This is a genomic window from Hymenobacter sp. UV11 (assembly GCF_004684095.1).
Classification (GTDB): Bacteria; Bacteroidota; Bacteroidia; order Cytophagales; family Hymenobacteraceae; genus Hymenobacter.
On record NZ_SRII01000018.1, the window covers coordinates 1 to 54,174 of the forward strand.

The window sequence follows — 54,174 nt, forward strand, 5'->3', positions numbered from 1 at the left end:
GTGATAAGGAGCCGCTGCACGCCCACGAGCAGGCCGGCAGCTAACCCATCAGTACCTTTAGAAAGGCCAGCGCTGTCTAGCAGCGCTGGCCTTTTTTGTGCTTTTCTTCTTTATTCTCCACATGAGCTTACCGGAAGAAATTGCTCAGACGGAGGCAGCGTACTACCAGCAGTTGGCTGATTCGGACCTGACGGCCGCCGAGTTCGACGCTTTTCTTTCCCATCTGCCTCCCAAAGCACAACTAGCCGTGGCCGCCAGTGGCTTTGAGGCCAATCGCGACCTGCTGCCGTTTCGGCGCTACGTGCTGGCGCAGCGCGGCCAGCCGCTGGCCGCGTACCTACTGGCAGAGCTTTCCCCCGCGGCCTTTGCCTACTGGCAGGCTAATCGGTAAGCCTTACCCTACTTTGGTAGTTACGTGCACGAGGTGATAGCCCCCCGCCGCCAGCGTGGCCCGGATGAGTTCCTGGTGGGGGCCGTTGGCCTGGGTAGTGGCTACTTCCGCCTCACCCACTACTACCCGGTCTACTATCAGACCCAGGCCGGCCAGTTGCGCACGCACCCAGGTAATGCAATCCGGGGCGCACATATTATCGATGGTCAGCACGTAGCGTACCAGGTGCGTAAGGTCGGCAGAGGTAGATTCAGGGGAGGACATGGCAAAGTGATGGAAACAGGCGCCCGAAACGCCGGCCCGTAGGCAACGAAAGTTAGCCGCCCTATGTTACCGCCCCATGTGTGACCATCATAAGCCCGCCCAGAAGCTTCAGCGCTTCGCGTTTTATCTGTTAGCCGGTGTGGCCGTTGTGCTGAGCCAGTATAACTGGTAGGCTAGCCTACGCGACCAGTTGCTCAATCAGGCGCAGCAGTATGTGAATCACCTTGACGTGTACCTCCTGGATGCGGTCGGCGTAGCCCGTGTGCGGCACCCGAATCTCGACGTCGCTGAGCCCGGCCAGCGCGCCCCCGTCCTTGCCGGTGAGGCTTACGACCAGCATCCCGGCCGCCTTGGCCGCTTCGGCGGCGCGCAGCACGTTGGGAGATTGGCCGCTGGTACTGATGGCCAGCAGCACGTCGCCGGGGCGACCCAGCGCCTGCACGTACCGGCTGAACACGAATTCGAAGCCGTAGTCGTTGGCCACGCAGGTCAGGTGCGCAGCGTCGGTGAGGGCAAGGGCCGCCAGGGCCGGGCGGTCCTGTCGGTAGCGGCCCGATAGCTCTTCGGCAAAGTGCTGGGCATCGCACAGGCTGCCGCCGTTGCCGCAGCTCAGCACCTTGCCGCCCTGCTGCAAACAGGTCGCCAGCAGGCGGGCGGCCCGCTCCAGCACGGGCGCGGTCGAAGGGTCGGCGGTGAACCGGTCCAGCACGGTGCGCGCTTCCAGCAGGTCGGCTTGAATAAGGTCAGCGAGTGGAGTCGTCATCAGAAGGAAGCAAGCAGGAAGGCCACCCACCCCTGGGAAAGGTAGGCCCTTTATAAGCCACAAATTAAAGGCAGTGTAGCGCCACCGCCGCTCCGCGCCTCAGCGTCAGGGGGGGTAGCGCTAAACCGTTCGTTTTCTGAGACGCACTGCCCGTGACAGATTCGAGTCAGTCAAAACTAGACCGACCAGCTTACCCTACCGTTGTTTTCCGTTCTTACTATTGTGCGACCCCCTTCGCACAAAAAAACCCTCACCAAAACGGTAAGGGCTTCCTGGTACGGGTAGGGCTTTAATGCTACTTTTAACATTCATAGTTGGAACTGGCACTGACATTTACAGTGCCGGAGCAAAACCAACGGATAGATTACCGACTCATTATGAAGAACGAGCAGGATTTTTTCGCGGATGTGAAACGGCGGTTGGCTAGTGGCCAGCAGCTAGTACAGGGGTATTTTGCTAATTCATTTTCGTTCCCCTATGATGAGCAGCGCGGAATTGTGCTCGACGAAGATGGCAACCAGTATGAGTTAGGAAATGACTACAAACAGGCGTTGAGTGAGTGCATTCGGCAATCGACTACTGCGTGGGGCTTATGCTTCCGGGAGCGTATCATCTGCTTTGGACAACAAGTAGGAACAGCGGATTTCACTACTGACTATGTTGTTGCCTATGAAGCTGCTGGGGAATCAGCTTTGCGTTAACCTAACTGCTAGCCAATCTTGGGGCCACGGCGGCGCTCCGGCTGCTGCGTCTGTGCTTGCTCTTGCTTCGGTGGTGTATTGAGTACCTGCATGGCCTGGCGTAACTGGCCTACGCCGGGATTGTCTTTGAGGGCCGGCACTTGGTCTACCTTGGCGAATACCTTGGCTAGATTTTCCTGGTCCAGTGGTTTGATTTCTGGCTGTTTGAGCAAGCTTTTGCTCACCTGCTGCAAATATGCCGCTTGTAAACCTCCGCCGTTTTCCCGTAGCGTTTGCGCTACCGGCGCGGCAGCGTCGATGAATACACGTCGGGCCTGGTCGTGGCTAGCTGAATCGCTCGGCTGTATCTGCTGTTGTTCAGCTCGTTTCTGTTGCTGGGCGATTTCCTGCGCGGTGGCCAGTTGCCGGCGCTCTGTTTGGTCCTGTACCGGCTCAATGACCGTAGCCTTGGGGTTCGTGGCCAGTGAATCGAGGGCGGCGCTAATTGCTGGGAGCTGGGCCGAATCTATCGTGTAGCGTAGGGTCAGTTCGGTAGCAATTTCGCGGGGCTGGGCACCCTCCAACCGTAGCGAGTGGTCGATGCTCAGGCCGGCTTTCTCTAGGTTTTGCTGCAAGGTGCTCAGCTGCGACATTTCATCCCGGCTCTCCCGGTATTCTATCGTAACCAGGCGTTCGCCTTTTTCGCCGGCTACGGCTGGGGCCTGCTGCTGGGTAGCTACGCTGCCCAACTCCTGCTGCACCACTCGCTGCATTTGCTCCTGCTTCAAATCCTCGTTCCAGTCCTTGCCTTGACTTTTGACGAGTTCAATCTTCTGGTCATACTGCAAGCTTTGACCGATGGCTTGGTTAAAAGCCCCTAGCGCCTCCCGATTCATCGGAACGTGAAACTGGTAAGTGTTGGGGCCTAGCCGGGCAGAACTAATCAGCTCGTCGCGCAAAGTCTGCGGAATGGCGGGGGAGCTGGCCTCGCCACTTTCGCGGCTGTACTGCTCGGTGGTGTGGGCGTTGAAAGCTTTAAGCTGCTGGGTCACGCCCTGCATACTGGCAAGGTTGGTTGTGTTAACTTCCACGGTCAGCAGGTGCTCGTGTTCCCGTACAACCTTCATCGGGTTTTGCTCACTAGCGAAGCCAGCGAGTAGCCGGGTATCAAAATGGTGGCCCTGGGTGTCGTTGTCGAAAGCCGATTTGATGGCGGGTATGCGTTCCTCCCCCATCAGGCGCTTCATCTCAAATATCTTATTGGCGGTCAAGGTGCCCGACGTGGACGCATACAAGGCGCGTTCTCCTGGGTGCATCTGCGCGTAGGACAACGTGTCAATGGCCGATTCGCTGACTACGAGGTGGGTTGGCGGCTTGCCTTCAGGCAACTTGCTCAGCCACAACGAGCGGGCAAACTGGCTTTCTGCGGCTTGGCCTTTGAAGCCTTCGCCCTTTAGCTCCAAGCCAACTACGCGCCCTTCATGGTATGCTGGAAAGGCGGTATTTACGTAGGTCTTGGCCGGCATCCCATCGCGCTGCACGGTGTGTAGCTGGTTCAGGATGCGGCCGGCAAACTGCGGATTTTCTAACGTGGTTTTGGTAATACCTCGGCTCTCTAGGTAAGCCGTATTCTCTAACGGCCGGCAATCCTTAGTGTAGATGCTGTGGAACTTCTCGCCGGGCGCGGTTTCACTGATTGGGGGGAGTGTCAGCTTGGGACGCTCAGCCTCGGGCAAGTTTAGGTAGGCGCGAAAGTGGTCATTGACGCTCTGCCACAAGTTGCGGCCGGGTAACTGCTCGATGCCGGCGATACGGCCTGTGCTCACCCGGTTTTTCATCCAGTCAACGACGCTGCCCTTGTCGCGGTCGTCTTGGCTGTTGAAATACATCCAATCCCCTCCCCTACCCTTGAAAACAACCAGCTTATCATCACCCTCGAAAACGTGCCACTTTCCTTTGCCCATATCCTCGCCTTTTTGCAGCGAGTAGCCATAGTGAGTGAGTATTTCGGGGAGTTCAACTCGCTCCTTGATTTGCTGGAATGTGAGGTCGTGTTCCATATCTTTTTAGAAATATGAAGCCCGAAAACAAGGTTCTCGGGCTTCTTTTTGGGATAGCTAAGGCTGCTTTAGTAGCCTTAGATGCGTGGTCCGCGCACGCGGGGCTTAGGTGCCGCTTCTTCGCTAACTTTTACCGCTGGGGCCACAATCGGGGCCTGCTTCTTATCCGAATCCAAATCCCGCGTTTGGGTAGCGGCTGGTGCTTGCTTTTTGCCTAACTCATAAGGTTCTGGCTTCACTTCCACCCCTGCTTTTGCAGCGTGGATTTGCACGGTCCCATCAAAAGGTTTCCCTCCATCGGGCCGGTTCATTTGCGCTAGATGTACTGCTTTGCCTTCGCGCAGGTCGTGGCTCTGTTCTGGTGAAAGTTTTACGCCGGCTATCTCGTCCTTAAAAGTTACCTTATTTTCCGGCAAAACTACAAGCTTATTCATCTCTTTGTCAACCCCTACGTAACCGTTGTAGGTATTGCCTTCCTTGTCTTTCAGGCCACGAACTAGGCCCGCTGTGCCTTCCGATTCAAGTTGTTTGCGTTGCTCCGGGGTAAAGGGCTGACCGCCTATCTCGTTAGGAATAACGAGCTGCTTCTTGGGCAACTCCATTTTCAGCGTGGCCGAACCGTCGGCCTCGCGGTGGAGTACCATTTTAGCCTCGAACTTCACCGGCTCCTGCCCATCCTTGCCGCCTGCCTGCATGGCCACTAGGTCGGTTTTCTGACCGTTCAGCAACTTTTGCAACTGGCCGTTGGCACTCAGGTCGGCCACGGTTAGCCCCATCGTGGCAAGTACTTTTTGGGGAATGTCGGCCTCCGTGAACTTGGGGGCCTGCGCGGGCGCGGCGGGCTGCGGAGCGGGGGCAACTGCTGCGGCCGGCGCTGGGGCTCCGGCTGCCACGGTGGCGGCGGTAACTCCTGCGGCTGTTGCGGCCGTGGGGGTTACGCCCTCGGGGCGGGTGCCCTGCTTCAACTGGTCGCCTGCGTCAGCGTTACCGGCCAGCTTCACTAAACGGGCCTGCAAGTCCTGGCGAGTTTTGTCATAATCGACTTCCAACGTCTGGCGGGTCTTGGGAGCGCCGTTCAGGTGTTCGTAGAAGTTTTTTAGAAAAGCCGAAACCGGGTTGCCGCTAGTATCAATGTCCAACAAGCTCTTTCCATCCTGGATAACCTGCTCGGTGGTCTTGCCCTGCTGCTTGGCGACCTGCTGGACGCGCTCAACACCTGCGGCCTGTTGGGCCTGCTCCGGGCCGGTGAGAGCCTGCTTGGGGGCCTGGCTCAGTTGGGCGCTCAGCGCATCCCACTGCTTCACGCCAAACGCTTCTTTCACCGAATAGCCTAAGTCGGTGGCCTGGTCCTGGCTCTCTACGCCCATGCTCTGCCGGCGAGCAACTACCTGTTCGGGCTTCTCGACTACCTCAACGCCGTTGCCTACGCGTTTCAACCCTTGGATAGTGCCCTCTAGCTTGGTCAGCTCAGGGCTGGCCGGGTCGTAGCTCATGCCGAAGCTGCCGCTCAGCTTCCCATCGGCTCCCTTTTCAAACTTCATCGGGCCAACGGCTACGCCCGAATCTTTCAACTGGTCGATGTAGGCCCGCATTTCAAGCAGGGGGGCTACTTCGTTGCCCTGCTGCTTCCACCTGATTTGCAACTCCCCGGCGCTGGATTCCTGCGCGGGCGCGGGTGCCTGCTCCTGGGCGGGCTTCTCAGCTGCGGCCGGCGCTGCGGCCACTGTTGGTGCTGGCCGCTGGTCGGTGCCCAACTTGGCCGCGGCTTCATCGCGCAATCCATCAGCATAAGCAGCCTTGCCTGCGTCGGGGCCTCGCTCCGCACGGTTGGCTACGCCCTCTAGCTCTGCCTCGACCGCTACACGAGTGGGGCCGGTGGTGGTGGCTACCTCACTGGCCAGCTCAGCCGCCCGCGTGGTTAGCTGCGCCTGCTGCCGCTGCTCGGGCTGGTCGCTAAAGCCGGTGTTGCCGCGCTCTGTCATCTTCCACGTATCGCCGCTACGCTCAAAAATGGCCGGCTGCTTTACGTCTAGATATTCTTGGCCTGGCTGGGGCTGGCCCTGGAAGTCAAAGAGTGGTTTTAGTATCGTGTGCTGGCTGTATAGTATCTGCCCGTCTGCACCGGGAGCTGGGTAGGCTTCGGCCCGGTTAGGATTGGTAGGGTCAATGCGAAGTTCGTAAAGGCTGTAATGCGCCTGCCGGTTGGCCAGCAAGTCACGGCCCATCGTACCATCAGGCATCGGCAAGCCATTCAGAAAAACCGAATCGGCCGTGTTGCGCTGGGTGGGCTGCTGCACCTGGGCCGGCGCTTCGGGGGCTACCTCCGGTTTGTTACCGAATACCTGCACCGGCTCGGGAGCATTGGGGCTAAAACCAATTTTGCCCTGGCTCACTACTTTCCAATTGTCGCCAATCTTTTCTAGCATCGTGGGCTGTTCCACGGTCAGATACTTATCGTTAGCACCGGGCAAGCGGCTGGCATCAAATACGCGCAGGGCCGAATCAGCCAGGGAGTTTAACAAGCGCCCATCTGCACCGGGGGCGGGCACTAGCGCCGCCTGGTCGGGATTGTTGGGGTTCACCTGCACTTGGAACAGGCTGGTATTGCCCTGCTCAGTAGTTAAGCCCTGGCTAGCAATGTTGCCGTTCGGTGTGGGCAAGGAACTCATGTAAAAGAGGTCCGGCGTAGGGGCGGGCACTTCGGCTTGTTCTGCCATTGGTAATGATGTGGTTAGATGGATGGAAAAGGCTTAAAAAAAGAAAGGTAGGAACCAATCGGGCTCCTACCTATCATTACAAAACTCTTATTGAAACGGCGCGGTCATATTGATTTCACGAGGTACGAAAATGCCCGGTTATCAGTTCGCTAATCTCGGCCATCTTGGCATCCAATTTTTCATCGACCGCGTTAAGGTGCCGGTCAAGGGTTTTCAGAATGGCATCCCGGATAGGCTCGGGTGACTTTCGGGTTACTTCGTCTAACTGAAGCTTGCTTACCTGGCTGTTATTCTTGGTCAAAACCCAATTTAGATTGTAGCCCTGGCTTTCGTAGATGCCCATTACTTTCAGCCAGTTCTCAATCTTGCCGCCCTCGCCCTGCTCGATGCGCGAAATAATGTTTTGCGTTAGCCCACTTCGTTTAGCTACCGCCCCTTGCGTCCATTCCGCTTCACCATACCGCTTGACTAATTCTTCACGAATGATAGCTAAGCGTTTCCCTACTCGTCTGCTGTTAGGGGTGGGTGTCGCGGGGTTAGACTGCTGGTCGGTCATTTTACTTTTCGGCTTTTTCTTTGATGAGGTGCTTTAGGTCTGGGTCGTTGCCAATACGTACCAACTCACGAGCGCAAAGCTCCTTTACGTCGTTTTTGATGCTGCGGAAGTTCGCTTGTATCATCTCCTCGGCTTCGTCCTGGCCGGTGGCTGGATTAACAAAGTCGGTAATATCGGGAATGGGTTGGTAATTTTTAGCCTCTGCGGTTACCGTTTTCACGTCCACCTGAATCTTGGCGTGAAATACCTTTTGGTCTATTTCCTCCCCGAAATTATCCGCTACCGCACCGACGAAATTACCTTGGGTAAGATTAGCAATCGTGCTAGCCGGAATCATGCTATCCATTTGCGTAGATAAGCTGGTGCTCGTCTCGCGCTGGTTAATGCTCAGGCTCTGGCGCTGCTGCAAGATTTTGCCGAAGCGTTCGCTCAGCCACTTACCGCTGTTGCCCGATACCTGGCCACTAAACACGTTGCCCACGGTATTCTTGATTACTTCAGCTTCCTTCTGGCCGTAATCGCGTTCAAGCTGCGAGAAGTCTTGGAATCCCAAACAGGTAGAAACCTTGTTGCTTCGCGCCGTGGCAATGAGGTTATCCAACCCTTTGAAGTAAATGGTGGGCAGCTCGTCAATGATGATGGATGATTTACGCTTGCCCTTCTTGTTTACCAACTTCACGAGGCGGGCATTATAGAGGCCCAACGCGGCTCCGTAGATGGCCTGGCGGTCGGGGTTGTTGCCTACGCACAATACCTTGGGTTCCTCGTTGTTGTTAATGTCGAGCGTAAAATCATTGCCACTCATTACCCAATAGAGCTGTGGGCTGGCCAGCCGGCCTAGCGGAATCCGGGCGCTGGCAATCTGGCCCTCTAGCTGCTCTATCGCGTCCTTCTGGAAGGCCGAAACGAACGGCTTTACCAAGTTCTCAATCTCGGGGTAAGAGGCTAGTACGGGAAAGATTTCTTCGTAGTCGCGGCTCAGAAATTCTATGACGTGGGGGAAAGTGCAGTACTTGCCTTTATCATACAGCTTCAAAAACCAGATGATAGCGGCCACAAAGTTTATCGGGCTCTCCACAAAGAAGTCGCCTTGCTTTTGAATCCAGCTCTTGTTGAGGTTGAGCATGATGGTAGAGGCGCTTTCGTAGGCATCTACAATGTCCGTCATTAGCTCAGGTAGCAGGGGGTTGCAGCGGTGGCTTTTGCGCGGGTTATCAAAATTGATAACGTAGAAACCCACCTGCACCTTGTTGCCCTTATCGTCCACAAACTTGTCTTGGTGCTTAAGAAGCTCATTGTAGCAAATGCGGCTCAGGTCGTCAAACTTGTAATCGTAGATGTACATACAGAAGCCTTTGGCGAGGTGCTGCCGAATGAACTCGTTGATTACCGCGAAGCTCTTACCGCTACCTGGGGTGCCTAAGACCATCGTTGCCCGAAAAGGATTAACCACGTTTAGCCAACCTTTATGAACCTTGCCGCGCAGCAGGTAGGTAGTTCTCAGGTTAACCGAAAACTCGTTTTCCATCAGCCTTTCTTCCTGGGGGAACGATTCGTTTTCCTTGTTGAAAATGTCCTTCATCAAGTCGTTGTTGAACAGCCGACTTAGCCAGGCCCCGGCGCTCAGCAGCATTAGAAACCCTACCGCAATCAGGATGGCGTAGATGCTCGTGGCCACCATTGGTGACATATCAATGCTGCGTACCAAATCGGACCCGTACATGAGCGCAAGCCCAATAACTGCGTAGCCGGCGACCGATATGCCGGTTACCTTCTCGTCCTTGCGGCCTTTGGTGCCAAGGCAGCTAAGTAGCAGAAAAACTACGGCCATTGTCTTGCTAACCCAACTGCCTTTAAACAAGAACGAGTTTTTAGTGAGCTGGCCCATAATGCGCTCAACCACTGCTGCGCCCCATCCCATCGACTGAAAGTAGCCGTAGCAATAGTAGTAGATGTTTATGGCCAGTAGCACAATGGCAAAGAGCCGCATAAACTCCATTATCTTTTTAAGTGCTTTCTCGTCCTCCATGATGTTGCATTGGTTAGGTGAATTAAAAAAGTGCAATTCTACAAGCGTGGTCCTTTTGGCTTCTGTTTTCGGGTACTCGGTGCTTCATCTATCTCGGGGCGCGGCGGTACTGGCAAGGTGGGCAACTGCTGCTGGCCAGTAGGGAATAACTCGCGGAGCTGGGCGGCTTTGTAACCGACTTGCTGGCCGGTTACTGCTACTCCGTCAAGCTCAAAGCTTACTCCGCGCAAGATGCCGCCGTTGTCGTGCTTATAGCGAGTGGCAATGCCGCGCTGCTCTAGCTGCGCCTGCAACCACTGCGGCCCTGCGTTGTCCGGCTGGCCCACCAGTTGCTTCACGGCCTCACGTACTACCTCCCGCGCCGCTTGCTTCGTGGGGTCAAGGTCGGCTACACTCTGCCGGCGCTCAGGTATCGGCTGCATCCCTAGCTCCTGGCTTATCTGCTTTGTAATGGCCGGCTGCCGATAAAAATTATTATCTGTCCGTAGGGCTGGGCCTCCGTCTATCGGCACTCGGTTTAAGTAGATGTGAACGTGGGCGTGCTTCTTGTCGCGGTGCTCATAAACGACTACCTGGTGTCGGTCAATCGGTGCGCCTATCAACTCACAATACCGCTGGGCGGCGGCTACCTTTTGCTCCTGGCTCACATCCTCGCCGGCCTTCCAAGATAGCACGGTGTGCCAAACTGGTTTCTGTATTTTCTTGCTCAGTGCGGCGGTGGCTTGCATCTCTTGTGCCATCTCTTTAGGACTGCCGGGGATAACGTTAGACACTACGAGTAGCGGCGCTTCGTCGGGCTCCTTGCCCCTCCCCTTCCGCAAGCCTGCCCCATATGTAAGGGCTCCCTCAAAATCACTGCCGGTATTGGTTTTTGCTATCATGACAAGTACCCACGGATAATAGTAAGGGCCTGTTTCAAGGCGGCTTCGTCTGTTGCATATAAGGTGCTAGATTGGATGCGACGGGCTATCTGGTTTAGGTTGGTTCCAATGCCTACGAGCTGCCGCCGAAGCTCTGGCGGCAATGCCTGTTTTACTTCACCCTGCAAGCCGAGGGTGCGTAAGTAGTTGCCTGTTTTCTTAAAGCCGGCTGCTTTTGCATTAGCTTCTATTGCCTTCTTTTCATCAGCAGTTACTCGAAAGTGCATCTGCTCGTCGCGGTTAGGCTCTACTGGTTCCGGTGTGGTTTCGGCGGTCATATTCCCTTTTATTCGCTGTTTAGGCTAAGCTACGGCTAAATTTACTTTAAGGCTATTTTTTATCGTCTGCTTTAGCAAGCCAAGCCAAGTGAGCCTGCGAACTTGGCGGTGTCATTGTAGGACACAAACGCAGTTTGTGTACACAATGACATGGCTTGCTGGACGTTGAACGGGCTAGCAGAACGGGGGCGTTGAACGGTCGTTGAACAGGGCTAGGGCTAGAGCTATACTAGTTACTTAGTGACATTGTTACATTGTGACTTTGTTACTAAAAGTGGCGTCTTTTTAATAGTTTCGCTTGCTAACTCTATTGCACTTTATCCGAGTTCAATTCGTGTTACTTTGTCACTTTGTTACTCGTTGCTGTACAAGTAGCTACTCCCTCGCTGTGGCTTACATACTCTGTGACTTTGTGCTTTTGCTACTTTGTTATTTTGTTACTTACAATCGCGTACAAGTATTAACTATATTAATCACTTTGACACAAAGTAACTTTGTTACTTTGTTACTTCATAAAACTTTATTTTGGTTTCTCCGTTGCGTAACTAAATCACTTTGTAATTTTAGCACTTTGTTACTTTGTTTGTTTGTGACTTTGTGACTTTGCTATTTTGTTACTAAGGACGAAAGTTACTTTGTCTGTTTGCAACTAAGTAGTTTTGTTACTTAGTAACTTTGTTACTTTGATAATTTGTCACTTTATAACTTTATAACTTAGTTACTTTGCACAGCTGTTACTTAGTCACTTTGTTACTTTGTCTGCTTGTTACTTTGTAACAAGCGACTCTTTGCCTACATTTACACATTCCCCAACCAACTGCCGTACTTATGAAAGAGCCAAAAGTCATTGCCTTTGCCACCCAAAAAGGGGGCGCTGGTAAGTCCACAATCAGTGTGCATGTAGCCTCGGCTCTGTGCTACATCTATGGCTATAAAGTGGCCATTGTCGATTGTGACTACCCTCAAAACACGGTCAACGTCTATCGCACGAAAGACAAGCAGATGCTGGCTAGTGACTCGGCTTTTCAGAAGCGTCTACTTAAACAGGACATCAAGCCTTATCCCATCGTCATTTCTAGCGTGGAAAAGGCCGTGGATTCCATCGAGAAGCTAGAACAACAAGGCTTTGACTTCATCCTGGTTGATACGCCTGGTACTATTAACATTACGGGCCTGCCAGAACTGCTCAGGATGGTACAATACATCTTCCTACCAATGGAAGCTGACTTAGGTACGATTGCCTCCACAATGGGCTATATGCAGATTTTAAGCAAGTTCTTGAAGTCAACTCAGCTCGACCCCGACGAATCGAACTTGCTAGGCTACTACGCCTTCTGGAACAAGTTTGTAAAGTCGGAGAAAAAGTCCACCTACGACAAAGCAGCGCAACTTTTGAAGGAAAAAAACCTGCCGCTGCTGGATAGTCGGATTGAGCTAATGATTAGCTACAAAGAGAAGCGTTCGACTATGTTTTCCCTGCCGGAAAAGGAGCTAGATAAGCTAGGCATGGGGCGGCTGATTATGGAAATGCTCTCAATTGTGCTCGGTCCTGGCGAAGTAACACCATCGGGTAAAACCATCGAATTCCCCACCAGCAATGAAGATGCTGCGGCCGTTGAAGCGTCGGACGATTCAAACTAAACTTTCACCCTTCTAAAATCCAAAAACACCAATGGCTAAACCTAAAGCTAAGAGCAAGGAGCAAAAGGACGAGGAACTAAGGCAGATGCTAGCGGCGGCTGCCACCAGCAACGACATGGAAGAAAGCGGGGGCGAAGCACCCCCCGCTGCTGCTCCCATCCCTACACCTACTCTACCTGCCGCACCCACTTCGGATGAGCCAACATCAGAAGTTGAACAAAAGGGAGAAAATGTTTCGGCGGCTCTGGCCCCTGAACCAACGCCCACGGTCGCCGTGGCACCTGAACCTGCGGCCCCTACTGCCCCGGACGCGGCACCAGCTCTAGCCCCTGAACCAACGCCGGCTGCCGCTGCTCCTGCACCTGCCGCCGAACCTGCGCCCGCTGCTTCACCTACCCCTGAATCTACGCCCACGGCTGCGCCGGCCCCTGCTACGACTGCCGAAAACGCCCCGTTCCCAAATGAGGAAAGTGTCTCAAAATCGGACCCCGCGCCCGACGTAGCCGCTGAACCAATCTCGCCCGTAGAAGCCCCCGTAGATGGAGAACAGATGAGCTTTGACCTGGGCTCACTATTTGAGAAGTCGGCCGACAAAAAGACTGAAGTAGTCCGCATAACTGAATCGCACCATGAGTATCTATCGCTGCTCGGCACAGTCATTGGGGGCAAGGTATCTATACCTGACATGGTACACAACATTGTCGCTCAGTTCATTAAGGCCCATGATTCCGAAATACAAAAGGCCATCCAAAAGAAGCTGCGCCAACGCTCTAGTAAAAAGTCCTAAAGCTCACTGTAAAACATTCAAAGATGCTTAGTCAATACACCTGGGGCCAATTCTTCGTGTTCACGCTGGTTGTGCTCGTGCTCTACTACCTGGTGGTGGGCCTCATGTATTATCGGGATGATTTCTCGGCCTTCCTGAAAGGTAAAAAGCCCGCTGGCGCACTAGCTGGCGCGGGCGCTGGGGTGGGCACCTCGGCCGTTGCGCCTCCATCGCTGGTACGTGCGAAGTCTGCTTTTGTCACCTCACCCACGGCGACGGAATCAGCACCGGCTACCGTAGCAGCGCCCGAAGATGGTGCGGCTGATAACCTGGCCGAAGCTTCGGCGGCGGTAGTAGGGGGGGAGCTACCAAGCTCTACTGCTACGGCTACCGGCCGGGATGATAGCACCGACGACGGGGGACCGATGGACGCGGCATCTTCGGTGGCTGGGGCAACAGATGAGGCCGTAGCTATGGATGCCGACCGCGAAGAACAGGACGACCGGCCAAATGAGGCTCTGGCGGCAATTATTCGCCAAAAGGCCCACGAAATGCAACCGGACCAAACAGCCAGTGGCTCCGATGAAGGGCAAGAAGATAACTTGCCTAATCCCACCGCTAAAATCAATACGGAAGGGGTAAATATTGAAACTAAGCGTACCTTAGTTGATGTAAATAGCGTAGAACCCGAAATTGTGTACCAACCTGCTATTGCAGACAGTTACGAGCCGTTAGCTGACTTCAATATGCCGGTAGCCTCGACGCTGGACGTGGCCCCTGTACTGGAAGAAGAATTGTTTGAGGTCGATTCAGTGGCCGACTACATTTCTCAGGTACAAGCAGGGGAGAAGCCAGCGGCTCCTGCGGCACTGGCAGGGACTTCTTTAGCTGAACAATTGGCTCAGTTTACAACCTCGAACACCGATGAATTAGCCGATTTATTTGGTAATGATTCCGAATAACTTTCCATTTACCCCTTACCCTTTTCCAAATTTCTTTCAATCACATTTTACCAACCTCATGAAAAAGAAGCAAATCCTTACGACCGTAGCAGTGCTTGGCCTCATGCTCTGTACCCAAGTAGTATTCGCGCAAGGTGGTGGTGCTGCTGGTGGTGCTAGCGGCATCAACGATGCCACGCAGCAAGTGACCAACTACTTCGACCCGCTTACTAAGCTCATGTATGCGATTGGTGCGGTACTCGGCTTGATTGGCGCAATCAAGGTGTATAGCAAATGGAACGCTGGCGACCAAGACACGCAGAAAACGGCGGTATCATGGTTCGGCTCCATGATTTTCTTGGTGCTGGTGGCTACGGTGGTTCGTTCGTTCTTCCTGTAATCTCTCGCCGCTATGCCTGGCTACAACCTAAATCGTGGCATCAACAAGTCCTGGGAGTTTCAGGGCTTGGTTGGTGGCAACGTGTATTACCTGGTAGCGGGCATCGGCTTAGTCTTTGTCTCTTTTGTGACAATGTACCTAGTCGGGGTGCCTTTGCTAATCTCGGTAATTGTGACGCTGGCGCTGGGCGGGGGTATGTGGGCCGGTGTGTTTGCCCTTAACACTAAATACGGGGAGCACGGCTTGATGAAAGCCAGTGCTCGGCGCTCCGCGCCAAAGCTCATTACAAATCGACAAAGCCGCTTATTCCAAAACTTAAATGAGGACCAGACCGGGCGCTAACGCGCCCGGTCATAGGTTTTCCTTCCGACTATGAGCAGCAAAATTCTACCTTCCGCATCGCTTGAATCCAAGCAACCGATTTATAAGATTGAAAAGGATTGTCTTATATCTAAGAACGCAGATGTAACCGTGGCGTTTCGCCTGGAGCTACCGGAAATTTTCACGCTCTCGCGGGAAGATTACGCTCAGCTGCAACAAGCCTTTGTAAAAGCGGTGCGGCTGCTGCCTGACCACTGCGCCGTACACAAGCAAGATTGGTTTGTAGAAGATAAGTATGCACCGGGCTTTGAGACGGATAGAACGCTGCTCTCGTCGGCTTACGAGCGGCATTTCTTCGAGCGGCCTTTCCTTAACCATTTCTGCTACCTGTTCATTACCAAAATGTCCTCTGAGCGGCCCGATTGGGGTAGCTCGTCGGGCCTGCTGGCGCGGCGTAACATCGTGCCAAAGGATATGCTCGACAAGAAGGCAATGGAAAGCTTTTTTGACAACGTGGGCCAGTTCGTGCGGACGTTGGAAAGTGTAGGCCCGACCAACGCCCCGTATATCCGTTCCCACCGGCTCACCTCCGACGAGCTGGCCGGTACGGCTGAAAAGTCGGGGCTGCTGGAAAAGTATTTTGCCCTCAACCTGTCCGACCAGGCCCAACAAGTGGACCTGGACCTAACCAACGGATTGAAGGTCGGCCAACAGTTCTGTAATATGTTCTCGGTGGCGAATCTGGATGATTTGCCCCTGGGCGTGGAATCGGATATTCGCTACGAGCCCCTGAGCACCGAATACACCGACTTTCCGATTTCGTTTGCTGCGCCCCTGGGGCTGCTGCTGGGTACTAGCCATATCATGAACCAATATGTGTTCCTGGATAATACCCAAAAGACGCTCAAAACCTTTGAGCAAAAGAAAGACCGCCTGCGGTCGCTCTCGGCGTACTCACGCCAAAACGATATTAACTACCACTTGTATCAGGAATACTTGAACGAGGCGGTAGGCGACAAGCGCCGGCCGGCGCGGGTGCATGTTAACGTCCTCACCTGGTCGGAAAGCGAAGATGAGCTAACCGAAGTGCGCAAGCTGGTTAACGCGGCTTTTAACACTATGAACTGCAAGCCACGGCAAAACACCGTGGACATTGCCGCGCTGTATTGGGGTGGGGTGCCGGGCAATGCCGGCGACTTCCCATCAGAAGAAACCTTTTACACCTTCATTGAGCAAGCGGTGTGCTTTTGGGCGACGGAAACCAACTACCGTAGCACTGGGGCCACTAAGGGTATCAAGCTATCCGACCGCCTATCCGGTAAGCCGGTGCAAGTGGACCTGTCGGATGAGCCAATGAAGAAGCAAATCATCTTCAACCGGAACAAGTTTATCCTGGGGCCTTCGGGCTCGGGCAAGTCGTTTTTCACTAACCACATGGTTAGGCAGTATTACGAGCAAGGGGCGCACGTCCTCTTGGTCGATACGGGTAACTCGTACAAGGGCCTCTGTGAGCTGAAAGGCGGCGTGTACTTCACCTATGAAGAAGATGACCCTATCGCGTTTAATCCCTTCCTGGTGTCGGGCAAGCTGGACGTAGAAAAGAAGGAATCCATCAAAACGCTGCTACAAGCACTCTGGAAAAAGGACGATGAAACCGTGTCCCAATCGGAGTATGTATCGCTCTCTACGGCAGTTAGCCTGTACTATGTGATGCTGGAAGAAAACGAGGCTATACGGCCAAGTTTTAACACCTTCTACGAGTTCGTGAAAGGGCCTTATTCGGAGCTACTACTAGCCGATAAGGTGCGGGAAAAGGATTTTGATATTGATAACTTCCTCTACGTGTTGAAGCCCTACTATAAGGGTGGCGAATACGATTACCTGCTGAACTCGCCCAAAGAACTTGACTTGGTGCAGTCACCTTTCATCGTTTTTGAGCTGGACAATATCAAGGACCATCCTATTTTGTTCCCGGTGGTTACGCTCATTATCATGGAAACCTTTATCTCTAAGATGCGCAAGCTCAAAGGGGTACGGAAAATGATACTGATTGAGGAAGCCTGGAAAGCCCTAACTACGCCGGGGATGGCGGCATATATCAAGTACCTGTTTAAGACGGTGCGTAAGTTCTTTGGCGAAGCCATTGTAGTAACGCAAGAAGTGGACGATATTATTGGTAATGAGATTGTTAAGGATGCTATCATTAACAACTCCGATACCAAGATTCTACTCGACCAGCGCAAGTTTATTCTGAAGTTCGACCAGATACAGGCCCTGCTCTCGCTTACAGAGAAGGAGAAGGCACTTATTCTGTCGATTAACCGGGACAATAAGCCGGAACGGGGCCGCTATACTGAGGTCTTTATCTCGCTCGGCGGTGTGGTTTCCAAGGTGTATTCCATCGAAGTATCGAAGGAAGAATATATCACCTACACCACGGAAGAATCGGAAAAGATGCGCCTGTTCGACAAACTGAAGGTTACGGGCGATATGCCCACGGCGATTAAGCTAGTGGCGGCTGAACTGCGGGAAGGCAAATAATCAATTTGAACAAAAGGGAAAAAATCATGAAAACTACCTTGCTTATGAACCCGAAAGTAGGATTGCTTAGCCTGGCGCTGCTGGGCCTCACCGTGTCGCGGGCTTCGGCTCAGCTCGTGGTAACTGCCCCGGTACTGGAAGTACAAGGTGGGGTGCAAACCGGCCTGCAAAACACTATGAAAGTGCTGTCGTCGGCCGCTAACAAGTTGGTCGCCTCGGGCGTGAAGGAGCAAGAGCTTACCAAGATGTTTTCGGAGAAGAATATGCTCATGGCCAAGACCTGGTACGATGGCCTGTTGTCGGTCAGCTCGGCCGTGCGGGACTACCGGCGTGTGCGCAACATCTTTTCTAAGCAAACGCAAATCATCTCGCGCTACTCGTCGGCTATCGAGGTGCTGCGCCAGTCGCCCTATATCTCGCCCACGCAGCTATCGAGTATGACAACGGTGTACGGCAAGATGCTGCTGGAAAGCTCCAACACCATTGCCGACTTGCAAACGATTGTCAGCCCGGCTATGCTAAAAATGACGGACGCGGAACGCATGAAGTTCATCGACCAACTGGACGCGAAGATTACCGACCAATCGCAGCTGCTCAACTACTTCACCGACCGAAACCTCATGATGGTTCGCACAGCCAAGGAGAACGCCAACGATTTGGGCGCTCTTAAATCATTCATGGCTACTAAGTAGGGTAGGGGCCGGAACCTTTAATCTCAATCAGCATGAAAACGACCAAATTCTTTGCGCTGGCCTTCGCCCTTGGTGCTCACCAAGCATACGCTCAACTGCCCGCCGTTATTTCAGCTCCCATATCTGAGAAGATTTCGCGCAAGCAGATTACCCACCAAACTGTCTCCGGCACCTTGCTAGCGCAGGGTAAAGCCCTCGCGGGGGACATGACGGCAGTAAGCGGCCAGATTAAGGGCGTGGTAGACAAAACCCAACAAATGCACGACCAATGGTATAGCAGCTTGCTTTCCATCAGTGCCGGCGTTCGGGGCTATCGGCGGGTGCAGGAAATTTACAACCACCAAACGAGCATGATTTCCTTGTACGGTTCGGCCCTTTCCGAACTGCGCCAAAAGGGGCTTTCCTCCAATCAGCTTGCCGGGGCAACCAATGTCTATCAGGGGATGCTCTCGGAAAACGTAGAACTGATTGGGGAGCTGATTGGGGTAATGAGCGCCGGCAAAGCCAAAATGACGGACCCGGAGCGCATCGAGTTCATCAACAACATTGCTGACAAGATGGGTAGCCAGCATGACTTGATGAACTACTATACCAACAAGTGCCGCGCCGTGGCAACCCTGCAAGCTCAGGCTGCCAAAGACCGCGCTTCTATGCTCTCCTTCCTGGGGGGCAAATAACCTTTTCCTCGGCTGGTCCTACCGGCTCCACACTGCCAAAACCTTATGAAAAGCTCCTCGTTTCTGGCCGTTTTACTCGGCCTAACTGCCTGCGGTACGCCCGCCAAGCCCGACCCTCGCGTTGCTGAAATTCAAGCGCAGCATCAGCAGATTGTGTTGGCTCAGAAAGAATCTGCCGCCCAATCAAAGAACGCAGAGCTAGTACGCCTGGGCCGGCCGGCCGAAGCGGAAAAGCGGTTTTCGGACATAATGCGGGAAAGCCAGTCGAACCTAGCCAGCCTGGCGCAACTGGACCCGGCTAAGTCACAAGACCCGGCGCAAGTCTCGCTGGTGGGTACGGCGGCTACCAAAGAAGCGGAGCTACTGAAGGCAGCCAAGGCGACTGTTACCTACAACCAGTACATCATCACCACGGCCGAAAAGCGAGCCCGCACGATGGATAGCCTCAACCAAGTTATCAACGGAGCAAAGAAATAAGCATATGGACATGAATACAATCGTCGCGCAAATGGACGCGATGGAAAAAATGCTCGACGGTCTGTATGACAACTCTATGCCGTTGGTCGCTCAGTTCACCAACCTTGGCCGGGCTATCGGTGGGGTAGGGGCGCTTATCTACATCAGCGTAAAGGTTTGGGGGCACATTGCGCGGGCTGAACCTGTCGATGTATTCCCGTTACTGCGGCCCTTCCTGATTGGCTTGTGTATCCTGCTCTTTCCGCAAGTCTGCGGGAGCCTGCGCGGCATTACTAAGGTCATTTCACATAGCACTGACTCTATCCGTACCAACGAATCGGCCCGGATTGACGCGCTGCAAGCGCAGAAAAAAGCTATCCTGGATTCTCGGCCCGAAAACAAGTATTTCGCTACTAACGAGGCTTACGAGCAACGTCTGAAAGACCTGGAAGGCATTACGAATGTGGGCGACCGCATGAGCCTAAGCTTCGACAAGCTGAAATACGATGTAAACCAGAATTTTCGGGAGTGGATGAAGAACACCCTCGAACTGTTCCATGTCGCCGCCCGCCTGCTGATTAGTGTGCTGGCTACCTTCCTGCTCATAATCCTTTCCGTCCTCGGCCCGATAACCTTTGGTCTTGCCATTTTTCCGGGCTTTGGTGCCGGCATTACTAAGTGGCTAGGCAACTTCATTACGATTTCGCTGTGGGTGCCGGTGGCTAACATTTTCGCTACCATTATGAACACCTTTCAGATTCAAATGCTGCAAGGTGACATCGACCGGCTGAACTCGGGCGCTGGGGTAGATTCTGCCGATTTCGGCTACTTGGTATTCCTCTGCATTGCTATTGCGGGCTACCTGATTATCCCCAAGGTTACTGAGCTGCTGATTGCAGCCAGTGGCGCGGGGCAAGTAGCTAGTGCCTTCGTAGGTGCAGCAACGGGTGCTGCGGCCGGTGCGGGTGCTGCGGCCGGTATGGCTGGCCGGGCGGGTGCTGCTGGTGCGTCAAGTGCGGCCAACGGCGTAGGTAATGCCGCGCATGGCCTCGGGGCTGGTGTCGGCTTTGGTCAGGCTGCGCTCGGCTGGGGCGGCAATAAAAATATGTCGCGGGGCGAACAAGCAGGCCACCGGGCCGGCACGGCGCTTCGTGAAAAGGTTGGGGGCTACTTCGGCCGTAACAACAATTCCTAATCAATAAGGACCGGGTACTTACTACCTACCACTAGCACATACGACCATGTTTGATTCCCTCAAAACCATTGATTCAGGCTTTAAGCAGGTAAAAACCCTGGCTATCATTTTCATTGTCTCCTGCTTGATTCTAGCCATTACCGTAGCCTACTTCTCTTTTCAGAACTCAGCTGCTGCGGCCAATCGCATTTACGTGCTAGAAGGTGGGCAACTGCTCACGGCCGGTGCTCGGGATGCTCGGTCAGACCGGCCGGTTGAAGCTCGCGCCCACGTTAAGCAGTTCCACGAGGATTTTTTCACGTTGGACCCCGACCAAAAAGCCATTGATGGCAACATCAATAAGTCCCTGTACTTGGCTGATAACTCGGCTAAGCGGGAATATGAAAATCTGAAAGAGAAGGGTTTTTACAACGATTTGATAGCCGCTAACATCAGCATGGAAATAACGGTGGATAGTGTGGTATTGAGCAAAAACCGGCCTTTCTCGGCTCGTACCTATGCCCATCAGCGCCTCATCCGGGCCACGTCTATTACCAACCGTGACTTGGTATCAGATTGCACCCTACGGGACGTGACGCGCTCAGAAAACAACCCTCACGGCTTCATGATGGAGAACTGGCGGGTACTGCAAAACAATACGCTTTCCACTATCCCCCGCTAATCGTTATGGCTACTCCCACCACCACCAAAGACGCGCAATTTTACCGGACGCGCAAGATGGCCACCTTCATACCCATTGTAGGGGTGCCCTTTATGGCTGCAATGTTCTGGCTCGGGGACGGGGGCAAGGGCGCGGCGGCAGCCGGCGCTGCACCTGCACAAGCTGGTATCAACATGGACTTGCCTAAAGCCGGCAATTCCACCATTACGAGTAGCAAGCTGGCGGCGTACTCCGCGCCGGTAGATTCATTGCGTAACCGTGACTTAGTGAATGGTAGGGTTGACACGGCTAAAGCTGGGGGCCTGGCCACTGGCGTTGCGGCCGACGGTAAGCCAGCCACGGCGACGAGCGACGAGGCGGTACTAGCAGCTCAAAAGCAACTAGCCGCGGTGCAAGCTGCTCAGCAGTCGAACGGGCAAGTAACTACTAGCTCTGGCTCGGCCCTCTCGCCGGAACAGCAAATGGAATTGATGCGGGCTCAGCATCAGCGCGAGTTGGACGAGGCCCGGACACAAGCCAGCCTGGAACGTATCAATGCTGCTTCGATGGCCACGGCCAGTGCCGGCGGCGCGGCGGTCACGGTAACTAAGCCAGCTGTAACCAAGAAGAAACCTAGCACTAAGGCTATCATCGTAGATGATGATGCTATTGTGTCGCATTTGGGCTCTAACGGCACTGGTAAGAAGCGCACGGCCTCTTTTCAAGGTATAGATGATGGCAGCTCGTCGAGCATGGATGCTAATACGCTGCCGGCTGTCATTCACGAGTCGCAGGAAGTAGTAAGCGGCTCCCTGGTAAAAATGCGCCTCACCGATGCGGCCGTGGTCAATGGCCACAAGCTAGCGGCTAACACCTTCATCTACGGCAAGTGTGCTTTGGCCGGGGAACGCCTCACTATCACTATCGAAACGCTTAAATCGGGCGGCAACATCTTTCCCGCCTCGTTGGAAGTGTACGACGTGGACGGACTGGAAGGCTTGCACATACCGGGTGCTATCACGCGGGACGCCTCGAAGCAAGCAGGGGCTGACGCTATGGGCGCGGCCGATATGATGACAATGAGCGGTGACCCAACCACGGCGGCGGCGGGTGTAGCGGTAAACGCGGTAAAGAGCTTGGGCCAAAAGAAGATTCGCCTGGTCAAAGTGCGGCTGAAAGCCGGCTACAACATCATGCTTAAAGTCGATAAAGAATAATCATCCTGTATATGAAAATCACGCCCACCCTGGCCTTGGCCCTTGCTTTTACTGCCCTCCGGCCCACTGGCGCGGTCGCGCAGAAGCCGGCCGCGCAGACGATGGCCAATACCACTGCCGCAAGCAAGTTGGCCACTGTTAACCTTTTTGTCAGCGACGTAAAAACTACCCACCTCGTCTTTCCTCAGCCGGTTACTTATGTTGACTTGGGTAGCTCTGGTATCATCGCGGCAAAAGCCACCGGCTCAGAGAATATTGTGCGCGTGAAAGCGGCCACTTCGGGTTTTGGCGAAACCAACATGACGGTACTAACTGCTGGGGGCAAGCTCTACACGTTCGTAGTGAACTATCAGCGTAGCCCGAAAATGCTAGGTATCGACCTGGGCGGGCTCAACGACGCGGGGGAGCCAACCAAGCTGCCCACTACGCCACTATATGTGAGCGACCAAAAAACTAGCCACTTGGTTTTTCCCTTTCCGGTTACTTACGTGGACTTAGGTAATCCTGGCATCATCGCCTCGAAAGCTACCGGCGCGGAAAATATCGTGCGCGTGAAAGCAGCTAGTAGTACGTTCCCCGAAGCTAACATGACGGTGCTAACCTCGGGCGGCAAGCTGTATATGTTCCTGGTGAGCTATCAGCACGACCCCAAGGTGCTCAGCCTGGATATGGGCGCTGCGGCCGGTGAAGGGAGCGGAGAAGCTACGGCCTCGACGGGCGGCGCTATCCTCTCGAACTCGCCCATCCCACAAGGAAGCCTGGATGCTTACTCGGTTGAAGCCCTCTCGCGGGGCGGAACATCGGCCAGCGAAAGCGCCAATCAACTTAGCCTGCGCTCCGGGGCGGTGGGCTACCGGCAAGAAACGCTGTTTTTTCCCCTGCACATCGCCAATAAGTCGAACGTGACTTATGATGTGGATTTTGTAAAATTCTACATTCAGGATAAGCAGGTAGCCAAGCGCACGGCCGAACAAGCCATTGAGATTAACCCAATTTATGTGTTCAATGGGGCGAAGAAAAAGATAGATGCCAAGGGTACTTTGGAGCAAGTATATATCTTTAAGAAGTTCACTATCCCCGAACAAAAGCAACTGATAATTGAGTTGTACGAAAAAGGGGGTGGACGTAATATCAAGCTAAAGCTCAGCAATTCAGACCTGCTTAAAGCTAAGACGTTCAAGTAAGTGCCTCCGGTTAGTTGGTTTCATCTTTTCACTTAATCGCTTCCCTGGCCATGAATAGTCCCCAAACGTCCCTCTTGGCAGCCGTTAAGGCTTCGCTGTTTGAGAAGCCTACCCCGAACTACGCTCTGGTGGCCATGCTGGCGCTAATCGGTGGGGCCACGTTCGTTTTTGGGAGCAACATGGTGCCTGGCATTGCTACGCACGTCGTCATGCTGCTAACGATGCTGGCCGCGTCGCGCATCTTTAGCCCTCGGCTGCTGCGCTCGTTCTGGTACGTGGCCGTGGGCTTAATTGCCTTTGTGCTGGTGCTCGACGTGGCCATTGTGGTAGCCGCGTAGTTGGAAGCGTAGCACGCCTGCAGTTGCGAAGCGGAGCGGAGCATCAGCAGGCGTGCGAAGCGCAGAACGGTTTTCTTTCCAAAACAGAAAAAGGCCCCGCTACACTAGCAGGGCCTTTCTTTTTGCAATTGCAAAAGCGGGTGAACCTACGGAATCAAATAGCTGGCTACCGGCTGCGGGTTGGGGCCAGTGCCGGATTTGGTATCGACTGCTTTTCCATCGAGCTGTATAACGCAAGTCACGCTGGCCGTGGCATCGCCCCCTGCGGGGAAAGCGCCGCAACTCACCACGTCGGCCGACTTCATGGTACGCTTGAACGAATAGGTCTTGGGCAACGGTACGTTTTCCTCGGTAATCAGTGTGCCGGTGGCATCGCGGTAGATGATGCGGGCCTGGGCATAGTTCACGGCCGTAACATTATAAGTTACCTGGTATTCCTTGGGGCTGGTGCTTGGGGTAGGGTTGTCATCACCGGATTTGGAGCAACTGCCGGCGAGAAGTGGTAAGAGTAATAGGGTAAGCAGGCGCTTCTTCATAGTGTAGCTGTGGAATGGATGGGTGAGCATGGCTCTACGCAAGGTGAGGGACTTGCGCCGTACCTTCGGCTCACTTTAACATTAGCTCAGCCTTTCCTTCGTTCTTCTATAAAAAAGCCCCCTCTGACCGACGGGGCTTTTTTTAAGAGGCTTTGCTGCGTTTCCAGCCCTAATGAGTACGGTTGACTACAACAAGTCCATAAAATGCAACGGGTAATCTTTGGTGTAGATGCACTCACAATTGAGGATGCCAAGTCATTTGAAGCAGTTCAACCCATAGAGTTTGATGAGTTGACATTCTGTCTCATCGACAGAATTCATGATGCAAAAGCTTCGTCGTCTAGCCGTATTCGAGATGGGCACCTCCTTATAAGCTTGCTTGAAAAAATGCGCTCCTTAAAACAGTACATTCACTATACTGATTTCAAGCTAGAGCATCTTGCTATCCAGTTTGTCGACCCACAAAATAGTTGCTCTCTCTTTCAGCTTGGCTTGCTCGGAAGCTGGAACAACGGTGTGACACTTACTACTGCCGCTGATTTTGTGAACAAAGCATTACAAGATGGGCGCTATGAGGTTAGAGCAGAGCCAAAAGCCTATACTATATCAGAAGAAAGACTAAGGCAGCGATTAGCTATTGCGCCTCTATCGAACCAAGATTTACAGCAGTACGCAAGTACTTACAACAACCCTATACTATATAAGACACATAAAGAGTGCTTCGCGCTGCCGGTGTTGCCATTGATACATTCCCATATGCGCTCTACCTATGGAGAGAAGCACTCCCTGAACGATATTCATTTTAAACTTGGCCCATCGCCTAACAACGGCGCAAGCAAAAGCATATCATTTAGTCTTAACACTGATATTAACCTGCACTGGCGGAAGTACCGGAAAACTACTTATGCGGGGGCCATCAAGCTTGACACTCTAGAAGTATCTTCTTGCGTAACGGAAGTTGACGAATACAGCAGCAGCTAGCAAAACCCCGTCCGACCAACGGGGCTTTTCAAACAAGGTTTAGGTACGATAATGGTTAATTATCGTACCTAAGATTTCCGTACCTTGCCAAAGATTAGCTGACCATCTTTTTGCAATTGCAAAACCTAATATGGAACAAAAGGGAAAAAAAGAGCTGCTGCCCGCGCTGGCCAACTCGGTGCCGGCGCTGGCCCTGGCCGACCTCTCGGGCACTGTGGCACCGGACGTGGCCCGCTTCCTGGAACTCGGCTTGGAAGGTGCGGAAAATACGCGCCTGGGCTACGCTAGCGACCTGGCCACGTTTGAAAGCTACTGCACCGCCCATCAGCTCACGCCTTACCCTGCGGACGTGGCCACCCTCGCCGGCTACGTTGCTCACCTGGCCAACCTGCCGCGCAAGCTGGCCACCATCAGCCGGCATCTGGCCGCCATTCAAAAGAAGCATCAGATGCTCGGGCTTCGCTCGGCCGTAGGGTCGCCGGCCCTCGACGTGGTACTAAAAGGAGTGGCCCGCGTGGTCGGCAAGCGGCAAAAGCAAGCGCCGGCTTTCAGCGTGGACGACCTCAAAACGGCAATCAAGAGCCTGGACCTGGAATCCGCGGCCGGCATCCGGGACCGGGCGCTGCTACTGCTCGGCTTCGCGGGAGCCTTCCGGCGCTCGGAGCTGGTAGCCCTCGACCTGGAGCAAATCGAATTGACCGATGCGGCCCTGGTGCTGCACATGGCCAGAAGCAAAACCAACCAGACGGGCGAAGTAGAAGATAAAGCCGTTTTTTACGCTGGAAACCCACTTTTTTGCCCGGTGCGGGCCTTTCAGGACTGGCATAAGCTGCTAGGGCGCACGTCGGGGCCGGTGTTCGTGTCGCTCGTGCGTGGCAAGACTGCCGGCGACGCTGCACCGACTACTAACCGGCTCTCCGATGTGCGGGTAAACCGCCTGGTCAAGCTGCACCTGGGGGAGAAATACTCGGCGCACTCGCTGCGGGCCTCCTTCATCACCACGGCCAAACTCAACGGCCAATCCAACGAGTTCATCAAAAATCAAACAAAGCAGAAAACCGACGTAATGATTAGCCGCTACTCCCGATTGGGAGACGTTATCAAGTATAATGCGGCTTACTCGCTCGGTCTATAACCCTTCAACGGCTTTAGATGCCAGTTTTTAATAAGTAACAATGCAGTCAGAACTAGATTACAAGCAATTTGAATTCACGCCTCGTCAGCGTGAAATGATGCTCGACCTGGCCGAAAATGCGCGCCGGGCGTTGCGAGAACAACGTGTAAGGGCGTTAGACGAAGAACGGGATTTTCGGCCACCGTTAGAACCCATCGACCAGTTGCTGAATGATATATCAAAGTTTATATATCACGCTGAGGATGCCCAATACAAGAAATTAAGTTTAAGCAAGCCGCTGCTTATTAATTTGATATTTGAGCTAATGCAGCGAATGACCCCGAGCATTGAGGAACCTACCCCTGCTCTGGGCGCGGTGCAGGATGAGCAGCTGCGATTGTATTATTTTCTCAGCTTCGGCTTTACGTATCACTTCGCGATGCAGGAGTATCACGGCTATATAGACCAGTTCCGGCCAGCTGAGGAATTGGCGCGCAGCCAGCGATTTGCGCATCACTATATTAACACTGCGGGCATGAACGAAGTGGCTGTTTTCACAGCCCTTTATAATGCCGCTAACCCGCAAGGGATGGGTTTTCATCAGGACGACCCCCAAAATATTACGGAAGAAGAAGGGGCAAAGCTTTACTATGCAACTACCCCGGCATCCGAGAGGGACATGGATGATGAAGATGGTGAGGAAGGGGATTTCTTAAAAAGCAGGTTCGACTATGTGAATGGCCGCCGCATGAAACTTAGCCGGCGTGATATTGAACGAGGCTACATCGACGTAACGAACTACGATGTTGGAAACGGGGTCGGTGCAGCTCAGAAGGCAGTTGAGCACTTGCCCCGTATTTAACATTCTGTTTGTCCCACTGGCGCTTGCTCACTGAGGAAGCGCCAGTGGGATGTAATGCCTTTATAAGCCCGATGGAACAGGCTTAAAACTGGCTCTTTTAGCGTAATCGTATTCATCATCAATGGCTTTGTTAGCAATAGTTACGAAGGCCCATTCTGATTGCCAGTCGCTAAAGCCCATCGTGGCGACTTGCCCAAGCCATGCCATACCAATGCCATTGACTATCTGCCCTTGACCGTACTCCCTGATAAGCACATCTTTCACACCTTGGCTCTGATAGCCTTTATTTACAGCAATCGTCACTTTGAATAGCCGATTTTTGTAAAAGGAGTATGTGATATTGAACACCTGGTAAGGTCCGATTTCTAGCTTATCGCTTGGCCTAGTGAATTCTTTCATCTCTGGTATTGCCTTGTCTGCAAAGGCAGGCGCATAAGGAGCTAAACCAGACACTGTTTCAATGGCTACGCCAAATTTCAAATCACGAAATCCATTCTTCTGGTCCAAGCTGATGTATTGAGCCTTAGCCTGGAAGCACATAATGAAAAGAAATGCCACCCAAATTGTGTTTACTGCATTCTTCATGTGTTGATTAGATATAAAAGGACAATAAGAAGTAGTGAAAATGGCAAAAGCGTGCTTATGCTATCCTAGTCAATTTGGCCAAGTAAGGTATCAATAAGCTGCCGGATGTGTAGAAGTTGTGCTCGTACTGGCCCATCTTGGGCCGATGAAGAATGTACAGCATCAGAGCTATCAAAGGGCGCATATTCCTCAACAGGTGCGTTTGGATAAAATCGCTCCTTTATACGCATGCCATTCACACTGCCAGGAATAGGCTCAAGTTCATTGTAAGGGCAGTAATAGTTATGTAGGATAGGACCGTCCCCATATTCCCCGTTTGTGTACCAATGACGCTCTTTATAACGCTGGCCCTTACCATCAGTCTGTTCTTCAGTAGCAGCTTGTATAGTTACAGTTGGTGGTGGACACTCTGCCATAAAGGATTCTAATCCTTCGTAACCTGCTTGCAGTGGGGCAAGTAGCTCAGCTAAATAATCAGAATGGCCTTTAAAGAGCGGGGAGCCAATACCTGCTCGCACCTTCCAAATTTTTTCTAAGGAAATAGCTGCCTCTACTCGCTCGGAACGCTCCCACCAAGCTACTGCTTGTTGTAAATCAATACCTGCGGTGTCATCAAGCGTATAGCGAGCCCATAACATTTTATTTAGCTCATGCTGAAGGTCCATAAGTAACCTCCACTCTTGCTCTTTTAAAGTCTTAAGCTGCTCATAGTTCTCATAGTGGTAGCCGATGGCATGAGGCACTGTATATAATTCTGCCTGAGCCTGTAAGTGCCGCAAAACGATACTACCGTAAGTCCTGGGATTCAACTCCCACTTACCTATCTGCTGCCCATTCTGCTCAATAATTAATTCTGCTCTTATCGGTTGTTTTGGCGACGCATCGAGTTCAGAGCGTGGCGAAAGATACCAGCAAGCATTAGTATTGACATACTGGTCAATAAGAGGCGCTAAGTCTGCATTTGATAATGGCTTAGCTAATTTTTGCTTTGCGTTTTTTTCCATGTTATTTGGATGGCACAAATGCGTCATTGCGCTTTCTAAGCTGCTGGTCAACGATACGGCCGCTGGCCACGTCGATTACCAGTCCGACGTACACCTGTTCCCCTGGCTTTTGGTCGGACCTGGTAAAGCCTAGTAGGGTTATTTGGTCACAATCCGCGGCGAAAGGAGTTTCTAGCGACACTTTAAAGCTGCGGGTTTGGTGCGGCTTGAAAGGCAGTTGATAATCAGCCGTGGTAGCTCGTTCAGCGCCGGGCACATCGTGTAACTGCCCCCCCTTGGCCGTGGTAATGTGGCTGTTTCCCATCTCGTAAGCTTTAGACATACGATTATATGTTGTGTTGGCAGCGTGTGAACCTTGGCCGTAGTCAAAACAGGCGGCTTGTAAGGCGAAATAGTCAGGGATGGGGGCTTGCATCGCCTGTTCGTAAGGGTTCGTCATATCAAAGCTGAACGATAGCCGTTTGCCATCCGAAAAAGTAGCAGCAGAATAGGCATCTTTCCGCTGCTCAAACGCCTTTTTCACAGTTTTCAGTGAGACATTGTAAACGTGAATTTGGTAGTAGTAAGGGCTGCCCGGCAAATTTTCAAGTGCTCTGGAATAATCGGCCGGCGTCTCAAGTAAGGGCTTTGGCTTTGCTGGGGCGGCGGTTTTTACGTGTCGAGGGCTGCTCTCGCAACTGGCTAGCAGTAGCAGCAAGGAAAATAACTTTTGCTTCATTGGGTGCAAAGATTGTCAATTTGATACCACAAAAAGGCCCCCGGCGTGGTCACGTCGGGGGCCTTTTTGACTTCTGATAAGAGCGCGACAATTAGCGTTAAGCAGCACTTGGTGACTTATAGAACTACCGATTAGCTCCCTTTAAGCTAGCGGCAATCTCGTCACAATAAGCCTGAAACTCTTCCGAATACCCCTTACGCTCCAATCGGCTCTGTTCTTCGCTCACAATGTTGTCAGCCGACATGCCGGTAACCCATACAATACCTATCAGGCGTACAAGGGTCCGGGCGTACTCGGCCGGGTCGGTACGCAGGCGGGCAAAGGCCGGTTCTTGGTCGTGAAATACCGCTTGCTCTAACGACCAAGAAATATGCGCGGCGTTGGACTGCTGCTGCTGCACGGTCCAATATTCTTGAGTTTCACCTTGTAGGTCGTCGTCGTTTTCAGGAGAGGTCATATAGCATTTGCTGCTGGTGGGTTGTCAAATGTAGCCAAAAAGAGAAGTTACCTTAGTATAGAACAAAGCCCCTTACTTATGATACGCGACCGGATACGAACCACTGATTTTCACGAATGGCTACAAGCCATCGAGCTTGAAGACTATGAAGTCTATGCGCTCTACCAAGCCGTAGAGAATCTGACAACCGAAGGGTTATTCACCTGTAAACCTGGGCGTGACGTTGAATCCGATGTGCGCGTCGTGACAACTCCCTCTATTGATTTAAAACTGGATTTAGTCACCCCAAAGGCCCGCGAAGCTTTCCTAAGCCACCTGCGGCATGAATACATGGATGGGATGGAAGCGGATGCTTGGTTGTCGATTCAAAAAGAGAAAGACGCTCAGTATATAACCCATTGACTTTCAATAGAAAAGCCCGCCTGGTAAGGGCGGGCTTTTTCGTGGTTGGTGGTTCACCTAGCTCATGGCTAGCCCGGCGAAGTGGTGAAATAGTTGCTCATCTTGGCGGAAACGGTCGTTTATGGCCAGCGAGCTACGAGAGTTAAACAGCGCGAAGTTGGCGGCGTTGTAGGCCAGCCACAAGTTAGCGTCCGTTTGTAGAAGCGTTTCCTCGTAAGCCAGTCGCTCTAACGCTGCGGCGGCTAGTTTCTTAGGCAGCTTAGTATCAGCAAAAAGCTTCTCGCGGTCGCCGGTAACGAGCTTGCCGGAAAGCTCCTTGTAAACTTGGGTAGTTAGCGAATAGCGCTGCTGCAAAAACTGCTGGAATGCCTGCTCTAAGTGCTTTTTGAAGATTTCAAGGTTAAGGCCCTTGTGGTGAAACTTGCGCTCTAGCAAAATCTCGTGCTCCCGTTCCACCTTGCGCTCGGTCACTTCCACTAGCTCAGCCTCTTTCTCCTTCTCAATTTTGCGGTGCTTGGTGGGCTTGCCTGCGGCCAACCAGTTCAGGTATTCATCCAGTGTATAGTAGTCGTCGGCCCATCCCATTAAGCCGTTGGTGCAAACCTCGCGGAAATAGCTAACCCGCATTTTGCTTTGGCTGCTGGTCTGCTCACGCTCCCACTCGGCCGAACCTTGCAGCGAGAAGGGGGTTTTACCGCTGTACGAGTTGTTAATGATGAGGGAGCGAAATAGCCGGTCGCGTACCTGCGACTTGCCGGTGGTGGCCACGTCGTTGATTTCGTCGGGCATGACGAGCGAAAGGCAGAACTCGCCTCGGGTGGTGTAACTGGCGTTCAGGCGGTGGCCGGGTAGCTGGACCTCGGCCACGTCGCGCACGAGCTGGTTTGGTATTAGCGTGTACTCCCCGCTTTGCACGGCGAAAATGGTTTTTTGCCCTGGCGTTACCTCGCCTACCACGGCCTTATTGCGGTCACTAGGTAGCAGGAACTCCCCATTCAACAGATTGGCTAGGGGCTCGGTGGCAACGGGGTAGCAAATGGTGTCCCACTGGCTAGCTTTTTCAAGAAGGGTGCTCTGAGTGCTCATGGTTAAAAAGGGCTTTTGGAGTGTGTTAGTGATACTTATTAAACGAACATCGCCCTTATAAAGTTGCATAAACTACAACTTTATTTAAGTAGTTTATACATACTTTATCTACGCTCAATTATTAACCTGCCAATTCCGTTAGTTAATTTCATACTAATTTTATTGGCATACATTTACTTTGCGTCCCACCAATCCGGCTCCATGATGAATGATGTTGACTTAATCCCGGTCCCGGAACCCACTGATACGCCCTGGCTGCTGCCGTTTTTTAGCTATCTGGTGCCGGCTGGTTTCCCCTCACCCGCTACCGACCATATGGAAGTTGGCGGCGTGTTCGACTTGAACCGGCTGCTGCTGCGGCACCCTGACGCTACTTATCTGGTGCGGGTATCAGGCGAAAGCATGGCCGGCGCAGAAATTCATGCCGGCGACTTGCTGGCCGTGGACAAGCTGCTAGAAGCCGACCACAACCACGTCGTTATCGCCGTGGTGCATGGTGAGGTCACGGTTAAGCGGCTCATGCGCAAGGGGCAAACCTGGTGGCTAGAGCCCGCTAATCCGGCTTATCAGCCCTACGAAATAACGGACCCCGACGAAATACGCATTTGGGGCGTGGTTACCCACGTCGTGCATGAACTGGTGCCCGGCAAGCTTCACGCCCTCCTACATAGCCGCGATTAACCATGTTTGGCCTCCTAGACTGCAACAATTTCTACGTAAGCTGCGAGCGGGTTTTTCAGCCGCGCTATGAGGGCCGGCCGGTGGTCGTGCTCAGCAACAACGACGGTAATTTGATAAGCCGCTCGGCCGAAGCAAAGGCCCTCGGGCTGAAAATGGGCGACCCGTATTTTCAGGTGAAAGAGGTGCTGAAACAGCATGACGTGGCCGTTTTTTCAAGTAACTACGCCCTTTATGGGGATATGTCGCGCCGCGTCATGTACCACCTGGGGCAAGTGGCACCGGCCGTAGAAATTTACTCCATTGACGAGGCTTTTCTGGACCTGGCCGGCATGGAAACCTACCTGGGCAATCTGGATGCTTACGCCCATAAAGTACGCGCTGGGGTCAAGGAAAGGACGGGTATTCCTACCTGCGTGGGGGTCGCGCCAACCAAGACATTAGCTAAACTAGCCAATCGCATTGCCAAGAAAGATGCGGCGCTGGGCGGGGTGCTCTACCTCAACTCGGCCGAACGGCGGGCCTGGGCGCTGCGGCAAGTGCCAGTGGGCGACGTGTGGGGCGTGGGCCGGCAATATGCCGCCAAGCTGACTGCGGCCGGCATTGATTCGGCCGCTGACTTAGCCCGCGTCTCGGATTCCTGGGCGCGTAAGTTCCTTGGGGGCGTGGTTGGGGCACGGCTGGTGCAAGAACTGCAAGGCCGGCCCTGCGCAGGGCTTCACCCTTCGGAAGATGGAACGCTCAGCCGGCAAAGCATCAGCTGCTCCCGCACGTTTGGCCGGCCGCTGTCGGCTTACTCCGATGTATTGGCGGCGGTCGCGGCGTTCCTGTCGCGGGCGGCTGAAAAGCTCCGCGCTCAAGGTGACACGGCCCACGTCCTAACGGTGTACATCAGCAAAAACCGCTTTGCAGCTAATGTATTGCCGCCCTTCTCGCGCTCGGCAACGCTCACGCTGCCGGCTGGGCCTACGGCTGATACTACGGTGCTCTTGGGCTACGCCCGCGCCTTGCTCAGCCGCTTATGGGAGCCGGGCACGGCCTACCACAAGGCCGGCGTGGTGCTCGACGGATTGGAGCCGCCCGGCACTGGCCAGCAGCTAGACTTGTTTGCTCCCGCGCCGGCTCCGCTGGTGCTGCCGGAAAAACGGGCAGTGCTCAGCCAGCGGCCAGGCTTGATGGCCAGCCTCGACGCGCTGAACGAGCGGTTCGGACGGGGTACGGTACGGGTTGCTACGGCGGTTCCTGCACCTGGCCACCACGGCACGGCCGGGAGTGGCGCTCGTGCGCCCTGGGAAGGCAAAGCTCAATGGCGCTCCCCTGCCTTCACTACCCGCTTGGAAGATTTGCTACTAGTTAACTAAACAGCACTAGTTGGCTTCTGCGCCTCATCTTCCCCTAGAATCTCTTTCATCATCCGCTTGTAAACGCCAGGCGGGTACATCGCCTCGCATTCTTCCTCTGTTGCAATCAGGTCAATTACTGGCAGATTCAAGTTAAGTAAATCGCGGTCTAGCTCCTGGGTGGTGATATTATGCTCAGGGCTAACCGGCTCGTTAGGTGTCGTATTAGCAGTATTCATGGTGCTTAAATGCTGTGTTTAGTAAAGTCCCATTCCACCAATAGAAAGTTAGCGGGCTGCAAGCCTGCCTGTAAGCTAGCTTCCAACCAGCGGGGTTGCGTCGGCCGGATTCGGTCTTTCTTGTGGCGTTTCAATTCGGCAAATAAAACGACTTCCCCCTGCCAGCCGACTACATCCCAACACCCCGCATAGGTGTTGCCGTTGGCCTGGGCAATTTTATGCATCAGGTTCAGCATAGCAGGGTCGGTAATTGGTTCGTGCTGCTGCCCGGCTATACCGGCATCTACCCACCGGGTCAAATGCTTGGGTGTCATTGCCCCGGCTGCAAAGGGTTCTACCCAACGAGCCTGCCAGCCGGAAAGAAGCATTAACTCATAGATGCACAACTCTGCAAAAATGGGCTTTCCCCCAAAATCTATCAGGGGCTTCTTGCCAAAAGTGTTGTTTAGGTCGGCCCCCTCCCAACGCCGCAACTGCAATTCAACCTTTGGAATCGTTATAGTCTGGCCGTTGCTGGATAGGGTTTCGGTGGTATTTGGCCTTAGTAGGCTAGGGTAAGTGAGGTTCATAGTAGGATTGATGCTCAGACAAATAAACGCGTGCATCTTTGAAGTATTATGGCTACCCTCTTACTCACCTTACACTGTTTATTAAGTCTTACCCCTCCTGGGACTAAGCCCCCAAAAAGCGTGTACATCTGTCAGGGCTCGGCCTCCTACGCCTATCATTCCACGGTGAAATGTGAGGGCCTGGCCTGGTGTAGCACATCAGCCAAAGCACTCCCGAAAGCGGCGGCGCTTAAGTTGGGGCGGCGGGCCTGCGGTCGCTGCTGCATCAGATAGCCGGCTGGCTGCTATCTTACTGCCTCACTAGTATTTCTTTCCTCTTATGCAACCCATAACCTTAGCCCTGCCTAGCCGATTTAAATTCGGCATTCTGCGAAAAGCCCACTTGTACGAGGACGTACAGGGCCACAATGTACCTGCTATCCTGTTCTTTTTGAGCATGAGCATACTTGCTCATTGCTTCCTGGCCTACGTCTTATTTGCCGGCTTCGTAGCTGTTTGGATTGCTGGGGTGCGGATTGCCAGTGAAAAGCGGTTCCTACTGCTGAGCGCGTTAATGTGGTTTGCAGCCTTCGCCAGTCTTTGGCTGCATGGTCCGCTGGGCCACGAATAAAGTTGTAAAAAGTGCGCTATTCCTGCAACTAACGGCAAGGAATTTGCGTAATACGAGTAGGCAGTAAGGTATCATTAAAGTATTACTATTATGAAAACCTTCCTTGGTTTTGGTGCCGTTATTTGGTTTCTGTATTCCTCCTGGGCTCCTACCTGGGGGCCTTCTTTGGCTATCTGGCTGCTAATTATCGGCGCTTTTGCGGTGCTGGGTCCGTCGTTCGCCAAGCTCAACCGGCCGACTCGTCGCAACCACTACAACGAATACAACGAATATTAAGCTTGGCCACTGCGCCTTGCTACAATCTTGGCCCTCGACGCTTCGGCTCGGGGGCTTTTTGTTGCTGCACCTCTGAGGTCGGGCCAATTTTCCCCTCTGGTTCCTCTTTCGGTGTTGGGGGTGTCACGGTGAGCTGCTGGCCCTGGCCAGCATATAGTAGCGCGGCCTGGTCGATGGCGCGGCTGAATCGGTCAAGCTGCGCCTGGCCGTTGCCCACCTTGGCCGGGGCCTGCGCGGCATCCTCGACCTGCCGGTGTAGCGCGGGGGCTAGCTGGGCAATAGCTTCTGGCTTGGGGGTAACGTGGCGCTGAAGGTTTATGAAAAGCGCGTTGTGCATCGGGTCGCCCTCCTTGGTCTGGCGCAACTCATTTAGCCGAATGTTTACGGCCTGGCTGCTGGCCTTCAACTCGCGCAACGCCTCGATGCGAACGACTGCCGGCGTAGGCTCAGCCAGTGGCCGCGCCTGGCTCGGGTGGCGGGCTAGCTCAGCCTCCTTTCCGGCGCGGGGTTTCACGAGGCGGGTAAGCAGGGCCTCCAATCGACCAATGTTGTTGCGCGGATTGGCAGATTCGGCAATCAGGGCGGTATCGCGGGCCGGGTTGAACTCGCGGAACTCCGGGGTAAGGTCCAATTTGTAGCCAGCTTGCTTGCCCAACTCAAAAAACATCGCCTGCACCGTGCGGCCGTTGCCTTCCCGGAAAGCGTGAATGTGGTTGTAGTGGTCCATGTAGTACGCGGCACGCTTCACGAACTGGTCTTTGTCAAGCCCTTTCAGGTTGTTCTCCTGGCTCAGCTGCGCCGATACAGCCGCTAGGTCAGGGCTAATCTGCCGGTAGTGAGCGTAGCTCATTAGGTAGCCCTCGCGGTCGCCCTTCTTCTGGCCCTGAAAATTGCGGTCTGCGCGGGTTTCTCCGGCCCAAGGGTACACGTCCTGGAACAAGTAGCTGTGCATCTGCCGGGCGTACTGCTCGTTGAATACGGCCGGGGTCAGCGGGGCGGGCACGTCGGGTGCCGGCGCGTTGCTCTTGGGAAAGCGAAATTCAGTGAATCGGCCAATCGAAAGGTCGTGCTCTCGGCGGTCAAGGTGGCTTTGGCTGGTAGCCCCTACGGTGTTGTAAAGCAGCCCATCGGCGGGGTTGGTAAAGTCTAGCGGCTGCTCAGGGCTATTCATACGCACGAAAAAAGCCCGGCCGGGGCCGGGCTAGATGATTCAGTTAAGCTTTTTTCAATTCGTCGTGCAGGGCAGAAAATCGCTCGTCCCTGGCCTCTTTCGTTTCAAACCGAAGCATTCGCTTCTCGTCGCCTACGAGGGTAACATTGATTACCGGAATGGAAGCATCCTCATTTCTAAAACGGGCCTGGGCGGCTTCTACAACGCTGTTGTAGTGGCTATCGGCCGAAATTTTCAAGATTGCCTGGGGCTGCACAAAGCAGTTATCAAGCTCAATAAGTGTCATACGCTGGTGGGGGTATCAGGCGGCTAGCCAATCCAAGGTTGGTCCATGTCTATCTGCTCGTACTGCTGCGGGGCTGCCTCCACGAGCACCGGATAGTAGCGGTCGGGCTGTCCATCCTTATAGCGGGGGTCCGCGGTGGGTTGCTTCGGATAGAGGCGGGTAAGCTCTGCCCGAATAAAAGCCAAGTCGATTTCACCGGCAATGTAGCGTTGGTACAACGCGGCCAGCTCGGGCGACGCGCTGCCGCCCTGGCTCATGGACAAGCCCACGGCCCACTTCACTCCCTCGCGGCGCTGCTGCGGGGTGCGTTCATCTTCGGAAAATTGGGGAGTGTAGCTCATGATGAAAAGCGGCTTAGAAGTGGGGGCCACGTCGGCGGGGCGTAGGAGCTGGGCTCGGACCTTTCGCGGGGCCAAGGGGTGGTAATTTCGCACCTGGTATGTTGGGGTGCAACATTTTTAACTGCTGATTGGCCTGGTAAAGTTCGGCAATCTCGCGGCCGTGCTTCTGCTCTCCGGGGGTGCCGCGCAACATCTCGTTCACGCGGTCCTGAAACAGTGGCTTAATAGCGGCCTCGACTGCGCGGTTATCGGCCTGGCCGTGCTCTAGTTTCTGCAACCAGGCTAGCCGGTGCTCCCGCTGGATGCACGGCATCACGTCGGCTACTTTTAAGGCGGGGGTGGCTCCTTTTAGAATAGTGTCCTTGGCCTCGGTCAGAAAGTATTGGTTGCCTACCCCGTCGCCGTACTGCAAATTATTGCGGGTCCGACCGTGGCCGAACTCGGCCGGCTGGGCAACCTGCACGTCGGCGGCTTTGATGGGCCGCATGACTTGGTAGATGCTGACGCGGGGGCTATAAAAGTGTTCTCCGGTATCGGTAGGGCGAAAAGGGCGCACCTGCAATGCTTCGGCCAAATTGCGAGCCTTCACCTCGCCGGTTGGGCTTAGATGCTTTAGCAGCGTGGCGGCATCGGTGAAATAGGGCGAAATGGTTTCCTCCCCTTTCCGAATGTCGCCCTCGGGCCGAAAGTCGAACTGCACCAACAAAGTGCCCACCGGCAAATCGTGCTTAGGGTGGTGCCACTGGTCAACGCCTGGATACAGATTTGAGCCCTGGTCAAGCAACGCCTGGCGGGCGGGGGTATCGGCGGCGGGAATCGTTACGGGCACGGCTACACGTTGAACTTTAGCACAACGTCACTGGCGGGGTTGGCCTGGGTGATTCGCACGAAGTTGCGCGTGTCCTGCACGGTGTCTTTTGTAAGCAGGATGGTAGCCGGAAAAGCGAAGTGAGCCCGCAACCTGGCCATATCCAGTGCTTCTTTGAAATAGTAGCTCCCGTAACCGTCGCGGTCATAAGTAAACATGGCCTGGTCGGCTGGGGTGTTGCCCTCGGCGGTTAGGTAGTCGATGATGGGCTGCAAGTGCGCGGTGCGCGAATCGGGCAGCTTCTCGACGAGGACCGTTTTTTCAAGGGTCTGGCTCATAGCTAAGGATGGTTGATTTACCAGCAAGTTAGCAGGTGTCGATAACCTACGCTTTTGCTGCTGGGCCAACGAGCGAGCTTGAGAAAGACCGGGCATGAGAAAAGAGCTTAGAATGAGGTGAAACTACTAGTATAGTAACGGCAAATTGGGCTAAAAAGTTGCAGAAATTACATAATTAACCTCTGGCAAAAAGTGGGTTTGCAGCTGATTGGAGCAATAAAATGGCTGCTATACCATTCCGCTTACCCTACCTCTTTCACATCATCCTCGACACTCCTAATTTCTTCACGCATGATGCCTTCGGTTATGATTCCGTCCTCTTTAAATTTTAACAATACCCACTTGTAAAAGTCAAAATAGACACGTCCCCAATCGCTCAAAACACCTCTATAAATGTGGTTCTCACCAGAAACCACATTCTGCTCAACGTTCTTTTTCATAGCGTTCAAGCATACCCGACGAGCAGACACGGAGCCATTTCTGATAGATTCAGTGATTTTATCGGATTGGCTAAGCACCTGTTTCCTGCATTCGTCATAGAGTTTATCTGCAACAGAGCTGGCCTCTAACGATTTACCAAAAGATTGAGAAATATCACTCCTAAAAGTATCAAGAACACTTAAAACCTCTTTTATCTCTTTGGTTGCGAACAGATTAGAGAAGAAACCCATGTGATTTTTTGGATAAGAAGGATTAATAGCTACTCTGAGAATCGGTAATGCTCACGCTCATTTCGTAGCGGTCGGCCTCGGCTGGTGCGCCGCTGGGTGGGGTAATAATCACTTCGTAGCGGTCGGTGCCATACTCGGCATATATGCGGTTTTGAGCGGCTGCAACGGCTTCTTCAGAACTGCCAGCGCCCGTTACGGTAACGCTGGTGGCATGGGAGCCTGGGCCGGGACTATCAAAAAATACTTCCATCGTGAATGAGAACAAAAGGGGAAAAAAGATACTTGGAATGGCTTTACTACTTTTTGCAATTGCAAAAACACCTTACTTCTTGCCGGCGTTTTTCTTCTTCCACGCTTTGTAGCTCTTAATCATCTCGGCGCACGTCGCCGCGTCGGTGGCCTTCGCCTCGTCCTCGGTAACACCTGGCTTAAACTTGGCTTTCACCTCCCCATCGGAGACATACAGGCCCCACTCATTTTTGCCGATGGTGTACTTGCCCACGGTGGCCAGCACGTCTTTTGCTGCCTGCTCCTGGGCCTTGGTAATGAAGCCTACCGCCTGCACCGATGTAATCTCAGCTGCGGCGGTGCCCTCCGGGGCGTTGAAGTACTTCTCGTTCCACTTGATGTAAACGCCCTTTGGCCCCTGGCCAACCACTACCGGCTTGCCCTGGTGCTGGCCCACCTCGCGGGGGGCGGTCTGCCGGCGCTGGGTAATGAGGGCCTGCGCCTGGGCCTCGCTCAGCGTGGCATGGTTGGTGCCTTCGGGAATGTTATAGTATTTCTCGGCGTGGAGAATGTACGGGCCGTTTTTGCCGCTGCCAATCAACATTTCGGTTCCCTCGAACTGGCCAACGAGTCGCTTTTGCAGCTCGGCGCGGTCGGGGGTAATCTCGTTGGCCTTGGCTACCCAATCCAGCAAATTCTTGTCAAACATCGGCACGAACTGCTGGTACGTCTGCGTCCCTGCGGCTATCTTATCAAAGATGGCTTCGCAGCCAGCCGTGAATTTATAGTCCATGATTTTGGGGAAATTCAGCTCTAGGAACTCGGTTACTTGGGTGCCGGTGGCCGTAGGCAACAGCTTGTCCTTATCAGCGCCCAACGTCTCGTTTTTCGTGCTGGTGGTTAGCTGGCCGTTCTGCCACGTTAGCACCTGGCTAGTGAGCTTCTTGCCGGCGACGCTGCCGGTGTCGATGTACTGGCGGGCAAAAATGGTCTTTAGAATCGACGCATAGGTACTCGGTCGGCCAATGCCCCGCTTTTCCAAATCGGCTACAATGGTGGCCTCATTGTAGCGTTTGGCGGGGCGGGCATAGCTTTGGCGGGCCTCCAACTTAACGAGCGTAAGCGCCTCGCCTTCTTCGACGGGGTTTTTCAGCGTGGTTTCGTCCTCGTCGGCTCCTTCCTCCCCTTCATCCTCGCCCTCCTGGTACGCGGCCAAGTAGCCAATTTGGGTTAGGACGCGGGTTGAACTGGTGTAGGTGTCGGCGGCATCAGCACCTGGAGCTAAAGTTATCGTGGTCTGGTCGTACTGCGCTGAAACCATCTGCGACGCCACGGCGCGGGTGTAAATCAGCCGGTAAAGGGCCTGCTCGTCGGGCGTGTCGCCGGCTGTGGAATTTTCCCAATGGGTCGGCCGGATGGCTTCGTGGGCTTCCTGCGCCCCGTCTTTGTTCTTAGTCTGGCGGGCTTGGAACTGGCCGGCCCCGAACTGCGCGGTAATCTGCACCTCGGCTTGCTGGGTGGCTTCCTCGCCAAGATTCACGCTGTCGGTACGGATATAGGTAATGTGGCCTTCCTCAAATAGCTTTTGGGCCAAATCCGATACCTTTTGCACTTTGAATTTCAGCTTTTTTACGCCCTCCTGTTGAAGTGTCGATGTGCTGAAAGCGGGCTGGGGCTGGCGTTCCACCGGCTTCTTCTCGACGCTCACAACGCCAAAGCTGCTGCGGCCCACCTGCTGCAAATACGCCTGGCCCTCGGCTAGCGTGGTGAAAGGCTCGGCGGTGCGGCGGGCCTTGAACTGCTCCCCGTGGGCGGTCTGCACGGTGGCCACTACCGGCACGGTGAAGCGGTCAGCAAACTGCTGAATCTCGCGCTCCCGTTCGACTATCAGGCGCACGGCGACCGACTGCACCCGGCCGGCGCTCAGGCCCTGGGCAATTTTGCGGCTTAGTACCGGGCTCACGGTAAAGCCCACCAGTCTATCTACTGCCCGTCGACCCTCCTGGGCGTGAACGAGCGGTATATCAATCAAGCGCGGGGCGGCTAGGGCTGCCTTAATGGCCTTCTCGGTAATTTCCTGGAAGGTTACGCGCTTCGTCGTGCGTGGGTCAAGGCCCAACACCTGGCATAGATGCCACGAAATAGCCTCGCCCTCGCGGTCGGGGTCGGTGGCCAAGTACACGTTGCCCGGCCCTACGGCCTTGGTCTTGGCCCGCAGGTTGGCTACCACGTCTTTCTTATCGGGACTAATGCCGTAGATGAGCGCGTGGCCGTGCTCCCGGTCAACGCCGATGCTGCCGGTTTCCTTATCCACTACGAGGTCGCGGATATGGCCCACCGAAGCGGCTACCTCATAATCCGGCCCGGCGTAACCCTTGATTTTCTTAATCTTATTCGGGCTTTCTACGATGATAAGCTTCATAATTTGTGGGTGGGACTAGTGAAATGTGAACGATGATGCGTAGTCGTAACCGTCGCTCAGCGTGATTTTGGTAAATCCTTTCTCGTGCCATTCATCGAGGGTATGCCCGGCCAGCCCGCCACCAACTTGCAGCTTCCGCGCCCAAACAGCGCTGAATAGCGCGTATTCCAAGGTTAGGTGCGTAGCATCCTGACCGCTGGTGCTCACCTTAATATCTAGGTTGTTGTCTAGAAAGTCGTTGCGTATGGTTTTGGCGTAGCTCACGCGCTCCTGCCGGGCCTGCCGGGCACTGGCCGCGTCGTGAACTGCTTGCTGGGCTGCGTCTTGTTTGTCGGCTACGGCCTGGCTGCGCACTTGTCGGGCGTGAAGCTTTTTCCACTCACCGGCACGAGCTTTCAGCTTTTCAAGAAACAGCTTGTTAACCGATGGGTCGGAAAAGTACACTACTCGCTCTCCGGCCTGGATTGACTTTAGCCCCTGGGCGCTCAGCTTACCTAGCGTTTCCTCTATGTATTCGGATGAATTGGCCTGGCCTAGCTGCTTTGCCTTTACGGCCTCGTACTCCTTAATCAGCTCGTTATGCTGGGCAACCTCAGCTTGTGACGGGGCCGGCTGGGCCTGGGCCTCGGGTTTTCGTTTTTGCTCCGAACAACCTGCACAAACGAGTAAGCCAAAGGATAGTAGTAATGCTGATTTCATGAATTATCGGTTGGAAATGGAGTTGGAATCGCTGAAATGGAGAAGGGCCAGGGCCACTCAGGATGCAGCCAGCGCAAGAAGTAGACCGTGGCCACGGCTAGGACAATCAAGAAGATGATGAACCACTGGCTTAGGCGGCTGCGGTGCTCTATCTGCCGAAGGGCGGGGGCTAGCAGCTCATTGCCACGCTGGCCGGCATCGTGTAGGGCTTGGCCCATCGCATCGAGGGGCGCGGGCGGAAGCACCGGCAAGGGCCGGGGCTGGCGGCGGCGGGCTAAGAATTTCATGCGCGGGGCCTGGCTTAGAAAGGGTAGAATAGATAGCCAGCGTAGCCAAGAATGGCTGCAACGGCCACCATGAGTAACCAGAAGATGCGCCCGTCGTGCCGGTTGGTGGTGGCACTCTTTTGGGCCTGCTGCATCAGTTCGTCGCTTCGCCGGTTGGTTGCTTTCAGTTTGAGGTCGGCCACAACAAGTGCGGCTGAATTGGCTACAATCTGTTCGGCTAGCTGTTCGGGGGTGGGGCGGTCGGTGTTCATCTAACCTTGCTGGTAACGGCGGCTGCTTTCGGTGCCGGCGCGGGCGCCAGTGCCCGCCAAACCTGGGCCGGGGCCTGGCCGTTGCTCAACTGCACCACCAACGCGGCCATGTCCTCTTGATTGAGCATATCCCGGCGCGGCTCAACAAAGCGGACTCCATCGAACAAATCCCGTTCTCCGTGCCCGAAATGCACGGCGTACACGTTTTCGTAGTTGTCGGAATAGGCATAGCGGGTGAACAGCGTAAGCGAGCTGGGCTCAATGTTGTACTCCTGGCAAACCTTGGCGGCTAGCGTAATGTGGCACTGCATCAAGCCAATCAAGGCGGGCTGCTGCAACGTCTGCGGCAACTCAGTGGCCACGGCCCACCCCCGGCCGGGATGAACAACGAGTTCGCAACGGGTCGGCTGGCGCTTCACGTCGTCGTAAAGATGAAATGGCAGGACGTGGGTAACGTCGGCCAACAGATGCAGGCTGTTCATAGGAAAGGGGACGGAAAAGGATTGTGGGATAGATTAGGGCAGGCGCACTAGCCACCCCTGGCGCTGGAAGCTCTCGCGCAGTTCGTCGGCGCTCACGTCCTCCCCGGTGAATTGCAGCCACTGGGCTACGGTTTCAAGGTCGGGGGCTTCGGCTAGAAAAGTGTTCGGCGTGGGTAGCGCCTCGGCGGCGGCGATGCGCTGGGCCTCGTCCGGGTAGCGAAGCAATAGCTCGGCCATCTGATAGAGCATCGACCGGATGCCGGTAGGGGCTACATACTCGGGTAGGATGCTCATAAAGGCGCTAGTGCTGACGAGCTGGCCGGCCCAAGACGGGTGCGGGCGGCTCAATCGGGTTTTTGATTTGGTGCTCAGCCAGCGCCGTTACCACCGTAAGGTCAACGCCGGCTAAGCCTGCAACCTTCAGCAACTCGCCCACGGTGAACGTGGCCGGGTCTTGCATCCGAGTAAGCAGGGTGCGCGGGTTAATTTCAAGCGCCTTGGCTGTTTTGCCGCGCTCACCTAGCGAGTGAATAAGTTCGGCTAGGGTGTCGAAGGGGACTTTTTTAGTCGGCATTTTGCAGAAGATTTGGGGCCAATGAGGCGGTAAAAATGTATGTATTTTTCGCAACATTACGGCCCCTTCGCTGCACGGTTCTAAACTATTCGGAAAAGGGCGGCGCACTGACCGGGGCGGGGGCGTTCCAATCGCGGTAGCGGGTGGTATTGCGGTCGGCAATGATGGCCAGTCGCTCGGCCTGGTCGTCGCGCTTTAGCCAGACGTGGTTGCTGCCGCTGTGGACGGTGTAGCCCTCCCCCATCACCTCGCGGGCCTGGCCGGCGAACTCGCGCAGGTCGCCCACGTCGGGTGCGGCCTGGATAAGCTGCCGTAGCTGCTCTAGGCGCTGGGCTTCGGCTTCGTCGGCCGGTTGTTGCTCCACGGCAAGATAAGCCAACTGCGGGGCGAAAACAGGGGTAAACGGGGCGTTTTGACGAGTGGTGCTCATGGTAAAAGGAACAAAAGGGAAAAAACTACTCGCCCTGGGGTGGCAAGCCGGCCAACGTTTTAGAAATGTGCATCACCTGGGCGAAGTGGAACGCCTCACCGAAAAGCCCACGGCGGTAGTCGGCGGCGAGCTGGCCCACGTCGGAAAATCGGTAGTCGAGGCCCGTATCACCTAGCGGCAATAAAAACTGGTCGGCCTCCTGGGCACTAAAGCCCCCAACGTTGCTGCCATTGCTCAGTAGCAGGCTTACACCGGGGCGGGCCTGCGGCCCATCAATGAAGGTGTAGGTTTCGTAAATGATGCCTACGGCCTGGTCCCGCGCATAATACACGGCTTCGCCTACGGCTAGATTATGGGGCATTTCCATTGGGTAAAAGGTACTTTTTACAATTGCAAAATATACTGGCCGCCCTGTTCCTCGCGGGTCATTCGCAAGCCTTCGCGGGCAATCGAACGAGTAGCTTTCACAAGCTTAACTAGGGCCTCGTACCCCTCGGGCGTGTCAATTTCTATTGCTAGCCGCTCGGCTACTTCCTCGGCCAGCACCTCGGAATTAATGCCTTTGTCGCGCTGCTGCATCAGCACCTCCACGTCGGTAATGGCGGCAATTATCCGGCTGCGGTAGGCGTTCCACGTCGGGCTTTGGATGGTGGGGGCTTCGCTGGCTTTCATGATACAAGCACTTGGGCGGGGGCCTGGTCTAGCGCCTCCCATAAGGTTAAAACATCGGATTCAGCTTGTTTTACTTGGTTGCTGGCACTCTCTGAGCACTGCTCTAGCTGGTCTAAGTAGTGCCGACGGTCCCACCCCGCCCCCCACTGGTGGCCTCCGGCCCGGCTGTAAGCTTTTGCGGCGCGTTTAGCCTCGCGGCGGGCTTTCAAAAGCACATTTACGGCGCTGTGTAGGGCTTTCAGGTCAGCATCCATTGGGGGCGGGTTGGGGTTATCGGGATAAACGAGCGGGCATTTTTACCTTGATTACCAGACTGTTAGGCCGTTGCCCTGGTTGAAAGATTCATCCAACCAAAGGCGCTCATACAGGCCCTCCGGGGCCTCAATGCCCAATTTTTCCAACTCGTCGGCTACCGCGTCCACGTCGGGTAACCCGCCCCCGCGCTCCATCAAGCAGGTATAAAGTACCTCGCGCTCAGCCGGGGCCTCCGCAACTGCCCAAACGGTTAGGTGCTGGTGCTGCAAAGGGCGGTCCCATCCACACTGTACTTGCACTTGCTGGCCAGTGCTGGCGGTCGTTGAAAAATGGTGCTGGCTCATAGTCAAAAAGTGCTTTCTGAATGTGTTACTGATACTTATTAAACGTTAAATCACGGCTTAATGTTGCATAAAATACATCTTTATTTACGTATTTTTTACATCTTTTAAGGCACTTAAAACAGGGGTAATTGGCTTTTGACGGGGCCGGGTACTACCGGCGTTGCGGGGGCCTCGTCCCATGTGGTAATGATGCGGCCGTACTTGGTCAATTCCTCCTGTTCCCAAACCGGGTGCGCGGCCTGGCGGCGCTGCTCGTGGGGCTGCACGAATGGCCCGCTGTGGCCGCTGGGGCGCTTGCAGTAGGTGCCGGCCTTGGCCTGGCACTGCGGGCAAACTACCTCCCGGTAGTCGTACCAATCGGGATTCATCTTGGCCATAGAAGACTAGAATAATTGGCTGGCTTGGGCGCTGGCGTAGGCTTTGCCGTTGCTGAGCACAACCGCAGTGGCGCTGTGAATCGGGGCCTGGTCCTCAACGCGGAAAAAGTGGCCGGCCTGGTAAGGGTTGTAGGATATGGGCTCGGTTGCCTCGGGCTGGGCGGCACTGGTGTAGATGCCGATGGCGTAGGCGTGAACATTTCGCTGGCGCTGGGCAAGCACCCGCTGGCGGGCGCTCTCGGTCACTTTGAAGCTCACGCCGCGAAGCTGCACCGTGGCAAGGTGGGCCACGACTAGCCCCCCAAACTGGACCGAAAAAAGGCCGTTTTTTAGGTTCCTATATACTTTTACCTGCTGGCCTTCTAGGTCGATGGTAAGGGCTCGGGGGGCTGGCATGGTGCGGCGCTTAGAGGTGGGTATCGTAGCCGGTAACCGACGTAAAGAGGGCGGGCAAGTCCTCGCCGTACACCATTTCAAAGGTCTGCTGGTGGCTAATTTTCGGCTCCCAATCGACTAGCACCTGGCGGTAAAATTCCACCTTGTAGGTGTCCGTGGGCATGAGCGTAATTTTTAGCCGGTTTACCTGAGCCTTGTTCTTGCGCAAATCCATGCGCAGCCAAGGGTTCGGGTTGTGCTCCGTCCGGCCCGCTGCCATCAGCTTATCGGCTCCGGTCATCACCAGAAACTTGTTGCCGCCTAGCTGCTGCAAGATGGTAACGGCTTCCTCTACTACTGCGGGTTTGGGGCTGGGCGTGGTGCTCATAAAAAGGGCTTTTTGATGCGTTGCTGATACATATTAAACGCAAAAGGCCCCTATAATGTTGCATAAAATACATCTTTATTTAAGTAGTTTTTACATATTTATTTCTGGCACGGATGATGGCTTTTTCCCTTTTGTTCCTTTTTACAATTGCAAAAAGGTGCGGCTTAGCCCACCTACTTATTGCCTTTTTGCAATTGTAAATTCCTCTTGTTCCCGGCCCCGCCCGCCCTGGGTGCTCCCCCCCCCGCAGGGGGGGCGCTGCCCTATGCCAGCCAGCTACGCTCTGCGGCCTCAAATTCGCGGTCGGTGCTGTCCTGGCCGGGGTCGGCTAGCCATTGCATCTCGGCGGCGTAATACTCGCGGTCGGTTTCGTCGGGCGCGGCCACTGGCTCAACCACTGGCGCGGGCTGGGGGCTGCTGCCGGTGCTGCGGGTGCTCAGGGTCAGCTCGTCGCCAATTTGAGTGAGGCGCACGGCGTAGCCCTGCACGGTCAGGGCCTCGGCAAATCGCTCTAAGTCGCCGTGGCTGCTGTTGCTGCTCACGGTGTAGGTGCCGGCATTCTCGCCCCAACTCGTCTGCATATCGTACCGCTGGGCGCGGTGCCAGTTCTCGAACGCGGCGAACTGCTCGGCCAACGTTGGGGCCTGGCGCAAGTCCAGCGAGTTCAGGAAAAAGCCGTAAGCCGGCGAGTAGCTGCGGTGCTCGTGGATATACTTTGCCCCATAGCTCATGCGAAAGAGCTTGCCGGTGCTGTCTATGGTTGTGGGCTCCCGGTGATACTCGTACATATCCTCTGAGCTGTTGTAGTGGCCGCTAATGAAAGGGGCGTACACCTGCTCTACCTGCTTGCGACTCGGCCCGTCCGTGTAGCGAATATCCACGGCGTTGCCGTTGGCGAAGCTGTCAGATGTTACGCTGAACTTCACCCCTGGGAAGGCTATTTTCAGGGCCTCGCGGATAAGCTGCGCGGTTCCGGTTAGGGTGTAGCTGCGGCAAGTTACGTCGCCCTCCTGGCGGTCATGGAACGAGGTGCGGCCCTTCTTGCGGTCCTCACCTTTCATCGCGGCCACTTTGCCGGCCTGGGCCAGTAGCTCGATAATACGCTGCTCAGCCTGCGCCTCGTCCTTGGCGCTGTAATGCTTGGCGGGCTTGGCCTGCTTGCCATAAAAAACCGCATAAGAAAACTGGTTGCCGTAGTGGCGTACGTAGCCCACGGCTACCGTGTCGGCTACTCCATCCACCTGCACCTGGCGGGCATTTTCGGTGAAATACTTGCGAAGTTGGGCGAGGTCTTGGCCGGTGGTTTTCATAGCTAAAGCGTTGTTTTTGTGCTGCTTTCTTATACTTATTAAACGCAAAACGGCCCTATAATGTTGCATAAAGTACACCTTTATTTAAGTAGTTTTTACATCTTTTTTCTGGCACGGTTGGTGATTTTTTCCCTTTTGTTCCCTTTTCTGGGGTCTGGGGTCGTTGTGGTCACTAATTCCTGCCGTTGGCCAGTGCTCCGCGCCGCTGGGTGAGCTTCCTTTTGTTCGCGGTAGGGATGGGAAGGGAGCGACCAACGGGAGCTGTGCGCAGCACCGCAGCGAAGCGGAGCCCTGGACAGCCCGGCCACCCGCCCAACTGCTTAACTGGTCGAATTACTACCTTTTGTCAGTCTAAAAGCAGTACTGGCAAGGGCTTTCTATCTTAAATAGTATGAAATAGTAGAAAAGTGCAATCCCTGTTTTTTACTATTTTGTGCCCTCTTCTTTGTTGTTTTGTCCTATTTCCCCGGTCCAAACCACCACTTTAAATGCCCTTTTTTTTTCGCTCAACAAATTTTGTGAGTATTTTAGGTATTTACTGTATTTGCAGTGTGGCTTAACTCCTTATGTACCAATAGTTTCTAGAGTCTAAAAACTACCTTTTGTCAGTGAACTACTACCTTTTGTCAGCGAACTACTACCTTTTGTCAGCGAATTACTACCTTTTGTCAGTCTAAAAACTACCTTTTGTCAGTGAACTACTACCTCGTAAATCCGTCGGTAGTAATTAGGGTTTTTGGTGTAGATTTGTCTCTCCGCTATTCCACCTACCCTACCCACCCATGAGCCAGCTCGAAACTTCCAAAGCGGTTGAAATCATTCAGCATAATGCCTTGACCACGGCTCGTTATGAAATGACCGCCTGCGAAATGGACATTGTGTTCTTCCTGCTCTCGAAGCTCAGTAAAAACGACAAGCCAGGCACGGTGTACGAGTTGCGGGTAAAGGAGCTGGAGCAACTCACTGGCCGCATATGGAACTACGGTCGCCTTTTTGAATCAACGGAGCAACTGCGAAGCCGAGGCTACGTCATCACCGGGGAAAAGGTCGATGGGCGTAGCGGCAACACTACCCAAACCAAGTTGCAAGTGGGCCTGCTGGCATCGGCCGAATACATCATTGGCCACGGTATTATTGAACTCGAAATATCGGAGAAGGTACGCCCCTACCTTATCGACCTGAAAAGTAATTTCACCAGCTACCGACTGCAAGCGGCGCTCAGCCTGACAAGCAAATACGCGAAGCGGATATACCAACTCGCCTCACAATGGAAAGACATAGGCGAATCAAAAACCTACACGCTGGACGAGTTCAAGTACATGCTTCACTTGAAAGACCCCAAAGGGAAGGAGCCAGAACAATACGTGAAAGTATCCAGCCTCCAAGCAAAGGTGCTTGATGTGGCCATGAACCAAATCAACGAGCATACCGACCTGCGCATTAGCTATCAGCTAAATAAGAAGGGGCGTTCGTTTCATAGTGTGTGCTTCTACATCGACAAGCAAGTACCTCAACAACTACCTATTCCTTTTGAGCTGGGCGTAGATGATGCCAAGATTCAAGTAGCCCGCACCAACCTTGATAAGCTGGGAATCAAGGACCCTGCCTTGGTTAAGCGTATCCTGGGTGATGAAAAGCTCCTTAAAGATTTGTTTGAGTTTAACTATAAGCTCAAAACCGGCAAGATAAAGGCCGATAAGAACCCTGGGGGCCTCTTTCTAAAGATGCACGGTCTGGCCGGCGTGAAGCCAGGCAAATAGCCTTTTCAATTAATACAAGGGGCAAAAGAAAGTAAATGATGGTTAGCTTGCCTCATAATTTGCCCCCACTCTGGCTAGTAGTTCATGCCCCGTATATTTGATAATATCACCTCGCCCCTAGATGAAGCTCTACGTGCTACCCTCAAGGTTTCTTATCGCTGTGACTTCTGCGTAGGCTACTTCAATCTACGAGGCTGGCGGCGAGTGGCGGACTATATGGAAACCTGGTCCGGGGCCGACAACAACCGCTGTCGGCTACTGGTGGGGATGCAACAGCCCCCCGAAAATCTCATTCGGGACTACTATTCACCTGGGGAAGATGACGAAATAGACAATCGCCGGGCGGCGGAAATACGCAAAAAACTAGCGCAAAACTTCCGCCAGCAGCTCACGCTAGGCGTGCCCACGGCGGAAGATGAAAAGCACCTGCGCCAGCTTCAGCAGCAACTCCGTGACAAGAAGGTGGTCGTGAAGCTATACCTGCGGCATACGCTGCACGCCAAGCTATACTTGCTCTTTCGGGATGACTTTAACAACCCGATTACTGGGTATTTGGGTAGTAGCAACCTCACGCTTTCGGGCCTAGCCCAACAAGGCGAGCTAAACCTAGATGTAGTCGATGACGACGCGACCAAGAAGCTTTCCAAATGGTTTGATGACCGCTGGAAGGACCGTTTTTGCGTGGATATTACCGAAGAACTGATAGCTGTGCTGGATGAGAGTTGGGTACGCGACAAGCTACCGTATCACATCTACCTGAAAATGGCCTATCACCTGGCTTCCGATGCCCGCGCCGGGGTCGCCGGGTTTCGGGTGCCGGCCCCCTTTGATGAGGACCTACTGGACTTTCAAAAAAGCGCGGTGCTCATGGCCGCTCGGCATCTGGATAAAAGGGGCGGAGTGCTGATTGGCGACGTGGTAGGACTAGGCAAAACGATTACGGCGGCGGCGTTGGTCAAGCTGTTCGAGCAGCGTGATACGCTGGCCACCCTCATCATCTGCCCGAAGAACTTGGTGGGAATGTGGCAGGGCTACGTGAAAGATTACGAGCTGAACGCGCAGGTTATCGCCATTACCACCGTACAAAACGAGTTGGAGAAGCTGCGGCGCTTCCGCCTCGTGGTTATCGACGAGAGCCACAACCTGCGCAACCGCGAAGGCAAGCGGTATCGGGCCATCCGCGAGTACCTACGGCAAATGGAAAGCAAGGTGATATTGCTTTCCGCTACGCCCTACAACAAGGCTTACGCGGATATTTCCAACCAGCTGCGGCTGTTCATTCCCGACGATTTGGATTTGGGCCAGGCCCCGGAACACTTCATCCGGTCGCTGGGGGGGCCGATTGAGTTTGCCGCCCAATACCAATATTCGCCCCGGACGCTGGCCGCGTTCGACAACAGCGAGTTTGCCGATGACTGGCAAGAGCTGCTGCGCCTGTTTATGGTGCGGCGGACCCGTAGCTTCATTAAGGAGCACTACGCTACCCTCGACCCGGACAACAAGCGTCGCTTTCTGACATTCAAGGACGGGACCCGCTCGTATTTTCCTGACCGCGTAGCCCGCAAAGTAGAATACGGCTTTGCGCCGGAAGATGAAACTGACCAGTATGCCCGGCTGTACTCTACGCCCGTCGTGGACGCGCTAAATGCGCTGGGGCTCCCGCGCTACGGCCTCGGCCAGTACGAAAAACAGCCGCGTCCAACGCCCAAGACCGACCAGGAAAAGCACGATGCCCAAGTGCTCGACAACCTTTCTCGGGCCGGCAAGCGGCTCAAAGGTTTCTGCCGCACCAACCTATTCAAACGGCTGGAAAGCAGCGGGCAAGCCTTTTTGCTTTCGCTAAGTCGGCATATCCTGCGCAACTACGTGTTCATTCACGCCATCGACAACAACCTACCCCTGCCCATTGGCCAGCAGGACGCGCAAATGCTGGATAGCTGGTTGGAAGATGAGGACCCGGAAGAACTCTTTTCCGCGACCGATGAACAAGAGGGAGAAGAAACAGCCAGCAACAAACTGGCCTGGAACATTACGACCAAACAGTACAAGGAACGGGCGGATTCCATTTACGCGCACTTTGCCGGGCCGCTGAAAAAGCGCTTCCGATGGATAAAAAGCGAGTATTTCACCAAAGCACTGCGCAAGGAGTTGATGGCCGATGCCGTGGCCTTGCAAAAAGTGCTGGCCCTGGCCGCTGATTGGGACCCGGCTCAGGACCGCAAGCTAAATGCCCTTGAAAAGCTGTGTCAGATTACCCACCCGAAGCAAAAGATTCTGGTATTCACGCAATTTGCTGATACGGCTTGCTATCTGGATAACGAGTTGCAGCGGCGCAAGGTCAAGCATATTGCCGGCGTAACCGGCTCGGCCGACGACCCGACCGATTATGCCCGGCGCTTTAGCCCGGTGAGCAACAAGCAAGAAAATGTGGCGGGCACCGACCATGAGCTGCGCGTACTGGTGAGCACCGATGTGCTGAGCGAAGGCCAGAACCTGCAAGATTCTCACGTCATCGTCAATTATGACCTGCCGTGGGCCATTATTCGCCTGATTCAACGGGCGGGCCGCGTGGACCGGATTGGTCAGCAGGCCAAAAATATCTTTTGCTACTCCTTCCTGCCCGAAGATGGCATTGAGCAAATCATTCAGCTCCGCACTCGCCTAACCCAACGCCTGGAAGAAAATGCCGAAGTGGTGGGCACCGACGAGATTTTCATGGAAGAAGATATTACGGCGGGCCTCATTCGCAACCTCTACAACGAGCGTTCGGATATGTACAATCAAGAGCCGGATGGAGAAGTAGATTTAGCCTCCTACGCCTGGCAAATCTGGAAAAACGCCTCGGACGCGGACCCCAAGCTGCATAAAATCATTCCCGACTTGGCCCCGGTATCGCATACTACCCGCGCCAAGCACTCACCCGATGGGATGCTGCCGGGGGTGCTGCTCTACGCCCGCACGGCCAACGATAACGACATGCTGGTGTGGGTGGACCGGAAGGGAGAGGTCATCACCCAATCCCAATTCACCATTTTGCGAGCGGCGGCCTGCACGGTGGAAACGCCCTTGAAGGACAAGTACGCCAAGCATCACGAGTTGGTAGCCAAGGCCCTCTCCTTCGCGCATGACTCTGAAAACAGCGTAGGGGGCCAGCTAGGCCCGAAAACCAGCGCCCGCTACCGGACTTACCACATTTTGATGCGGCACCATGATGCTGTTAAAAATCTGCCACTGTTCAACTCGGAAACGCTTAAAAAAGCCATTGAAGAACTCTACCGCTTCCCCCTGCGCGAGAGTGCCCGCGACGGGTTGAACCGGCTGCTCAAAACTTCCCCTGCTGACGCGCAGGTGGCGCAGTTCGTAATGGCGCTCTACGAGGAAGGGCTACTCGGCATTGTGACCGATGACGGGGGCGGGTCAGGTCGCCGTGAACCTCAGATTTTATGCTCAATGGGCTTAGTTTAAGCCGCTGGCCCACTTTTTTTATTGCTCTGCCCGTTTTCTCATGGCTGAATACTACCCATCCGAAGCCGTATTTGCGGACCAAATCCGCGCCCGCCGTTACAAAGAACTGTTTCTAGATTTGGGCTGGGATAACATCTCGGGCGCGAAGCCGGAAACCCTGTTTTTGCCCAACGATACGACGGGCTACCCTTACCGGGCCGTGGTTGAAAAACGGGGCTTTGTGGTGCTGGTCTGCTCGGCCTTGCCCTCGGCCGATGTGCGCCGCCGCCTCGACCTTCAGCTAAGCAAACGCTACGCGGAACATCTGCTCATTTTTGCTCCGGCCGACAAGCCCCGGCAAATTTGGCAGCTCGTGAGCCGGGAACCAGGCAAGCCGATTGTGCCCGTAGAATTTGACTACTACCACCACCAAACACCTCGGGCACTCTATCAGCGGGTACTCGGCCTGGCCTTCTCGCTGGATGAAGAAGATGCGTTGAACCTGGTCGATGTGCGCGAACGGGTACGTCGTCGTTTCACCGCCCACGCTGAAAAAGTAACCAAGAAATTCTACGCGGAATTTAGCCGCCAACACAAAGCCTTTCAGACGTTTATCACTGGTATTGAGGACGTTTCCGAAAAGCAGTGGTACGCTTCCATCATGCTTAATCGCTTGATGTTTATCTACTTCATCCAAGCACAAGGCTACCTGGATGACAACCGCAACTACCTAGAAGATAAGCTGGCGGAATGTCAGCAGAAGGTGGGAAAAGGCAAGTTTCACTCCTTCTACCAAAGCTTCCTGCGGGTGCTGTTCGACCAAGGGTTCAACGCCCCTACCCCGCACGAGCCCGCCCTACAAAAGCTTATCGGCCGGGTGCCCTACCTCAACGGCGGACTTTTTGAAGTGCATCAGCTTGAAGCCGGCAACAAAAAGCTACACATTCCCGATGAAGCGTTTGCGCCGCTATTGGCCTTCTTCTCGGGCTGGGAGTGGCACTTGGACACGCGCAACGAAGCCACCGGCAAGGAGATAAACCCGGACGTAATCGGCTACATTTTCGAGCGTTACATCAACGAGCGGGCGAAGATGGGGGCTTACTACACCAAAGAAGATATAACAGAGTATATCGCCCA

Annotated in this window: 65 protein-coding genes (1 of these 65 only partly in view); 27 read left to right on the plus strand and 38 right to left on the minus strand. The window is 54.3% G+C overall.

The window, feature by feature from the left end; genetic code table 11:
* Positions 1-121 precede the first annotated feature (121 nt).
* The gene (locus E4631_RS23110) at positions 122-391 is read left to right on the plus strand and encodes a hypothetical protein (protein ID WP_133656668.1); all 270 of its coding nucleotides are present in this window, start codon (positions 122-124) and stop codon (positions 389-391) included.
* Between the two features lie 3 nt (positions 392-394).
* Here E4631_RS23110 and E4631_RS23115 read toward each other — a convergent pair whose 3' ends face one another.
* Positions 395-655: a hypothetical protein gene (locus E4631_RS23115; RefSeq protein ID WP_133656667.1), complete on the minus strand. Its 261-nt coding sequence runs from the start codon at positions 653-655 to the stop codon at positions 395-397.
* Between the two features lie 178 nt (positions 656-833).
* Positions 834-1,418 carry a D-sedoheptulose 7-phosphate isomerase gene (lpcA, locus tag E4631_RS23120; protein ID WP_135318646.1) on the minus strand — a complete coding sequence of 195 codons (585 nt, stop codon included), beginning with the start codon at positions 1,416-1,418 and terminating at the stop codon, positions 834-836.
* A 377-nt stretch (positions 1,419-1,795) separates the two neighbouring features.
* Here lpcA and E4631_RS23125 point away from each other — a divergent pair, with 377 nt between their 5' ends.
* Positions 1,796-2,119, plus strand: a complete 324-nt coding sequence (locus E4631_RS23125) for a hypothetical protein (RefSeq protein ID WP_133656034.1) — start codon at positions 1,796-1,798, stop codon at positions 2,117-2,119.
* Between the two features lie 8 nt (positions 2,120-2,127).
* Here E4631_RS23125 and E4631_RS23130 read toward each other — a convergent pair whose 3' ends face one another.
* The 6 genes from E4631_RS23130 to mobC (E4631_RS23155) form a co-directional block, all read right to left on the minus strand.
* Positions 2,128-4,158: a toprim domain-containing protein gene (locus E4631_RS23130; protein ID WP_133656033.1), complete on the minus strand. Its 2,031-nt coding sequence runs from the start codon at positions 4,156-4,158 to the stop codon at positions 2,128-2,130.
* A gap of 77 nt (positions 4,159-4,235) precedes the next feature.
* Positions 4,236-6,875 (minus strand): DUF3945 domain-containing protein, encoded by a 2,640-nt coding sequence (locus E4631_RS23135; protein ID WP_133656032.1) that lies wholly within the window; start codon positions 6,873-6,875, stop codon positions 4,236-4,238.
* A 115-nt stretch (positions 6,876-6,990) separates the two neighbouring features.
* Positions 6,991-7,431 carry a helix-turn-helix domain-containing protein gene (locus E4631_RS23140; RefSeq protein ID WP_133656031.1) on the minus strand — a complete coding sequence of 147 codons (441 nt, stop codon included), beginning with the start codon at positions 7,429-7,431 and terminating at the stop codon, positions 6,991-6,993.
* Position 7,432: 1 nt separating this feature from the next.
* Positions 7,433-9,460 carry a conjugal transfer protein MobC gene (gene mobC, locus E4631_RS23145; RefSeq protein WP_133656030.1) on the minus strand — a complete coding sequence of 676 codons (2,028 nt, stop codon included), beginning with the start codon at positions 9,458-9,460 and terminating at the stop codon, positions 7,433-7,435.
* A 38-nt stretch (positions 9,461-9,498) separates the two neighbouring features.
* Positions 9,499-10,200 (minus strand): relaxase/mobilization nuclease domain-containing protein, encoded by a 702-nt coding sequence (locus E4631_RS23150; protein WP_166647953.1) that lies wholly within the window; start codon positions 10,198-10,200, stop codon positions 9,499-9,501.
* 137 nt (positions 10,201-10,337) lie between these two features.
* On the minus strand, positions 10,338-10,658 hold the full coding sequence (mobC, locus tag E4631_RS23155; protein ID WP_133656028.1) for a plasmid mobilization relaxosome protein MobC: 321 nt from the start codon (positions 10,656-10,658) through the stop codon (positions 10,338-10,340).
* Positions 10,659-11,486: 828 nt separating this feature from the next.
* On the opposite strand from mobC (E4631_RS23155), the gene E4631_RS23160 reads away from it, so the two are divergent.
* Genes E4631_RS23160 through E4631_RS23225 form a run of 14 tightly spaced genes read left to right on the plus strand, consistent with a single transcriptional unit; the run spans position 11,487 to position 23,667 of the window.
* Positions 11,487-12,299: a ParA family protein gene (locus E4631_RS23160; protein WP_133656027.1), complete on the plus strand. Its 813-nt coding sequence runs from the start codon at positions 11,487-11,489 to the stop codon at positions 12,297-12,299.
* Positions 12,300-12,330: 31 nt separating this feature from the next.
* A complete protein-coding gene (locus tag E4631_RS23165; protein WP_133656026.1) occupies positions 12,331-13,086 on the plus strand; it encodes a hypothetical protein in 756 nt (251 codons plus the stop codon).
* A gap of 23 nt (positions 13,087-13,109) precedes the next feature.
* Positions 13,110-14,027, plus strand: coding sequence for a hypothetical protein (locus tag E4631_RS23170; protein ID WP_135318647.1), 918 nt, complete (start codon positions 13,110-13,112; stop codon positions 14,025-14,027).
* A gap of 58 nt (positions 14,028-14,085) precedes the next feature.
* Positions 14,086-14,406, plus strand: coding sequence for a DUF4134 domain-containing protein (locus E4631_RS23175; RefSeq protein WP_133656024.1), 321 nt, complete (start codon positions 14,086-14,088; stop codon positions 14,404-14,406).
* Between the two features lie 12 nt (positions 14,407-14,418).
* Positions 14,419-14,748, plus strand: a complete 330-nt coding sequence (locus E4631_RS23180; protein WP_133656023.1) for a DUF4133 domain-containing protein — start codon at positions 14,419-14,421, stop codon at positions 14,746-14,748.
* A gap of 30 nt (positions 14,749-14,778) precedes the next feature.
* Complete coding sequence (locus tag E4631_RS23185; RefSeq protein ID WP_133656022.1) at positions 14,779-17,268, plus strand: TraG family conjugative transposon ATPase; 2,490 nt, start codon at positions 14,779-14,781, stop codon at positions 17,266-17,268.
* Between the two features lie 44 nt (positions 17,269-17,312).
* The gene (locus E4631_RS23190) at positions 17,313-17,960 is read left to right on the plus strand and encodes a hypothetical protein (RefSeq protein ID WP_166647952.1); all 648 of its coding nucleotides are present in this window, start codon (positions 17,313-17,315) and stop codon (positions 17,958-17,960) included.
* Between the two features lie 32 nt (positions 17,961-17,992).
* Entirely contained in the window at positions 17,993-18,637 is a 645-nt protein-coding gene (locus E4631_RS23195; protein ID WP_133656020.1) for a hypothetical protein, read from the plus strand.
* Between the two features lie 45 nt (positions 18,638-18,682).
* Positions 18,683-19,114: a hypothetical protein gene (locus E4631_RS23200; protein ID WP_133656019.1), complete on the plus strand. Its 432-nt coding sequence runs from the start codon at positions 18,683-18,685 to the stop codon at positions 19,112-19,114.
* Positions 19,115-19,124: 10 nt separating this feature from the next.
* The gene (locus tag E4631_RS26070; RefSeq protein WP_166647951.1) at positions 19,125-20,288 is read left to right on the plus strand and encodes a hypothetical protein; all 1,164 of its coding nucleotides are present in this window, start codon (positions 19,125-19,127) and stop codon (positions 20,286-20,288) included.
* Positions 20,289-20,334: 46 nt separating this feature from the next.
* Positions 20,335-20,949: a conjugative transposon protein TraK gene (gene traK, locus E4631_RS23210; RefSeq protein ID WP_133656018.1), complete on the plus strand. Its 615-nt coding sequence runs from the start codon at positions 20,335-20,337 to the stop codon at positions 20,947-20,949.
* Positions 20,950-20,954: 5 nt separating this feature from the next.
* Entirely contained in the window at positions 20,955-22,145 is a 1,191-nt protein-coding gene (gene traM / locus E4631_RS23215; RefSeq protein ID WP_133656017.1) for a conjugative transposon protein TraM, read from the plus strand.
* Between the two features lie 11 nt (positions 22,146-22,156).
* Positions 22,157-23,329, plus strand: a complete 1,173-nt coding sequence (traN, locus tag E4631_RS23220) for a conjugative transposon protein TraN (RefSeq protein ID WP_133656016.1) — start codon at positions 22,157-22,159, stop codon at positions 23,327-23,329.
* Between the two features lie 50 nt (positions 23,330-23,379).
* Positions 23,380-23,667, plus strand: a complete 288-nt coding sequence (locus tag E4631_RS23225) for a hypothetical protein (protein WP_133656015.1) — start codon at positions 23,380-23,382, stop codon at positions 23,665-23,667.
* Positions 23,668-23,813: 146 nt separating this feature from the next.
* Here E4631_RS23225 and E4631_RS23230 read toward each other — a convergent pair whose 3' ends face one another.
* Positions 23,814-24,233 carry a hypothetical protein gene (locus E4631_RS23230; protein ID WP_133656014.1) on the minus strand — a complete coding sequence of 140 codons (420 nt, stop codon included), beginning with the start codon at positions 24,231-24,233 and terminating at the stop codon, positions 23,814-23,816.
* A 174-nt stretch (positions 24,234-24,407) separates the two neighbouring features.
* On the opposite strand from E4631_RS23230, the gene E4631_RS23235 reads away from it, so the two are divergent.
* The 3 genes from E4631_RS23235 (at position 24,408) to E4631_RS23245 (ending at position 27,160) form a co-directional block, all read left to right on the plus strand.
* Complete coding sequence (locus E4631_RS23235) at positions 24,408-25,184, plus strand: hypothetical protein (protein ID WP_133656013.1); 777 nt, start codon at positions 24,408-24,410, stop codon at positions 25,182-25,184.
* 130 nt (positions 25,185-25,314) lie between these two features.
* Positions 25,315-26,319 carry a tyrosine-type recombinase/integrase gene (locus E4631_RS23240; RefSeq protein WP_133656012.1) on the plus strand — a complete coding sequence of 335 codons (1,005 nt, stop codon included), beginning with the start codon at positions 25,315-25,317 and terminating at the stop codon, positions 26,317-26,319.
* Positions 26,320-26,359: 40 nt separating this feature from the next.
* Positions 26,360-27,160, plus strand: a complete 801-nt coding sequence (locus E4631_RS23245; protein WP_133656011.1) for a hypothetical protein — start codon at positions 26,360-26,362, stop codon at positions 27,158-27,160.
* Between the two features lie 60 nt (positions 27,161-27,220).
* On the opposite strand, the gene E4631_RS23250 is transcribed toward E4631_RS23245, so the two are convergent.
* The 4 genes from E4631_RS23250 to E4631_RS23265 form a co-directional block, all read right to left on the minus strand.
* Complete coding sequence (locus tag E4631_RS23250) at positions 27,221-27,745, minus strand: hypothetical protein (protein WP_133656010.1); 525 nt, start codon at positions 27,743-27,745, stop codon at positions 27,221-27,223.
* Positions 27,746-27,810: 65 nt separating this feature from the next.
* Entirely contained in the window at positions 27,811-28,749 is a 939-nt protein-coding gene (locus E4631_RS23255; protein WP_133656009.1) for a hypothetical protein, read from the minus strand.
* A gap of 1 nt (position 28,750) precedes the next feature.
* Positions 28,751-29,467 carry a hypothetical protein gene (locus E4631_RS23260; protein WP_133656008.1) on the minus strand — a complete coding sequence of 239 codons (717 nt, stop codon included), beginning with the start codon at positions 29,465-29,467 and terminating at the stop codon, positions 28,751-28,753.
* 124 nt (positions 29,468-29,591) lie between these two features.
* Positions 29,592-29,924: a hypothetical protein gene (locus E4631_RS23265; RefSeq protein WP_133656007.1), complete on the minus strand. Its 333-nt coding sequence runs from the start codon at positions 29,922-29,924 to the stop codon at positions 29,592-29,594.
* Between the two features lie 78 nt (positions 29,925-30,002).
* On the opposite strand from E4631_RS23265, the gene E4631_RS23270 reads away from it, so the two are divergent.
* A complete protein-coding gene (locus E4631_RS23270) occupies positions 30,003-30,326 on the plus strand; it encodes a hypothetical protein (protein WP_133656006.1) in 324 nt (107 codons plus the stop codon).
* Positions 30,327-30,383: 57 nt separating this feature from the next.
* On the opposite strand, the gene E4631_RS23275 is transcribed toward E4631_RS23270, so the two are convergent.
* A complete protein-coding gene (locus tag E4631_RS23275) occupies positions 30,384-31,412 on the minus strand; it encodes a hypothetical protein (RefSeq protein WP_133656005.1) in 1,029 nt (342 codons plus the stop codon).
* Positions 31,413-31,613: 201 nt separating this feature from the next.
* Here E4631_RS23275 and E4631_RS23280 point away from each other — a divergent pair, with 201 nt between their 5' ends.
* Together E4631_RS23280 and E4631_RS23285 are read left to right on the plus strand one after the other, a co-directional pair.
* A complete protein-coding gene (locus E4631_RS23280; protein ID WP_240735199.1) occupies positions 31,614-32,093 on the plus strand; it encodes a translesion error-prone DNA polymerase V autoproteolytic subunit in 480 nt (159 codons plus the stop codon).
* A 2-nt stretch (positions 32,094-32,095) separates the two neighbouring features.
* Positions 32,096-33,451 carry a Y-family DNA polymerase gene (locus E4631_RS23285; RefSeq protein ID WP_133656004.1) on the plus strand — a complete coding sequence of 452 codons (1,356 nt, stop codon included), beginning with the start codon at positions 32,096-32,098 and terminating at the stop codon, positions 33,449-33,451.
* Here the strand turns inward: E4631_RS23285 and E4631_RS23290 are convergent.
* Positions 33,448-33,669 carry a hypothetical protein gene (locus E4631_RS23290; RefSeq protein WP_133656003.1) on the minus strand — a complete coding sequence of 74 codons (222 nt, stop codon included), beginning with the start codon at positions 33,667-33,669 and terminating at the stop codon, positions 33,448-33,450. The two genes, E4631_RS23285 and E4631_RS23290, sit on opposite strands and share 4 nt — an antisense overlap.
* A gap of 5 nt (positions 33,670-33,674) precedes the next feature.
* On the minus strand, positions 33,675-34,238 hold the full coding sequence (locus E4631_RS23295) for a hypothetical protein (protein WP_133656002.1): 564 nt from the start codon (positions 34,236-34,238) through the stop codon (positions 33,675-33,677).
* A 319-nt stretch (positions 34,239-34,557) separates the two neighbouring features.
* Here E4631_RS23295 and E4631_RS23300 point away from each other — a divergent pair, with 319 nt between their 5' ends.
* Complete coding sequence (locus tag E4631_RS23300; protein WP_133656001.1) at positions 34,558-34,848, plus strand: hypothetical protein; 291 nt, start codon at positions 34,558-34,560, stop codon at positions 34,846-34,848.
* A gap of 90 nt (positions 34,849-34,938) precedes the next feature.
* Positions 34,939-35,124, plus strand: a complete 186-nt coding sequence (locus E4631_RS23305; protein ID WP_133656000.1) for a hypothetical protein — start codon at positions 34,939-34,941, stop codon at positions 35,122-35,124.
* Positions 35,125-35,143: 19 nt separating this feature from the next.
* Here the strand turns inward: E4631_RS23305 and E4631_RS23310 are convergent, their stop codons facing one another.
* The 22 genes from E4631_RS23310 to E4631_RS23415 all read right to left on the minus strand — a co-directional run bounded on the left by E4631_RS23310 (position 35,144) and on the right by E4631_RS23415 (position 47,833).
* Complete coding sequence (locus tag E4631_RS23310) at positions 35,144-36,295, minus strand: Fic family protein (RefSeq protein ID WP_133655999.1); 1,152 nt, start codon at positions 36,293-36,295, stop codon at positions 35,144-35,146.
* A gap of 43 nt (positions 36,296-36,338) precedes the next feature.
* Positions 36,339-36,581, minus strand: a complete 243-nt coding sequence (locus E4631_RS23315; protein ID WP_133655998.1) for a hypothetical protein — start codon at positions 36,579-36,581, stop codon at positions 36,339-36,341.
* Between the two features lie 23 nt (positions 36,582-36,604).
* Positions 36,605-36,922 (minus strand): antitoxin VbhA family protein, encoded by a 318-nt coding sequence (locus E4631_RS23320; RefSeq protein WP_133655997.1) that lies wholly within the window; start codon positions 36,920-36,922, stop codon positions 36,605-36,607.
* 13 nt (positions 36,923-36,935) lie between these two features.
* Positions 36,936-37,751, minus strand: coding sequence for a hypothetical protein (locus E4631_RS23325; protein WP_133655996.1), 816 nt, complete (start codon positions 37,749-37,751; stop codon positions 36,936-36,938).
* 2 nt (positions 37,752-37,753) lie between these two features.
* Positions 37,754-38,068, minus strand: coding sequence for a hypothetical protein (locus E4631_RS23330; RefSeq protein WP_133655995.1), 315 nt, complete (start codon positions 38,066-38,068; stop codon positions 37,754-37,756).
* A gap of 242 nt (positions 38,069-38,310) precedes the next feature.
* Positions 38,311-38,739, minus strand: a complete 429-nt coding sequence (locus E4631_RS23335) for a hypothetical protein (protein ID WP_133655994.1) — start codon at positions 38,737-38,739, stop codon at positions 38,311-38,313.
* A gap of 22 nt (positions 38,740-38,761) precedes the next feature.
* Positions 38,762-38,989 (minus strand): hypothetical protein, encoded by a 228-nt coding sequence (locus E4631_RS23340; RefSeq protein WP_133655993.1) that lies wholly within the window; start codon positions 38,987-38,989, stop codon positions 38,762-38,764.
* A gap of 72 nt (positions 38,990-39,061) precedes the next feature.
* Positions 39,062-41,389: a type I DNA topoisomerase gene (topA, locus tag E4631_RS23345; protein WP_133655992.1), complete on the minus strand. Its 2,328-nt coding sequence runs from the start codon at positions 41,387-41,389 to the stop codon at positions 39,062-39,064.
* Positions 41,390-41,404: 15 nt separating this feature from the next.
* Positions 41,405-42,088, minus strand: coding sequence for a hypothetical protein (locus tag E4631_RS23350; protein WP_133655991.1), 684 nt, complete (start codon positions 42,086-42,088; stop codon positions 41,405-41,407).
* Positions 42,085-42,375 (minus strand): hypothetical protein, encoded by a 291-nt coding sequence (locus E4631_RS23355; protein ID WP_133655990.1) that lies wholly within the window; start codon positions 42,373-42,375, stop codon positions 42,085-42,087. Before E4631_RS23355 ends, E4631_RS23350 begins: the two co-directional genes overlap by 4 nt.
* A 14-nt stretch (positions 42,376-42,389) precedes the next feature.
* A complete protein-coding gene (locus tag E4631_RS23360; protein ID WP_133655989.1) occupies positions 42,390-42,626 on the minus strand; it encodes a hypothetical protein in 237 nt (78 codons plus the stop codon).
* Complete coding sequence (locus E4631_RS23365; RefSeq protein ID WP_133655988.1) at positions 42,623-43,108, minus strand: hypothetical protein; 486 nt, start codon at positions 43,106-43,108, stop codon at positions 42,623-42,625. Before E4631_RS23365 ends, E4631_RS23360 begins: the two co-directional genes overlap by 4 nt.
* Positions 43,109-43,141: 33 nt before the next feature.
* Complete coding sequence (locus E4631_RS23370; protein WP_133655987.1) at positions 43,142-43,402, minus strand: hypothetical protein; 261 nt, start codon at positions 43,400-43,402, stop codon at positions 43,142-43,144.
* A 7-nt stretch (positions 43,403-43,409) separates the two neighbouring features.
* The gene (locus E4631_RS23375) at positions 43,410-43,682 is read right to left on the minus strand and encodes a hypothetical protein (protein ID WP_133655986.1); all 273 of its coding nucleotides are present in this window, start codon (positions 43,680-43,682) and stop codon (positions 43,410-43,412) included.
* 85 nt (positions 43,683-43,767) lie between these two features.
* Entirely contained in the window at positions 43,768-44,112 is a 345-nt protein-coding gene (locus E4631_RS23380) for a hypothetical protein (protein ID WP_133655985.1), read from the minus strand.
* A 25-nt stretch (positions 44,113-44,137) separates the two neighbouring features.
* The gene (locus E4631_RS23385; protein WP_133655984.1) at positions 44,138-44,473 is read right to left on the minus strand and encodes a hypothetical protein; all 336 of its coding nucleotides are present in this window, start codon (positions 44,471-44,473) and stop codon (positions 44,138-44,140) included.
* Between the two features lie 23 nt (positions 44,474-44,496).
* Positions 44,497-44,784 (minus strand): hypothetical protein, encoded by a 288-nt coding sequence (locus tag E4631_RS23390; protein WP_133655983.1) that lies wholly within the window; start codon positions 44,782-44,784, stop codon positions 44,497-44,499.
* A 305-nt stretch (positions 44,785-45,089) separates the two neighbouring features.
* A complete protein-coding gene (locus tag E4631_RS23395) occupies positions 45,090-45,383 on the minus strand; it encodes a hypothetical protein (RefSeq protein ID WP_133655982.1) in 294 nt (97 codons plus the stop codon).
* A gap of 113 nt (positions 45,384-45,496) precedes the next feature.
* Positions 45,497-45,760, minus strand: a complete 264-nt coding sequence (locus E4631_RS23400) for a hypothetical protein (RefSeq protein WP_135318648.1) — start codon at positions 45,758-45,760, stop codon at positions 45,497-45,499.
* A gap of 6 nt (positions 45,761-45,766) precedes the next feature.
* The gene (locus E4631_RS23405; RefSeq protein ID WP_133655980.1) at positions 45,767-46,156 is read right to left on the minus strand and encodes a hypothetical protein; all 390 of its coding nucleotides are present in this window, start codon (positions 46,154-46,156) and stop codon (positions 45,767-45,769) included.
* 10 nt (positions 46,157-46,166) lie between these two features.
* Complete coding sequence (locus E4631_RS23410) at positions 46,167-46,523, minus strand: hypothetical protein (RefSeq protein ID WP_133655979.1); 357 nt, start codon at positions 46,521-46,523, stop codon at positions 46,167-46,169.
* Between the two features lie 263 nt (positions 46,524-46,786).
* Positions 46,787-47,833: an LPD29 domain-containing protein gene (locus E4631_RS23415; RefSeq protein WP_133655978.1), complete on the minus strand. Its 1,047-nt coding sequence runs from the start codon at positions 47,831-47,833 to the stop codon at positions 46,787-46,789.
* 782 nt (positions 47,834-48,615) lie between these two features.
* Between E4631_RS23415 and E4631_RS23420 the strand changes: the two genes are divergently transcribed.
* The 3 genes from E4631_RS23420 to E4631_RS23430 all read left to right on the plus strand — a co-directional run.
* Complete coding sequence (locus E4631_RS23420; RefSeq protein ID WP_133655977.1) at positions 48,616-49,593, plus strand: replication initiation protein; 978 nt, start codon at positions 48,616-48,618, stop codon at positions 49,591-49,593.
* Positions 49,594-49,809: 216 nt separating this feature from the next.
* Complete coding sequence (locus E4631_RS23425) at positions 49,810-53,058, plus strand: helicase-related protein (protein ID WP_368027862.1); 3,249 nt, start codon at positions 49,810-49,812, stop codon at positions 53,056-53,058.
* 40 nt (positions 53,059-53,098) lie between these two features.
* Positions 53,099-54,174: the beginning of a DNA methyltransferase gene (locus E4631_RS23430; protein ID WP_133655975.1), read on the plus strand. Its footprint extends 2,206 nt past the window's final position; the window shows 1,076 of its 3,282 coding nt (coding positions 1-1,076); the start codon lies at positions 53,099-53,101; the stop codon falls past the right edge of the window.

Bases quoted from the DNA above. Each gene is read 5' to 3' on its own strand.
- E4631_RS23110 (WP_133656668.1), top strand. From the start codon at position 122: ATGAGCTTACCGGAAGAAATTGCTCAGACGGAGGCAGCGTACTACCAG.
- E4631_RS23115 (WP_133656667.1), bottom strand. From the start codon at position 655: ATGTCCTCCCCTGAATCTACCTCTGCCGACCTTACGCACCTGGTACGC.
- lpcA (WP_135318646.1), bottom strand. From the start codon at position 1,418: ATGACGACTCCACTCGCTGACCTTATTCAAGCCGACCTGCTGGAAGCG.
- E4631_RS23125 (WP_133656034.1), top strand. From the start codon at position 1,796: ATGAAGAACGAGCAGGATTTTTTCGCGGATGTGAAACGGCGGTTGGCT.
- E4631_RS23130 (WP_133656033.1), bottom strand. From the start codon at position 4,158: ATGGAACACGACCTCACATTCCAGCAAATCAAGGAGCGAGTTGAACTC.
- E4631_RS23135 (WP_133656032.1), bottom strand. From the start codon at position 6,875: ATGGCAGAACAAGCCGAAGTGCCCGCCCCTACGCCGGACCTCTTTTAC.
- E4631_RS23140 (WP_133656031.1), bottom strand. From the start codon at position 7,431: ATGACCGACCAGCAGTCTAACCCCGCGACACCCACCCCTAACAGCAGA.
- mobC (WP_133656030.1), bottom strand. From the start codon at position 9,460: ATGGAGGACGAGAAAGCACTTAAAAAGATAATGGAGTTTATGCGGCTC.
- E4631_RS23150 (WP_166647953.1), bottom strand. From the start codon at position 10,200: ATGGCACAAGAGATGCAAGCCACCGCCGCACTGAGCAAGAAAATACAG.
- mobC (WP_133656028.1), bottom strand. From the start codon at position 10,658: ATGACCGCCGAAACCACACCGGAACCAGTAGAGCCTAACCGCGACGAG.
- E4631_RS23160 (WP_133656027.1), top strand. From the start codon at position 11,487: ATGAAAGAGCCAAAAGTCATTGCCTTTGCCACCCAAAAAGGGGGCGCT.
- E4631_RS23165 (WP_133656026.1), top strand. From the start codon at position 12,331: ATGGCTAAACCTAAAGCTAAGAGCAAGGAGCAAAAGGACGAGGAACTA.
- E4631_RS23170 (WP_135318647.1), top strand. From the start codon at position 13,110: ATGCTTAGTCAATACACCTGGGGCCAATTCTTCGTGTTCACGCTGGTT.
- E4631_RS23175 (WP_133656024.1), top strand. From the start codon at position 14,086: ATGAAAAAGAAGCAAATCCTTACGACCGTAGCAGTGCTTGGCCTCATG.
- E4631_RS23180 (WP_133656023.1), top strand. From the start codon at position 14,419: ATGCCTGGCTACAACCTAAATCGTGGCATCAACAAGTCCTGGGAGTTT.
- E4631_RS23185 (WP_133656022.1), top strand. From the start codon at position 14,779: ATGAGCAGCAAAATTCTACCTTCCGCATCGCTTGAATCCAAGCAACCG.
- E4631_RS23190 (WP_166647952.1), top strand. From the start codon at position 17,313: ATGAACCCGAAAGTAGGATTGCTTAGCCTGGCGCTGCTGGGCCTCACC.
- E4631_RS23195 (WP_133656020.1), top strand. From the start codon at position 17,993: ATGAAAACGACCAAATTCTTTGCGCTGGCCTTCGCCCTTGGTGCTCAC.
- E4631_RS23200 (WP_133656019.1), top strand. From the start codon at position 18,683: ATGAAAAGCTCCTCGTTTCTGGCCGTTTTACTCGGCCTAACTGCCTGC.
- E4631_RS26070 (WP_166647951.1), top strand. From the start codon at position 19,125: ATGAATACAATCGTCGCGCAAATGGACGCGATGGAAAAAATGCTCGAC.
- traK (WP_133656018.1), top strand. From the start codon at position 20,335: ATGTTTGATTCCCTCAAAACCATTGATTCAGGCTTTAAGCAGGTAAAA.
- traM (WP_133656017.1), top strand. From the start codon at position 20,955: ATGGCTACTCCCACCACCACCAAAGACGCGCAATTTTACCGGACGCGC.
- traN (WP_133656016.1), top strand. From the start codon at position 22,157: ATGAAAATCACGCCCACCCTGGCCTTGGCCCTTGCTTTTACTGCCCTC.
- E4631_RS23225 (WP_133656015.1), top strand. From the start codon at position 23,380: ATGAATAGTCCCCAAACGTCCCTCTTGGCAGCCGTTAAGGCTTCGCTG.
- E4631_RS23230 (WP_133656014.1), bottom strand. From the start codon at position 24,233: ATGCTCACCCATCCATTCCACAGCTACACTATGAAGAAGCGCCTGCTT.
- E4631_RS23235 (WP_133656013.1), top strand. From the start codon at position 24,408: ATGCAACGGGTAATCTTTGGTGTAGATGCACTCACAATTGAGGATGCC.
- E4631_RS23240 (WP_133656012.1), top strand. From the start codon at position 25,315: ATGGAACAAAAGGGAAAAAAAGAGCTGCTGCCCGCGCTGGCCAACTCG.
- E4631_RS23245 (WP_133656011.1), top strand. From the start codon at position 26,360: ATGCAGTCAGAACTAGATTACAAGCAATTTGAATTCACGCCTCGTCAG.
- E4631_RS23250 (WP_133656010.1), bottom strand. From the start codon at position 27,745: ATGAAGAATGCAGTAAACACAATTTGGGTGGCATTTCTTTTCATTATG.
- E4631_RS23255 (WP_133656009.1), bottom strand. From the start codon at position 28,749: ATGGAAAAAAACGCAAAGCAAAAATTAGCTAAGCCATTATCAAATGCA.
- E4631_RS23260 (WP_133656008.1), bottom strand. From the start codon at position 29,467: ATGAAGCAAAAGTTATTTTCCTTGCTGCTACTGCTAGCCAGTTGCGAG.
- E4631_RS23265 (WP_133656007.1), bottom strand. From the start codon at position 29,924: ATGACCTCTCCTGAAAACGACGACGACCTACAAGGTGAAACTCAAGAA.
- E4631_RS23270 (WP_133656006.1), top strand. From the start codon at position 30,003: ATGATACGCGACCGGATACGAACCACTGATTTTCACGAATGGCTACAA.
- E4631_RS23275 (WP_133656005.1), bottom strand. From the start codon at position 31,412: ATGAGCACTCAGAGCACCCTTCTTGAAAAAGCTAGCCAGTGGGACACC.
- E4631_RS23280 (WP_240735199.1), top strand. From the start codon at position 31,614: ATGATGAATGATGTTGACTTAATCCCGGTCCCGGAACCCACTGATACG.
- E4631_RS23285 (WP_133656004.1), top strand. From the start codon at position 32,096: ATGTTTGGCCTCCTAGACTGCAACAATTTCTACGTAAGCTGCGAGCGG.
- E4631_RS23290 (WP_133656003.1), bottom strand. From the start codon at position 33,669: ATGAATACTGCTAATACGACACCTAACGAGCCGGTTAGCCCTGAGCAT.
- E4631_RS23295 (WP_133656002.1), bottom strand. From the start codon at position 34,238: ATGAACCTCACTTACCCTAGCCTACTAAGGCCAAATACCACCGAAACC.
- E4631_RS23300 (WP_133656001.1), top strand. From the start codon at position 34,558: ATGCAACCCATAACCTTAGCCCTGCCTAGCCGATTTAAATTCGGCATT.
- E4631_RS23305 (WP_133656000.1), top strand. From the start codon at position 34,939: ATGAAAACCTTCCTTGGTTTTGGTGCCGTTATTTGGTTTCTGTATTCC.
- E4631_RS23310 (WP_133655999.1), bottom strand. From the start codon at position 36,295: ATGAATAGCCCTGAGCAGCCGCTAGACTTTACCAACCCCGCCGATGGG.
- E4631_RS23315 (WP_133655998.1), bottom strand. From the start codon at position 36,581: ATGACACTTATTGAGCTTGATAACTGCTTTGTGCAGCCCCAGGCAATC.
- E4631_RS23320 (WP_133655997.1), bottom strand. From the start codon at position 36,922: ATGAGCTACACTCCCCAATTTTCCGAAGATGAACGCACCCCGCAGCAG.
- E4631_RS23330 (WP_133655995.1), bottom strand. From the start codon at position 38,068: ATGAGCCAGACCCTTGAAAAAACGGTCCTCGTCGAGAAGCTGCCCGAT.
- E4631_RS23335 (WP_133655994.1), bottom strand. From the start codon at position 38,739: ATGGGTTTCTTCTCTAATCTGTTCGCAACCAAAGAGATAAAAGAGGTT.
- E4631_RS23340 (WP_133655993.1), bottom strand. From the start codon at position 38,989: ATGGAAGTATTTTTTGATAGTCCCGGCCCAGGCTCCCATGCCACCAGC.
- topA (WP_133655992.1), bottom strand. From the start codon at position 41,389: ATGAAGCTTATCATCGTAGAAAGCCCGAATAAGATTAAGAAAATCAAG.
- E4631_RS23350 (WP_133655991.1), bottom strand. From the start codon at position 42,088: ATGAAATCAGCATTACTACTATCCTTTGGCTTACTCGTTTGTGCAGGT.
- E4631_RS23355 (WP_133655990.1), bottom strand. From the start codon at position 42,375: ATGAAATTCTTAGCCCGCCGCCGCCAGCCCCGGCCCTTGCCGGTGCTT.
- E4631_RS23360 (WP_133655989.1), bottom strand. From the start codon at position 42,626: ATGAACACCGACCGCCCCACCCCCGAACAGCTAGCCGAACAGATTGTA.
- E4631_RS23365 (WP_133655988.1), bottom strand. From the start codon at position 43,108: ATGAACAGCCTGCATCTGTTGGCCGACGTTACCCACGTCCTGCCATTT.
- E4631_RS23370 (WP_133655987.1), bottom strand. From the start codon at position 43,402: ATGAGCATCCTACCCGAGTATGTAGCCCCTACCGGCATCCGGTCGATG.
- E4631_RS23375 (WP_133655986.1), bottom strand. From the start codon at position 43,682: ATGCCGACTAAAAAAGTCCCCTTCGACACCCTAGCCGAACTTATTCAC.
- E4631_RS23380 (WP_133655985.1), bottom strand. From the start codon at position 44,112: ATGAGCACCACTCGTCAAAACGCCCCGTTTACCCCTGTTTTCGCCCCG.
- E4631_RS23385 (WP_133655984.1), bottom strand. From the start codon at position 44,473: ATGCCCCATAATCTAGCCGTAGGCGAAGCCGTGTATTATGCGCGGGAC.
- E4631_RS23390 (WP_133655983.1), bottom strand. From the start codon at position 44,784: ATGAAAGCCAGCGAAGCCCCCACCATCCAAAGCCCGACGTGGAACGCC.
- E4631_RS23395 (WP_133655982.1), bottom strand. From the start codon at position 45,383: ATGAGCCAGCACCATTTTTCAACGACCGCCAGCACTGGCCAGCAAGTG.
- E4631_RS23400 (WP_135318648.1), bottom strand. From the start codon at position 45,760: ATGGCCAAGATGAATCCCGATTGGTACGACTACCGGGAGGTAGTTTGC.
- E4631_RS23405 (WP_133655980.1), bottom strand. From the start codon at position 46,156: ATGCCAGCCCCCCGAGCCCTTACCATCGACCTAGAAGGCCAGCAGGTA.
- E4631_RS23410 (WP_133655979.1), bottom strand. From the start codon at position 46,523: ATGAGCACCACGCCCAGCCCCAAACCCGCAGTAGTAGAGGAAGCCGTT.
- E4631_RS23415 (WP_133655978.1), bottom strand. From the start codon at position 47,833: ATGAAAACCACCGGCCAAGACCTCGCCCAACTTCGCAAGTATTTCACC.
- E4631_RS23420 (WP_133655977.1), top strand. From the start codon at position 48,616: ATGAGCCAGCTCGAAACTTCCAAAGCGGTTGAAATCATTCAGCATAAT.
- E4631_RS23425 (WP_368027862.1), top strand. From the start codon at position 49,810: ATGGAAACCTGGTCCGGGGCCGACAACAACCGCTGTCGGCTACTGGTG.